At 71.6% G+C, this 57,436-nt stretch carries 50 protein-coding genes, 3 pseudogenes and 1 riboswitch (1 of these 54 cut by a window edge); of the genes and pseudogenes, 38 read left to right on the forward strand and 15 right to left on the reverse strand.

Annotated elements, in window-relative coordinates; translation table 11 throughout:
• From ACFY4A_RS31415 to gcvT, 3 genes and pseudogenes are all read right to left on the reverse strand, one after another.
• Positions 1-167 (reverse strand): annotated as a pseudogene (locus ACFY4A_RS31415) (serine hydroxymethyltransferase); the annotation flags it as partial.
• Between the two features lie 15 nt (positions 168-182).
• Complete coding sequence (gene gcvH, locus ACFY4A_RS31420) at positions 183-560, reverse strand: glycine cleavage system protein GcvH (protein WP_390832713.1); 378 nt, start codon at positions 558-560, stop codon at positions 183-185.
• A gap of 111 nt (positions 561-671) precedes the next feature.
• Positions 672-1,838, reverse strand: a complete 1,167-nt coding sequence (gcvT, locus tag ACFY4A_RS31425; protein WP_390832714.1) for a glycine cleavage system aminomethyltransferase GcvT — start codon at positions 1,836-1,838, stop codon at positions 672-674.
• Positions 1,839-1,995: 157 nt separating this feature from the next.
• A riboswitch (glycine riboswitch) is annotated at positions 1,996-2,092 on the reverse strand.
• Positions 2,093-2,239: 147 nt separating this feature from the next.
• Between gcvT and ACFY4A_RS31430 the strand changes: the two genes are divergently transcribed.
• From ACFY4A_RS31430 to ACFY4A_RS31470, 9 genes are all read left to right on the forward strand, one after another.
• Positions 2,240-2,860 carry an AAA family ATPase gene (locus ACFY4A_RS31430; protein ID WP_390832715.1) on the forward strand — a complete coding sequence of 207 codons (621 nt, stop codon included), beginning with the start codon at positions 2,240-2,242 and terminating at the stop codon, positions 2,858-2,860.
• A gap of 113 nt (positions 2,861-2,973) precedes the next feature.
• Positions 2,974-3,765, forward strand: a complete 792-nt coding sequence (locus ACFY4A_RS31435) for an enhanced serine sensitivity protein SseB (RefSeq protein WP_390832716.1) — start codon at positions 2,974-2,976, stop codon at positions 3,763-3,765.
• Between the two features lie 197 nt (positions 3,766-3,962).
• Complete coding sequence (locus ACFY4A_RS31440) at positions 3,963-4,757, forward strand: enhanced serine sensitivity protein SseB C-terminal domain-containing protein (RefSeq protein ID WP_390832717.1); 795 nt, start codon at positions 3,963-3,965, stop codon at positions 4,755-4,757.
• 317 nt (positions 4,758-5,074) lie between these two features.
• Positions 5,075-6,082: an ABC transporter permease gene (locus ACFY4A_RS31445; RefSeq protein WP_390832718.1), complete on the forward strand. Its 1,008-nt coding sequence runs from the start codon at positions 5,075-5,077 to the stop codon at positions 6,080-6,082.
• Between the two features lie 67 nt (positions 6,083-6,149).
• Complete coding sequence (locus tag ACFY4A_RS31450) at positions 6,150-7,952, forward strand: ABC transporter substrate-binding protein (protein WP_390832719.1); 1,803 nt, start codon at positions 6,150-6,152, stop codon at positions 7,950-7,952.
• 110 nt (positions 7,953-8,062) lie between these two features.
• Positions 8,063-9,061 (forward strand): ABC transporter permease, encoded by a 999-nt coding sequence (locus ACFY4A_RS31455; protein WP_390832720.1) that lies wholly within the window; start codon positions 8,063-8,065, stop codon positions 9,059-9,061.
• A complete protein-coding gene (locus ACFY4A_RS31460; RefSeq protein ID WP_390832721.1) occupies positions 9,058-10,155 on the forward strand; it encodes an ABC transporter ATP-binding protein in 1,098 nt (365 codons plus the stop codon). The genes ACFY4A_RS31455 and ACFY4A_RS31460 overlap by 4 nt, the downstream gene beginning before the upstream one ends.
• Positions 10,156-10,178: 23 nt before the next feature.
• Positions 10,179-11,534, forward strand: coding sequence for an ABC transporter ATP-binding protein (locus tag ACFY4A_RS31465; protein ID WP_390832722.1), 1,356 nt, complete (start codon positions 10,179-10,181; stop codon positions 11,532-11,534).
• A 125-nt stretch (positions 11,535-11,659) separates the two neighbouring features.
• Positions 11,660-12,316, forward strand: a complete 657-nt coding sequence (locus tag ACFY4A_RS31470) for a trimeric intracellular cation channel family protein (RefSeq protein ID WP_390832723.1) — start codon at positions 11,660-11,662, stop codon at positions 12,314-12,316.
• Here ACFY4A_RS31470 and ACFY4A_RS31475 read toward each other — a convergent pair.
• Positions 12,225-13,463 carry an alpha/beta hydrolase gene (locus ACFY4A_RS31475; RefSeq protein WP_390832777.1) on the reverse strand — a complete coding sequence of 413 codons (1,239 nt, stop codon included), beginning with the start codon at positions 13,461-13,463 and terminating at the stop codon, positions 12,225-12,227. The genes ACFY4A_RS31470 and ACFY4A_RS31475 overlap by 92 nt on opposite strands.
• Before the next feature lie 152 nt (positions 13,464-13,615).
• Between ACFY4A_RS31475 and ACFY4A_RS31480 the strand changes: the two are divergent.
• Positions 13,616-14,482 (forward strand): annotated as a pseudogene (locus ACFY4A_RS31480) (thioesterase family protein).
• A 31-nt stretch (positions 14,483-14,513) separates the two neighbouring features.
• Here ACFY4A_RS31480 and ACFY4A_RS31485 read toward each other — a convergent pair.
• Positions 14,514-15,140: a TetR family transcriptional regulator gene (locus ACFY4A_RS31485; RefSeq protein ID WP_390832724.1), complete on the reverse strand. Its 627-nt coding sequence runs from the start codon at positions 15,138-15,140 to the stop codon at positions 14,514-14,516.
• Positions 15,141-15,253: 113 nt separating this feature from the next.
• On the opposite strand from ACFY4A_RS31485, the gene ACFY4A_RS31490 reads away from it, so the two are divergent.
• From ACFY4A_RS31490 to ACFY4A_RS31500, 3 genes are read left to right on the forward strand one after another with little or no spacing between them, the layout of a single operon-like run.
• Entirely contained in the window at positions 15,254-15,418 is a 165-nt protein-coding gene (locus ACFY4A_RS31490) for a hypothetical protein (protein ID WP_390832725.1), read from the forward strand.
• Between the two features lie 50 nt (positions 15,419-15,468).
• Complete coding sequence (locus ACFY4A_RS31495; RefSeq protein WP_390832726.1) at positions 15,469-15,735, forward strand: DUF4190 domain-containing protein; 267 nt, start codon at positions 15,469-15,471, stop codon at positions 15,733-15,735.
• Between the two features lie 59 nt (positions 15,736-15,794).
• Positions 15,795-16,964, forward strand: coding sequence for a cysteine desulfurase family protein (locus ACFY4A_RS31500; protein WP_390832727.1), 1,170 nt, complete (start codon positions 15,795-15,797; stop codon positions 16,962-16,964).
• A gap of 678 nt (positions 16,965-17,642) precedes the next feature.
• On the opposite strand, the gene ACFY4A_RS31505 is transcribed toward ACFY4A_RS31500, so the two are convergent.
• Positions 17,643-18,302, reverse strand: coding sequence for an N-acetylmuramoyl-L-alanine amidase (locus tag ACFY4A_RS31505; RefSeq protein WP_390832728.1), 660 nt, complete (start codon positions 18,300-18,302; stop codon positions 17,643-17,645).
• A 59-nt stretch (positions 18,303-18,361) separates the two neighbouring features.
• On the opposite strand from ACFY4A_RS31505, the gene mnmA reads away from it, so the two are divergent.
• Positions 18,362-19,513: a tRNA 2-thiouridine(34) synthase MnmA gene (gene mnmA, locus ACFY4A_RS31510; RefSeq protein ID WP_390832729.1), complete on the forward strand. Its 1,152-nt coding sequence runs from the start codon at positions 18,362-18,364 to the stop codon at positions 19,511-19,513.
• A 41-nt stretch (positions 19,514-19,554) separates the two neighbouring features.
• On the opposite strand, the gene ACFY4A_RS31515 is transcribed toward mnmA, so the two are convergent.
• The 4 genes and pseudogenes from ACFY4A_RS31515 to ACFY4A_RS31530 all read right to left on the reverse strand — a co-directional run bounded on the left by ACFY4A_RS31515 (position 19,555) and on the right by ACFY4A_RS31530 (position 21,719).
• Positions 19,555-20,088: an SRPBCC family protein gene (locus tag ACFY4A_RS31515; RefSeq protein ID WP_390832730.1), complete on the reverse strand. Its 534-nt coding sequence runs from the start codon at positions 20,086-20,088 to the stop codon at positions 19,555-19,557.
• Positions 20,089-20,175: 87 nt separating this feature from the next.
• Positions 20,176-20,565, reverse strand: a pseudogene (locus ACFY4A_RS31520) (ketopantoate reductase family protein); the annotation flags it as partial.
• 3 nt (positions 20,566-20,568) lie between these two features.
• Complete coding sequence (locus ACFY4A_RS31525; RefSeq protein WP_390832778.1) at positions 20,569-21,348, reverse strand: alpha/beta fold hydrolase; 780 nt, start codon at positions 21,346-21,348, stop codon at positions 20,569-20,571.
• A 47-nt stretch (positions 21,349-21,395) separates the two neighbouring features.
• The gene (locus ACFY4A_RS31530) at positions 21,396-21,719 is read right to left on the reverse strand and encodes a DUF427 domain-containing protein (protein ID WP_390832731.1); all 324 of its coding nucleotides are present in this window, start codon (positions 21,717-21,719) and stop codon (positions 21,396-21,398) included.
• A 74-nt stretch (positions 21,720-21,793) separates the two neighbouring features.
• Between ACFY4A_RS31530 and ACFY4A_RS31535 the strand changes: the two genes are divergently transcribed.
• From ACFY4A_RS31535 to ACFY4A_RS31555, 5 genes are all read left to right on the forward strand, one after another.
• Complete coding sequence (locus ACFY4A_RS31535) at positions 21,794-22,333, forward strand: TIGR00730 family Rossman fold protein (RefSeq protein WP_390832732.1); 540 nt, start codon at positions 21,794-21,796, stop codon at positions 22,331-22,333.
• A gap of 15 nt (positions 22,334-22,348) precedes the next feature.
• Complete coding sequence (locus ACFY4A_RS31540) at positions 22,349-23,047, forward strand: SDR family oxidoreductase (protein ID WP_390832733.1); 699 nt, start codon at positions 22,349-22,351, stop codon at positions 23,045-23,047.
• 79 nt (positions 23,048-23,126) lie between these two features.
• Positions 23,127-24,134, forward strand: a complete 1,008-nt coding sequence (locus ACFY4A_RS31545; RefSeq protein WP_390832734.1) for a methionine synthase — start codon at positions 23,127-23,129, stop codon at positions 24,132-24,134.
• 15 nt (positions 24,135-24,149) lie between these two features.
• Positions 24,150-26,345 carry an NAD-dependent DNA ligase LigA gene (gene ligA / locus ACFY4A_RS31550; protein WP_390832735.1) on the forward strand — a complete coding sequence of 732 codons (2,196 nt, stop codon included), beginning with the start codon at positions 24,150-24,152 and terminating at the stop codon, positions 26,343-26,345.
• Positions 26,346-26,605: 260 nt separating this feature from the next.
• Positions 26,606-28,852: a putative bifunctional diguanylate cyclase/phosphodiesterase gene (locus ACFY4A_RS31555; RefSeq protein ID WP_390832736.1), complete on the forward strand. Its 2,247-nt coding sequence runs from the start codon at positions 26,606-26,608 to the stop codon at positions 28,850-28,852.
• Between the two features lie 48 nt (positions 28,853-28,900).
• Here the strand turns inward: ACFY4A_RS31555 and ACFY4A_RS31560 are convergent, their stop codons facing one another.
• Complete coding sequence (locus ACFY4A_RS31560; protein WP_390832737.1) at positions 28,901-29,488, reverse strand: TetR/AcrR family transcriptional regulator; 588 nt, start codon at positions 29,486-29,488, stop codon at positions 28,901-28,903.
• A gap of 86 nt (positions 29,489-29,574) precedes the next feature.
• Here ACFY4A_RS31560 and ACFY4A_RS31565 point away from each other — a divergent pair, with 86 nt between their 5' ends.
• From ACFY4A_RS31565 to ACFY4A_RS31620, 12 genes are all read left to right on the forward strand, one after another.
• Complete coding sequence (locus ACFY4A_RS31565; RefSeq protein WP_390832738.1) at positions 29,575-29,946, forward strand: DUF4267 domain-containing protein; 372 nt, start codon at positions 29,575-29,577, stop codon at positions 29,944-29,946.
• Positions 29,947-29,972: 26 nt separating this feature from the next.
• Entirely contained in the window at positions 29,973-30,464 is a 492-nt protein-coding gene (locus ACFY4A_RS31570; RefSeq protein ID WP_390832739.1) for a cupin domain-containing protein, read from the forward strand.
• A gap of 105 nt (positions 30,465-30,569) precedes the next feature.
• Entirely contained in the window at positions 30,570-30,866 is a 297-nt protein-coding gene (gene gatC / locus ACFY4A_RS31575; protein ID WP_100572135.1) for an Asp-tRNA(Asn)/Glu-tRNA(Gln) amidotransferase subunit GatC, read from the forward strand.
• 5 nt (positions 30,867-30,871) lie between these two features.
• Positions 30,872-32,374, forward strand: a complete 1,503-nt coding sequence (gene gatA / locus ACFY4A_RS31580; protein WP_390832740.1) for an Asp-tRNA(Asn)/Glu-tRNA(Gln) amidotransferase subunit GatA — start codon at positions 30,872-30,874, stop codon at positions 32,372-32,374.
• A complete protein-coding gene (locus tag ACFY4A_RS31585; RefSeq protein ID WP_390832741.1) occupies positions 32,371-32,613 on the forward strand; it encodes a hypothetical protein in 243 nt (80 codons plus the stop codon). The genes gatA and ACFY4A_RS31585 overlap by 4 nt, the downstream gene beginning before the upstream one ends.
• A gap of 16 nt (positions 32,614-32,629) precedes the next feature.
• Positions 32,630-34,141 carry an Asp-tRNA(Asn)/Glu-tRNA(Gln) amidotransferase subunit GatB gene (gene gatB, locus ACFY4A_RS31590; RefSeq protein ID WP_390832742.1) on the forward strand — a complete coding sequence of 504 codons (1,512 nt, stop codon included), beginning with the start codon at positions 32,630-32,632 and terminating at the stop codon, positions 34,139-34,141.
• Between the two features lie 113 nt (positions 34,142-34,254).
• Positions 34,255-34,674 carry a hypothetical protein gene (locus tag ACFY4A_RS31595; RefSeq protein WP_390832743.1) on the forward strand — a complete coding sequence of 140 codons (420 nt, stop codon included), beginning with the start codon at positions 34,255-34,257 and terminating at the stop codon, positions 34,672-34,674.
• Between the two features lie 211 nt (positions 34,675-34,885).
• Positions 34,886-37,123 (forward strand): MMPL family transporter, encoded by a 2,238-nt coding sequence (locus tag ACFY4A_RS31600; RefSeq protein WP_390832744.1) that lies wholly within the window; start codon positions 34,886-34,888, stop codon positions 37,121-37,123.
• Positions 37,101-37,667, forward strand: a complete 567-nt coding sequence (locus ACFY4A_RS31605; RefSeq protein WP_390832745.1) for a GNAT family N-acetyltransferase — start codon at positions 37,101-37,103, stop codon at positions 37,665-37,667. The genes ACFY4A_RS31600 and ACFY4A_RS31605 overlap by 23 nt, the downstream gene beginning before the upstream one ends.
• A 231-nt stretch (positions 37,668-37,898) precedes the next feature.
• Positions 37,899-38,084 (forward strand): hypothetical protein, encoded by a 186-nt coding sequence (locus ACFY4A_RS31610; RefSeq protein WP_390832746.1) that lies wholly within the window; start codon positions 37,899-37,901, stop codon positions 38,082-38,084.
• Positions 38,085-38,209: 125 nt separating this feature from the next.
• A complete protein-coding gene (locus ACFY4A_RS31615; RefSeq protein ID WP_390832779.1) occupies positions 38,210-41,266 on the forward strand; it encodes an AAA family ATPase in 3,057 nt (1,018 codons plus the stop codon).
• Positions 41,267-41,288: 22 nt separating this feature from the next.
• A complete protein-coding gene (locus ACFY4A_RS31620) occupies positions 41,289-41,480 on the forward strand; it encodes a DUF6191 domain-containing protein (protein ID WP_390832747.1) in 192 nt (63 codons plus the stop codon).
• A 25-nt stretch (positions 41,481-41,505) separates the two neighbouring features.
• On the opposite strand, the gene ACFY4A_RS31625 is transcribed toward ACFY4A_RS31620, so the two are convergent.
• Both ACFY4A_RS31625 and ACFY4A_RS31630 read right to left on the reverse strand, forming a co-directional pair.
• On the reverse strand, positions 41,506-42,666 hold the full coding sequence (locus tag ACFY4A_RS31625) for a PQQ-dependent sugar dehydrogenase (RefSeq protein WP_390832780.1): 1,161 nt from the start codon (positions 42,664-42,666) through the stop codon (positions 41,506-41,508).
• Between the two features lie 138 nt (positions 42,667-42,804).
• Positions 42,805-43,803: an aldo/keto reductase gene (locus ACFY4A_RS31630; protein ID WP_390832748.1), complete on the reverse strand. Its 999-nt coding sequence runs from the start codon at positions 43,801-43,803 to the stop codon at positions 42,805-42,807.
• A 78-nt stretch (positions 43,804-43,881) separates the two neighbouring features.
• Here ACFY4A_RS31630 and ACFY4A_RS31635 point away from each other — a divergent pair, with 78 nt between their 5' ends.
• From ACFY4A_RS31635 to serA, 6 genes are all read left to right on the forward strand, one after another.
• Complete coding sequence (locus ACFY4A_RS31635) at positions 43,882-44,832, forward strand: 2-hydroxyacid dehydrogenase (RefSeq protein ID WP_390832749.1); 951 nt, start codon at positions 43,882-43,884, stop codon at positions 44,830-44,832.
• A gap of 381 nt (positions 44,833-45,213) precedes the next feature.
• Positions 45,214-48,333, forward strand: a complete 3,120-nt coding sequence (locus tag ACFY4A_RS31640) for an EAL domain-containing protein (RefSeq protein ID WP_390832750.1) — start codon at positions 45,214-45,216, stop codon at positions 48,331-48,333.
• 241 nt (positions 48,334-48,574) lie between these two features.
• Positions 48,575-50,422: an acetolactate synthase large subunit gene (locus ACFY4A_RS31645; protein WP_390832751.1), complete on the forward strand. Its 1,848-nt coding sequence runs from the start codon at positions 48,575-48,577 to the stop codon at positions 50,420-50,422.
• A gap of 20 nt (positions 50,423-50,442) precedes the next feature.
• A complete protein-coding gene (ilvN, locus tag ACFY4A_RS31650) occupies positions 50,443-50,967 on the forward strand; it encodes an acetolactate synthase small subunit (protein ID WP_390832752.1) in 525 nt (174 codons plus the stop codon).
• Between the two features lie 118 nt (positions 50,968-51,085).
• Entirely contained in the window at positions 51,086-52,084 is a 999-nt protein-coding gene (gene ilvC / locus ACFY4A_RS31655; RefSeq protein ID WP_390832753.1) for a ketol-acid reductoisomerase, read from the forward strand.
• A 316-nt stretch (positions 52,085-52,400) separates the two neighbouring features.
• On the forward strand, positions 52,401-53,990 hold the full coding sequence (gene serA / locus ACFY4A_RS31660; RefSeq protein ID WP_390832754.1) for a phosphoglycerate dehydrogenase: 1,590 nt from the start codon (positions 52,401-52,403) through the stop codon (positions 53,988-53,990).
• 151 nt (positions 53,991-54,141) lie between these two features.
• On the opposite strand, the gene ACFY4A_RS31665 is transcribed toward serA, so the two are convergent.
• Positions 54,142-55,713, reverse strand: coding sequence for an MFS transporter (locus ACFY4A_RS31665; protein WP_390832755.1), 1,572 nt, complete (start codon positions 55,711-55,713; stop codon positions 54,142-54,144).
• A 96-nt stretch (positions 55,714-55,809) separates the two neighbouring features.
• On the opposite strand from ACFY4A_RS31665, the gene ACFY4A_RS31670 reads away from it, so the two are divergent.
• On the forward strand, positions 55,810-56,406 hold the full coding sequence (locus tag ACFY4A_RS31670) for a TetR/AcrR family transcriptional regulator (RefSeq protein ID WP_390832756.1): 597 nt from the start codon (positions 55,810-55,812) through the stop codon (positions 56,404-56,406).
• Here the strand turns inward: ACFY4A_RS31670 and ACFY4A_RS31675 are convergent.
• Positions 56,403-57,436 carry the 3' portion of a PucR family transcriptional regulator gene (locus ACFY4A_RS31675; protein WP_390832757.1) on the reverse strand. Its footprint extends 394 nt past the window's final position, so the window shows 1,034 of its 1,428 coding nt (coding positions 395-1,428); the start codon falls outside the window, past its right edge; its stop codon occupies positions 56,403-56,405. The genes ACFY4A_RS31670 and ACFY4A_RS31675 overlap by 4 nt on opposite strands.

Raw genomic sequence — 57,436 nt, forward strand, 5'->3', positions numbered from 1 at the left:
GCGTACTTGTTGGTGAGGACCGAGCCCTGCGCCTCCATGACCGCCACCGGGGCGAAGTTCTCGGAGGCGATCATCTCCAGCGTGGACTGCTGGCGGTGCAGCTCGGCGTCGACCGCGGCGGCCACGTCCGGGTCGAGCTCGTGCAGGGATGTGTTGAGAACAGTCATGTGTGTGTCCGATTCTCAGCCGGCGGTCTCGGCGGCGTACTCGTCGGCGGAGAGCAGGTCGGCGGGCTCCTCGGCAAGGCGCACCTTGAACAGCCAGCCGCCCTCGAAGGGCGCGGAGTTCACCAGCGACGGGTCGCTCACCACGTCCTCGTTGACCTCGGTGACCTCGCCGCTCACGGGGGAGTACAGGTCGGACACCGACTTGGTCGACTCCAGCTCACCGCAGGTCTCGCCCGCGGCCACCGTGTCGCCGACCTCCGGGAGCTGGGCGTAGACGACATCGCCGAGCGCGTTGGCCGCGAACTCCGTGATGCCGACCGTCGCCACGCCGTCCTCGACGGGCGACAGCCACTCGTGCTCCTTGCTGTAGCGCAGATGCTGAGGGTTGTTCATGGCCAGAATTCTCCTGTACGCGGGTCAATGGTGATGAATGGGGGACTGCGAAAGGCGTGCGTGACCAGGGGTGACGTGTCTCACGTCGCCTCCGTGCCGGCTAGGGAGGTGTCACTTCTGCCGCTTGTAGAAGGGCAGCGCCACGACCTCGTACGGCTCGTGGTTGCCCCGGATGTCCACTCCCACACCGGGCGTGCCCGGAGCGGCGTGCGCGGCGTCGACGTACGCCATGGCGATCGGCTTGCCCAGGGTGGGGGAGGGGGCCCCGGAGGTGACCTCGCCGATCACCTCGCCGCCCGCGACGACCGCGTACCCGGCGCGCGGGACCCGGCGGCCCTCGGCGACCAGGCCGACGAGCACCCGGGGCGGCTCGGCGGCGGCGCGCTCGGCGGCGGCCAGCAGGGCCTCGCGGCCCACGAAGTCGCCCTCCTTCTCGAACTTGACCACCCGGCCGAGGCCCGCGTCGAACGGGGTCAGCGAGGTCGACAGCTCGTGCCCGTACAGCGGCATGCCCGCCTCCAGGCGCAGCGTGTCCCGGCAGGACAGCCCGCACGGGACCAGCCCGGCGTCCGCGCCGGCCTCGGTCAGCGCCTGCCACAGCTTCTCCGCGTCGCCCGGTGCCACGAACAGCTCGAAGCCGTCCTCGCCGGTGTACCCGGTGCGCGCGATCAGCGCGGGGACGCCCGCGACCGTGCCGGGGAGCCCGGCGTAGTACTTCAGGCCGTCCAGGTCGGCGATGGGGGCACCTCCCTGCACGAGCGAAGCCGAGTGCTTGGGGGAGAGCGACTTCAGGATGCCGGCGGACTCGGGGCCCTGCACGGCGAGCAGCGCGTAGCTGTCCCGGTCGTCGCGCACCTCGGCGTCGAAGCCCGCCGCCCGCTCGGTCAGCGCGTCGAGCACCACCTGGGCGTTGGAGGCGTTGGCGACGACCAGGTACTCGGTCTCGCCCAGCCGGTAGACGATCAGGTCGTCCAGGATGCCGCCGTCGGCCTGGCAGATCATGGTGTAGCGGGCGCGGCCGAGGCCGATGGTGGCGATGTTGCCGACCAGGGCGTGGTTCAGCAGCGCGACGGCCTGCGGGCCGGTGACGGTGATCTCGCCCATGTGGGACAGGTCGAAGAGGCCGGCCTTCGTCCGTACGGCGATGTGCTCGTCGCGCTCGGAGCCGTAACGCAGCGGCATGTCCCAGCCGGCGAAGTCGGTCATCGTCGCGCCGAGCGAGCGGTGCAGCGCGTCGAGCGCGGTGCGGCGGAGTCGGTCGGGTTCGGTACTGCTCATCGGGCGGTCTCCAAGGCATGACGGGCGAGGACTGATCATGTCCTCCCCATCTGTCATCGGAACCTGAGAGGTTCGCCATGACCGCCGTCGGACGGACGGTGCACGGCTTGCACCTTGGGTGGAGCCACTGCGCCAGCGGCCCGCTTTTCAGATGTGCCTCGCCCGCGCGGTAACGGGGCCTGAGAGATTCAAGGGAGGTACTTGCTCCTTCGGCGCCCCAGCGAGACGGCTGGGGACTCTCCCGCGCGGATTCAAACGGCCGATATGCAGTTGCGCGCACATCATTGCACGCCCGGCCCGCTTCGCGGCAGGGCGGCATCTGTGACCGACCTGTGGCAGGACGTGCACGGAAACGCGGGACGCCGCCTATTACCTTCTTTTTACGATCGATGGGAGGAACGATGACGGCGCACAGGACCGCGTTGTACGCCACGGCCCAGGCCCCCGCACCCATGGTCCGCGACCTGCGGGACCGGTCCGGCCTCGGCCCGCGCGTGCTGCGCTTCGGCCCGCGCGACCTGGTCGTGGTCACCGGCCTGCCCGGCAGCGGCAAGTCCACGCTGATGCGGCGCGCGGTGCACGGCGTCCGCATCGACTCCCAGGACACCCGCGACCGCTGGGACGCCCGCCTGGCGGCGTACCTCCCCTACGCCCTGTACCGCCCCTTGGTCCGCCTCGCCCACTTCGCGGGGCTGCGCCGCGCCCTGCGCTCCGGGGCGGCGCTCGTGGTCCACGACTGCGGCACGCAGCCCTGGGTCCGCGCCTGGCTGGCCCGCACCGCCCGCCGCCGCGGCGGCACCCTGCACCTCGTCCTGCTGGACGTCACCCCCGGCACCGCCCTGACCGGCCAGCGTGCACGGGGCCGCGGTGTCTCCCGCTACGCCTTCCGCCGCCACCGCCGCGCCACCGCCGGCCTGCTCCGCGCGGTCGAGCGCGGCACCCTGCCGAACGGCTGCGGCTCGGCGGTCCTGCTGGACCGCGAGGCAGCGACGCGACTGCGACGAATCGAGTTCACCACCTGAGAACCACACGGTGCGCGGTGCGGCGGGTCGTGGTCGTGGGATTTTTCGTGAGCTTCGGGCTGGTACCCGATAGCCTTTCGGCCACAGCAGTGGTTCACAGCAGGCGGTAGCAGATGGACTTCCCGGCGGACTTCTCCGCGGACTTTCCGGCACAGGCGCACTCCCATCCGCACGGCGGATGGCCCGGCAACGAGTTGGAGGAGGTGCTGTCCGCCTCCCTCGGCGTCCCGTCCGCCGGTGGCCGGATCGTCGAGGTGCTCGGCCGCAGCCTCCTCTGGGTGCCCCTGCCCAACGGCGGCGGTCCCCACAGCGGCCCGCTCGACCTGCCCACGCTGGAGATCGACGGTCAGGCGTACGTGCCGGTCTTCAGCTCCGAGGAGCAGCTCCGCCAGGCCGCGGGCCCGCACATGGCGTACACCGTCGCGCCCGCCGTCGAGTTCGCGCGCGGACTGCCCCCGCAGGCCGGCATCGCGCTCAACCCGGACGGCGTGGTCGGTGTCCCGCTGCCACCGGCGGTCGTGGCCGAACTGTGCCGGGCGGGGCGCACCCCACTGGACGGCCCGTCGAGCGGCGGCCGCGTCCGCCTCTTCGAACCGGACTGGCAGGACGACCCGGTGGACTTCCTCGCCGCCGCCGGCGCCGAGTTCGCCGAGACCGGCGTGGTCAGCACCGCCCGCCGCTGCCTGGCCGCCGTCGAGACGGACGACCCGGTCATGTTCGTAGGCGTCGAACTGTCCCAGTGGGAGGGCGACCCGCAGGCCGGCGCCCTGGACGCCCTGGGCCGCGCCCTGGCGAAGACCCCGGCCCGGTGGCCGGTCAACCTGGTCCTCCTGGACGTGGCCCAGGATCCCGTGGCGGACTGGATGAGGGAGAACGTCCGCCCGTTCTACCAGCACGCCCACTGAGTCCGACCCGGGACGCCGGGGAAGCGCACACGATCCGCAGCCGGCGGCGCACGGCGAGTCCCCGGCCGCCGGACGGCGGCTTAAGCTAGGCCTGCCTCACTTTCCCGCCTGCCCGCCGGGCGGACGACGGGAAGGTGACGACAGGACCCGGACCCACGGCTCGGTCGATACGTCGGTTGTATGGAGGGGCGGTACAAGTGAGCGCCAGCGGCACCACGGCCGGGCAGGTCGAGCAGACGCTGCGCCAGGTGACGCCCGGGCGTTACGACGCCTATGAGGCGCTGCTGCGCGCGCTGGCGACCCCGTCCTCCGGCCAGGTCTGGATGCTGCTGTGGCACGGCCAGGCTGGTTCCCCCGACGCCCAGTACGGCCACATGGAGGTCGACGGCCACGGCTACGCGCCCTGCGTGACCTCCGCCCAGGAGCTGTCGGCCAGCGGCTGGAACCGTTCGTACGAGGTCGTGGACGGCCTCGACGTGGCCCGCACCCTCTACCCCGACCACTACGGCCTCTGGCTGAACCCGCACGCCCCGGGCGGCGGCGTCGGTATTCCGTGGCTGGACCTGCGCCGCATCGCCACCGGTCTCGACCGCCAGCCCGCGGGCCCCCTCCGGCTGTCCGAACCCACCGTCGAGGCCTCGCAGTTCTACGCCCTGCTCACCCAGAACGCCCACCGCACCCCGGCCCTGCGCTCGCTGCGCCGCGCCTGGGTGCAGCCGGCGCTCGGAGCGCCGTACCTCGCCATCGGCCTCGACGTGTACGACACCTCGCCGCCGGCCGTCGACTCGGTGCGCGTGATGATGCAGCAGTCCATCGGCGCCGTCCCCGACGGGCTGCCGGTCTCGACGGTCGCGATGTCCGACGAGTACGACCCGGTCGCGATGTGGCTGCGCGCGAACTCCCGCCCGTTCTACGACCGGGAGAGCCAGGCACCCCCCGCGCAGGCCCAGGCGGCCGGCTACGGCTACCCGCCGGTGCGGGGCGGCTACTGACGCGTCCGGTCCGTCCACCGCAGGGCTCCCGCACGGGTGATCCTCTGCGCGCGTAGATGGATGCGGATGGTCCGCTTTTGCCGTGGGCCGCCCCAACTGGTCCCTGTCCGCCCCTCGTTACCCACTGTCCGGATAACGGAACCCCCCAACCCGCATCACGTTTGCGCATCCATTCACCGCCAAGTCTGGCAACGGATCACCATGGCGTTGAAGACTCCCGCACCAAGGGGGCGTTGCCCCTGTGTACGACGGACTGAACAGCCGCCACAGCGGCAAGCGCGGGCCGGCCACCGCCGGTTGAGAGGGGTCCCTGCCAGATGACGGCACCATTGCACGAGCCGACCGCTGAAGCGGCCCCGAGCGCTGCCGACGAGGCGACGGCCGCCAGCGTCGATGCCAAGGCCGTACAGGGGCGTTCCCTGGGCCGGATCGCCTGGGAGCGCCTCAAGCGGGACAAGCTCGCCCTCACGGGCGGCGTGGTCGTGCTCTTCCTCATCCTGGTCGCGCTCCTCGCGCCCGTGATCGCGCACGCGGTCGGTCAGGACCCCGAACTGCACCACGAGGACCTGATCGACCCGCTCTTCGGCACCCCCAAGGGTTCCCTCGGCGGCATCAGCGGCGACCACCTCTTCGGCGTCGAGCCGGTCAGCGGCCGCGACATCTTCGCCCGTATCGTCTACGGCGCCCAGATCTCGCTGCTCGTGGGCTTCCTGTCCGCCGTGGTCGCCGTCATCCTGGGCACCGTCCTCGGCATCCTCGCCGGCTTCTTCGGCGGCTGGGTGGACGCGGCCATCAGCCGGGTCATGGACGGCCTGCTCGCCTTCCCGCAGCTGCTGTTCATCATCGCGCTGGTCTCCGTCATGCCGAGCGAGATGCTCGGCCTGACCGGCACGGGTGTGCGCGTCTTCGTGATGATCCTGGTCATCGGCTTCTTCGGCTGGCCCTACATCGGCCGCGTGGTGCGCGGCCAGACGCTCTCGCTGCGCGAACGCGAGTACGTCGAGGCGGCACGCTCGCTCGGCGCCGGCCGCTTCTACATCCTGTTCAAGGAGCTGCTGCCCAACCTCGTGGCGCCGATCATCGTGTACACGACGATGATGATCCCGACCAACATCCTCACCGAGGCCGCGCTCAGCTTCCTCGGCGTGGGCGTCAAGCCGCCGACCGCATCCTGGGGGCAGATGCTCTCGAACGCCATCGACTACTACGAGGCGGACCCCATGTACATGGTGGTCCCCGGTCTGGCGATCTTCATCACCGTCCTTGCCTTCAACCTCTTCGGCGACGGCGTGCGCGACGCGCTCGACCCCAAGGGCTCTCGCTGAACTGCCCTACCCCCAGCGACCCGTGCACCTACACGGGGTCTCTCATCTATCCGGAGGATCCGAGAACGTGACTACCCAACGCACCTCAGGGCGGCGCAAGCAGACCATGGCCGCTGCGGCCGTGGTCGCGGCGCTGCTGACCACGGCGGCGTGCGGCGGCGGCAACGACGGCAACGGCGGTGGCGGCGGCTCGAAGAGCGGTGCGGCCGGCTTCGACGCAGCCAACAACAAGGTCGCCCAGGCCTCCGAGGCCAAGAAGGGCGGCACCCTGAAGTTCGCCTCCGCCCAGGACGCCGACTCGTGGGACACCACGCGTGGCTACTACGGCATGATGTGGAACTTCGCCCGCTACTACAGCCGCCAGCTGGTCACGAACAAGGCGGAGCCCGGCAAGGCCGGCGCCCAGTCGACCCCGGACCTCGCCACGGACCTCGCCAAGGTCAGCGACGACGGCAAGACCTACACCTACACGCTGCGCGACGACGTGACGTGGGAGGACGGCAAGCCGATCACCTCCAAGGACGTCAAGTACGGCATCGAGCGCGTCTGGGCGCAGGACGTGCTGTCCGGCGGCCCGACCTACCTGAAGGAGGTCCTGGACCCGGAGGGCAAGTACCAGGGCCCCTACAAGGACAAGGACAAGGAACACCTGGGTCTGAAGGCGATCGAGACGCCGGACGACAAGACCATCATCTTCCACCTGCCGAAGGCCAACTCGGACTTCGAGCAGATGCTGTCCCTGGTCTCGGCGTCCCCGGTCCGCCAGGACATGGACACCAAGTCCAAGTACGGTCTGCACCCCTTCTCCTCCGGCCCGTACAAGTTCGCCTCGTACAGCCCCGGTAAGGACCTGAAGCTCGTCCGCAACACCGAGTGGAAGCAGTCCTCGGACCCGATCCGCAAGGCGTACCCGGACGAGATCACCATCAAGTTCTTCTCGAACGCCAACGATATGGACCAGCGCCTGATCGCCGGCGACTACGACCTGGACCTGAACCAGACCGGTATGTCGCCGCAGGGCCGCCAGACCGCCCTGAAGAAGTACAAGGGCAACCTGGACAACCCGGTCTCCGGCTACGTCCGTTACGCGGTCTTCCCGCAGAGCGTGAAGCCGTTCGACAACATCCACTGCCGCAACGCCGTGATCTACGGCGCGGACCACGTGTCGCTCCAGATCGCGCGTGGCGGCCCGATCGCCGGCGGTGACATCGGCACCAACATGCTGCCCCCGTCGGTGCCGGGCGCCGAGGGCCAGAAGTACGACCCGTTCGAGCTGGCCGGCGCCAACAAGAACGGCAACGTCGAGAAGGCCAAGGAAGAGCTGAAGGCCTGCGGCAAGCCGAACGGCTTCAAGACCACCATCGCCGTCCGCAACAACAAGCCGGTCGAGGTGGCCACCGCCGAGTCGCTCCAGGCGTCGCTGAAGAAGATCGGCGTCGACGTCCAGATCGACCAGTACGACGGCTCGCAGACCACCGGCATCATCGGCAGCCCCTCGAACGTGAGGAAGAAGGGCTACGGCATTATCATCATGGGCTGGGGCCCGGACTTCCCGTCCGTCCAGGGCTTCGGTCTGCCGCTGTGGAACAGCAAGTACATCCTGCAGAGCGGTAACAACAACTACGCCCTGATCAAGGACAAGGCGATCGACGGCCTGTTCGAGGACTACGTCAACGAGCTGGACGAGGCCAAGAAGGCCGAGATCGCCACGCAGATCAACCACAAGGTCATGGAGGGCGGCTACTACATGCCCTTCGTCTTCGAGCGGTTCATCAACTGGCGCTCGGACCGGCTGGCGAACGTCTACACGTCGGACGGCTACAGCGGCATGTACGACTTCGTCAACCTCGGTCTGAAGTCCTCGAAGTAAACCCGGCACACCCGCCGAACGGCACGAAAGGCAGGTGAAGGCCGGCGCGGCGGGACCGCGGGCTCCGGAAAACATCCGGGGGTCCGCGGTCCCGCGGCGGGCCGTAAGCTGTGCTCGCTTACCTCATCAGGCGGTTGTTCGCCGCCGCCGTGATGCTGGTGGTCATCATCCTGGTGGTCTTCAGCATCTTCTTCCTCGTCCCCAAGTGGGCGGGTGTCGACATCGCCCTCAGCTTCGTCGGCAAGCAGGCGGACCCCGCCGCTGTCGAGGGTGTGCGGCAGAAGCTGGGTCTGGGCGACCCGGTCTTCGTCCAGGCCTGGGAGTTCTTCAAGGGCATCTTCGTGGGCCGGACCTACGCGGGCGGCGGCGACGTCACCCAGTGCTCCGCGCCGTGCTTCGGGTACTCCTTCCGTACCGAGCAGGCCGTCTGGCCGGTTCTGACCGAGCGTTTCCCGGTGACCCTGGCTCTCGCGCTCGGTGCGGCCGTCCTGTGGCTGATCTTCGGCCTCGCCGCCGGTGTGCTCTCCGCGCTCAAGCGGGGCACCCTGTGGGACCGCGGCGCGATGATCGTCGCGCTGGCGGGCGTCTCCCTCCCCATCTACTTCACCGGTCTGCTCAGCCTCGCGATCTTCTCCTACGGACTTGGCTGGATCAACGGCGAGTTCGTGCCCCTGGAGGACAGCCTGACCGGCTGGCTCGGCGGCATGATCCTGCCCTGGGTCACCCTGGCCTTCCTGTACGCCGCGATGTACGCCCGGATCACCCGCGCCACCATGATGGAGATCCTCGGCGAGGACTACATCCGCACCGCGCGCGCCAAGGGCCTCAAGGAGCAGGTCGTCATCCGCAAGCACGCCATGCGGTCGACGCTGACGCCCCTGCTGACCATGCTCGGCATGGACCTCGGCGCCCTCATGGGCGGGGCGATCCTCACCGAGACCACGTTCAGCCTCCCCGGCCTCGGGCAGAAGGTGCTGGACGCGATCAAGAACCAGGACCTGCCCTTCATCCTGGGCGTCGTCCTGATCACCTCCCTCGCGGTGCTCATCGCCAACCTCGTGGTGGACATCCTGTACGCCGTGATCGACCCCCGAGTGAGGCTCGCATGACCGAACTCAGCAAGAGCGGCGCCGCCGTGGGCGAACCCATCGCCGCCTCGCCCGCTCCGACCTCCTTCCTGGAAGTGCGCGACCTGAAAGTGCACTTCCCGACCGACGACGGCCTGGTGAAGTCCGTCGACGGGCTCAGCTTCAAGCTGGAGAAGGGCAAGACCCTCGGCATCGTGGGCGAGTCGGGCTCCGGCAAGTCGGTGACCTCGCTCGGCATCATGGGCCTGCACACCGCCGGCCAGTACGGCAAGCGCAAGGCGCAGATCTCCGGTGAGATCTGGCTGAACGGCACGGAACTGCTGTCCGCCGATCCCGACCACGTGCGGAAGATGCGCGGCCGTGAGATGGCGATGATCTTCCAGGACCCGCTGTCCGCGCTGCACCCGTACTACACGATCGGCCAGCAGATCGTGGAGGCCTACCGGATCCACCACGACGTCGACAAGAAGACCGCCCGCAAGCGGGCCGTCGACATGCTCGACCGGGTGGGCATCCCGCAGCCGGACAAGCGCGTGGACAGCTACCCGCACGAGTTCTCCGGCGGTATGCGCCAGCGCGCGATGATCGCGATGTCGCTGGTGAACAACCCCGAACTGCTCATCGCGGACGAGCCGACCACCGCCCTGGACGTCACCGTGCAGGCGCAGATCCTCGACCTGATCCGCGACCTGCAGAAGGAGTTCGGCTCCGCGGTCATCATCATCACCCACGACCTGGGCGTCGTCGCCGAACTGGCCGACGACCTCCTGGTGATGTACGGCGGCCGCTGCGTCGAGCGCGGACCGGCCGAGGAGGTGTTCTACGAGCCCCGGCACCCCTACACCTGGGGCCTGCTCGGCTCGATGCCGCGTCTGGACCGCGATCAGCAGGACCGGCTCATCCCGGTCAAGGGGTCCCCGCCCTCGCTGATCAACATCCCGTCCGGCTGCGCGTTCAACCCGCGCTGCCCGTACGCCGACGTCCCGAAGGACAACGTCACCCGCACGGTCCGCCCCGAGCTGACCGAGCTCGGCAGCGGGCACTGGGCCGCCTGCCACATGACGCAGGAGCAGCGGGAGCGGATCTGGACCGAAGAGATTGCGCCGAAGCTGTGAGTGAGAACGCAGAGGACAAGGCAGTGAGCATCCCTGCACAGAGCGACGGCGCCGAGGCCAGGGCCTCCGGTACGGCCACCCTCACCAAGGACACCGCCCCGGGCGAGATCCTGCTGAAGGTGACCGGCCTGCAGAAGCACTTCCCCATCAGGAAGGGCCTGCTCCAGCGCCAGGTCGGAGCGGTGCGCGCGGTCGACGGTCTCGACTTCGAGGTCCGTTCCGGCGAGACCCTCGGTGTCGTGGGCGAGTCCGGCTGCGGCAAGTCGACGATGGGCCGGCTGATCACGCGGCTGCTCGAACCGACCGCGGGCACCATTGAGTTCGAGGGCAAGGACATCACGCACCTCGGGGTGAGCGGCATGCGTCCGCTGCGCCGCGATGTGCAGATGATCTTCCAGGACCCGTACTCGTCGCTGAACCCGCGCCACACCATCGGCACGATCGTCGGCGCTCCCTTCCGGCTCCAGGGCGTCGAGCCCGAGGGCGGGATCAAGAAGGAAGTGCAGCGGCTGCTGTCGGTGGTCGGTCTCAACCCCGAGCACTACAACCGCTATCCGCACGAGTTCTCCGGCGGCCAGCGCCAGCGCATCGGCATCGCCCGGGCGCTCGCGCTCAACCCGAAGCTCGTCGTGGCGGACGAGCCGGTCTCCGCGCTCGACGTGTCGATCCAGGCGCAGGTAGTCAACCTGCTCGACGACCTCCAGCAGGAGCTCGGCCTGACGTACGTGATCATCGCGCACGACCTGTCGGTCGTCCGGCACGTCTCGGACCGGATCGCGGTGATGTACCTCGGCAAGATCGTGGAGCTGGCCGACCGCGAGTCGCTCTACAAGGCGCCGATGCACCCGTACACCAAGGCGCTGATGTCGGCCGTCCCGATCCCGGACCCCCGCCGCAAGAACGCCAAGAGCGAGCGCATCCTGCTCAAGGGCGACGTGCCCTCGCCGATCGCCCCGCCGAGCGGCTGCCGCTTCCACACCCGGTGCTGGAAGGCGACGGAGATCTGCCGTACGACCGAGCCGCCGCTCAAGGAGCTGAGGCCCGGCCAGCGGGTGGCCTGCCACCACCCGGAGAACTTCGAGGACCAGGCCCCCCAGGACACCGTTCTGCTCACGGCCGCCAAGGAGGCCGCGGAACTCGTGGCCGACGAGGTCCTGGCGGAGTCGGCGGCGACGTCGGCGGCGGTGGCCGCGGAGGTCGGCGAGACGTCGAAGCCGTCCGGGTCCTCGGAGTCCTCCGGGTCCTCGGAGTCCTCGGAGTCCTCGGAGTCCTCGGATTCCGCCGGGACCTCCGAGACCTCGGGCGAGGCCTCCGCGCCTGCCGAGTCCTCGGAGCCCGGCTCCGACGGCTCCGGCAGCCAGGAGCCGACCGAGAAGTAGGCAGCGCGGCTCGATGAAGTCGCACGCGTGATCGAGCGGGAGAGTGCGGAGCCGGCGGACCCGGCGGTCGCACTCTCCCGTCCCGTCGTGTTCGGGGGTGAACCGGCCCCGAGTAACAATGTGGCGTGCTTCAGCAACTGTTCAGCCCCTCCGTCCAGCACACGCTCGACGTGGTCGGCATCTTCGTCTTCGCCATCTCCGGCGCGCTGCTGGCCGTCCGCAAGAACTTCGACGTGTTCGGCATCGCCGTCCTGGCCGAGGTCACCGCGCTGGGCGGAGGGCTGTTCCGTGACATCGTCATCGGGGCCGTGCCCCCGGCCGCCTTCACCGACCTCGGGTACTTCCTCACCCCGCTGCTCGCCGCGCTCGTGGTCTTCTTCCTGCACCCGCACATGGAGCGCATCCAGACCGCGGTGTACGTGTTCGACGCGGCAGGCCTCGGCCTGTTCTGCGTGGCCGGCACGACGAAGGCGTACGCCTACGGGCTGAACCTCACCGCGTCGGCGACACTGGGCATGGCCACCGCCGTGGGCGGCGGTGTGCTGCGGGACGTACTCGCCAACGAGGTGCCGTCGCTGCTGCGCTGGGACCGCGACCTGTACGCGGTCCCGGCGATCGTCGGCGCCACCATGGTGGTGCTGTGCATCCACTACGACGCGCTGAATCCGATCACCAGCGGGCTGGCGGTGGTCACCGCCTTCGTCCTGCGGCTGCTCGCGATGCGTTACCACTGGCGAGCTCCGCGGGCCTGGAACCGCCGGTCGACGGTACAGGAGGAGTGAGGGCCGCCGGGACGTGGTGGGACGGCCGCTGTCCCAGCTCCCTCGTCAGCCAGCGGAACGCCGCCGGGATCTGGGGGCGCCACAGCGCCATGCTGTGGCCGCCCGCGCTGCGCGGCAGAAAGACCACGTGCACGGTGGTCGGCGTCTTCGCGATCTGCTCCAGGGCGACGCCCGCCTGGTACCCGTCGCCACTCTGCCCCGAGAGGTAGAGCGCGATGTGCGGCGGGGTGCGGTAGTTCTTCAGCAGGACGTAGGGGTTGTTGGCGCGTCGCAGCCGGAGGTTCTGGCTGGCGAGCGAATTGCGTTCGCCGATCGGGTCGTTGTACCCGGACAGGCTCACCGCGGCCCGGTAGCGGTCGGGGTGGGCGACGGCGAGCTTGGTCGCGCAGTGCGCCCCGGCCGAGTACCCGGCGGTGGCCCAGCCGTCCGGACCGGACTCGGCACGGAAGTTGTCCGTGACCATCTTCGGCACGTCGATGCTCAGCCAGGTGTCCGCGTTCACGGTGCCCGGGATGTTGGCGCAGCCCGTGTCGATCTTGGCGATCAGGTTCGTGCGCGGCGCCACCAGTATGAACGGCGCGACCCGTCCGCTCCGCATCAGCGGCTCCAGTTGCTCGTGCACCTTCAGGGAGCCGAACCAGGCCTTCGCCGAGCCGGGGTAGCCCGACAGCAGCTCGACCACCGGGAACTTCCTGTTCTTGTAGGCGGGCTCGTCGTACTGCGGCGGCAGCCACACGTAGACCTCGGCGTTCACCCCCGAGACCCGGCCCCTGAGCTGGGTGACCCTGACCCCGCCGGCCGCGCGCATCCCGGGCCCGTCGGCCGGGGTGAACTTCTGCGCGACCCTGGGCAGCTCCCGGTAGGCGATGCCTCCGGTGCCGTCGGCGCCCAGGTTGGCGGCCTGCTGCACGTGGTTGCCGGTGCCGAGCAGGTCGGCCCAGTTGTCGTACAGGTTGTTGGCGTTGTTCACCAGCACGAAGACCAGGGTGATGGCCGTGGCCTGGGCGAACATCAGCATCAGCGCCCGGAGGGCGGCGCGCAGCGCCTTGGGGCCCTTCAGCCGCGTCCAGAGGACGAACGGCAGGACCAGCGCGACCACGGCCAGCAGGATGGCGGTGTACAGGAACGGAGTCCCGGTGAGGCTCATGTCCCGATAGAGGGCGAACAGGGCCTCGGGGTTACGGGCAAGTGCGGACACTTACCGAGAAATTGCCTGCATCTCACCCCGCGAGCTGCTCGTCGTACCATCACACTGGGCGAAAGCTACCGCTCAGTAGTGTCCTCTTGTACCGTTCACGCATGTCAGAAGCAGCCATCTCCGCGGCCGCGCGGGCCACGATCGGCGACAGCGACTTCGACCGGGACACCGCGGTCACCCTGAGCGAGCCCGGCGTCTACGGCATCGATCTCTCCGCCGGCTGGACGATCATCAACGCCGTCAACGGCGGCTATCTGCTGGCCGTCCTCGGCCGCGCGCTCGCGGACGCCCTGCCGCACCCGGACCCGTTCACATCTCGGCCCACTACCTGACCGCGTCCCGGCCCGGTCCCGCCGTCGTCCGCACGGACGTGGTCCGCGCCGGCCGCACCCTGTCGACCGGCCAGGCCTCCCTCTTCCAGCGCGACGACGACGGCCGCGAGGTGGAGCGCATCCGCGTCCTGGCCTCCTACGGCGACCTCGGCGCACTGCCCGACGACGTACGCACCTCGGCGAAGCCGCCAGCGCTCCCGCCTCTGGAGCAGTGCTTCGGCGCCCAGGACGCCCCCGATGTTCCAGCGCCCGTACCCGGCAGCTCGGCCATCATCGACCGACTGATGCTCAAGCTGGACCCCGCCACCCTCGGCTGGGCGCTCGGCTTGCCCTCCGGGAAGGGGGAGATGCGGGCCTGGTTCGGCCTCGCCGACGGCCGGGACCACGATCCGCTCTCCCTGCTGCTCGCGGTGGACGCGCTGCCCCCGACCGCGTTCGAGCTGCATCAAGGGGTGGGTGCCGACCGTCGAGCTGACCGTGCACGTCCGCTGCCGCCCGGCGCCGGGCCCGCTGAGGGTGTCCATCACCACCCGCAACCTGGCCGGCGGCTTCCTGGAGGAGGACGCCGAGGTCTGGGACGGCGCCGACCGGCTGGTGGCGCAGTCCCGGCAGCTCGCACGGGTCAGGCTCGACTGAAGAATCGCGGCCCCGGCGCCCGGCCGGACCGTCAGTCCAGCCAGTGCCGGCGGCCGATGCTGATCAGACGCAGCTGCCGGGTCGCGTCCCGGGTGACGCGCTCGCGCTCCTCCTCGGGGGCGTCGAGCGCCTCCAGGAACAGCGAGCCGGTGATCAGCATCTGGTCGACGTACAGATGGGCGAGCATGAGCAGGTCGTCCTCGCTCCACCCCGCGGACTGGGGGTCCTTGGCCAGTTCGTCCCTCACCTCGCGGGCGAACCGGGCCAGTTGACCGCGCACGACCTCCCGCACCTGCTGCACCCCGCCGTGGCGTTCCCGCGCGATGAAACGGACGTGCGCGGGGTACGCCTCGACATGACGAGCGATCAGTTCGACCGCGCGTGCGATGCGTTGTCCGCTGTCGTCCGCCGAGGAAACCGTCGACCGGATCATCGGGTGCAGGCTGCTCAGCGCCTCCTCGACCAGGGCCACGCCGAGATCCGCGGTGGAGTGGAAGTGGCGGTAGAAGGCGGTCGGGGCGACACCGGCGGCGCGCGTGACCTCGCGCAGGCCGAGGCTGCTCAGGCTCTGCTCCTCCAGCAGCCCCAACGCCGCGTCCATCAAGGCCTGTCGGGTCTTCTGCTTCTGGGCCTGCCGGACGCCGGGAGTGTGGCTCATGCCATTCAGTCAACAAGTGTTCTCCGGATTGTCAAAGCCGGCGGCGCGCTAGACTGAGCAGTCAGTGAACAAGTGTACCTACAAGCGTTCACCGACAAGGGGGATCCGATCTCATGCTGTTCCTCGTCGCCGCACTGCTGCTGCTCGGCGCCGTCCTGGGCACGGTGGCCCACGCGCCGCTCGACTTCACGGTCGCCGCCGCCGTGGTGATCGCCGTCTGGCTCGGGGTCTTCGCGCTCCGCGAGCGCCACGGCCGCAGGCGCGGCACATCCCGCTGACGCCTCACCCGTCCGGCCCGTTCCCCTGGACCGTCTGGAGCAGACCCGCCATGCAACTCACCGCACCGGCCACACGCCGCACCGGTACGCACGACGCCGACGGCATGGCCGTCGCGTCCTTCGTCCTCGGCCTCCTCGGCCTGCTCGTCCTCAACCTGTTCCTCGGCCCGGTCGCCATCGTCCTGGCCGGCGTCGCGCTGTGGCGCGGCACCACCCGCCGCGGCCGCGCCTGCCTCGGCCTGACCCTGGGCATCGCCGACCTCGTGGTCCTGCTGGCCTTCGTACAGGCGGACAACACGCTGTCCTGGAGCTTGTGACAACCTGGCCCGTCCTGATCCCCGGGCCGGCCGCGGGCGGCCGTAGAATCGGCCTCACCATGGCTTACCTCGACCACGCCGCGACCACCCCGATGCTCCCGGAGGCGGCAGAGGCGCTGACCGCGGCACTGGGTGTCACCGGCAACGCCTCCTCCCTCCACGCGTCCGGGCGCGCGGCCCGCCGCAGGGTCGAGGAGGCCCGCGAAACCCTCGCCGAGGCCCTCGGCGCCCGTCCCAGCGAGGTCGTCCTGACCTCCGGCGGCACCGAGGCGGACAACCTCGCCGTCAAGGGCCTGTACTGGGCCCGCCGCGACGCCGATCCGGCCCGCACCCGCGTCCTCTCCAGCCCCGTCGAGCACCATGCCGTCCTCGACGCCGTGGACTGGCTCGGCGACCACGAGGGCGCCACCGTCGAGTACCTCCCGGTCGACTCCTACGGCCGCGTCCACCCCGAGGCGCTGCGCGAGGCCATCGCCCGCAACCCCGACGATGTGGCCCTGGCCACCGTCATGTGGGCCAACAACGAGATCGGCACGGTGCTGCCGGTGCGCGAACTGGCCGCCGTGGCAGCCGAGTTCGGTGTCCCGCTGCATGCCGACGCGGTGCAGGCCTTCGGGCAGGTCCCGGTCGACTTCGCCGCCTCCGGACTGGCCGCGATGACGGTCTCCGGCCACAAGATCGGCGGCCCGTACGGCGTCGGCGCGCTGATCCTGGGCCGGGAGTACACCCCGGTGCCCGTCCTGCACGGCGGCGGCCAGGAACGTCACCTCCGCTCCGGCACCCTCGACGTGCCCGCGATCGCCTCCTTCGCCGTGGCCGGCCGGCTCGCCGCCGAGCGGCGCGAGTGGTTCGCCCTCGAGATCGGCGCGCTGCGCGACGAGTTGATCACGGCCGTGCGCTCGGCGGTCCCGGACGCGATCCTCGGCGGCGACCCGGCACCGGAGGGCCGCCTCCCGGCCAACGCCCACTTCACCTTCCCCGGCTGCGAGGGCGACTCCCTGCTGCTCCTGCTGGACGCCCAGGGCATCGAGTGCTCGACCGGCTCCGCCTGCACCGCGGGCGTCGCCCAGCCCAGCCACGTTCTGCTCGCCACCGGCACCGGCCCGGACCTGGCCCGCGGCACCCTCCGCTTCTCCCTGGGCCACACCTCCACAAAGGCCGACATCGACGCAGTCACCAAGGCCATCGGCCCCGCGGTGGAACGGGCCCGCGCGGCGGGACTGACGTAGGCCCCGGGGCGACGCGGGGCGGCCCGGTCCGCGGTTCGGGTCCGCAGGGGCGGGGCAGGCCAGGCCCGAGCGGTTCGCGTCGGTGCGGCGGGTCGGGCCCCGGCGGTTCGGGTTCGTGCGGCGGGTCGGGTCCCAGTGCTTCGGGCGGCGGGCCGGTCCGCGGTTCGGGCTGGTGCGGCGAGGCGAGCCTCAGCGGTTCGGGTCCGCAGGGGCGGGGCAGGCCAGGCCCGAGCGGTTCGCGTCGGTGCGGCGGGTCGGGCCCCGGCGGTTCGGGTTCGTGTGGCAGGTCGGGTCCCAGTGCTTCGGGCGGCGGGCCGGTCCGCGGTTCGGGCTGGTGCGGCGAGGCGAGCCTCAGCGCTTCAGGTCCGCGCGGTGGGTCGGGCCTCAGCGTTTCGGCCTGGTGCGGTGGGTCGGGCCTCAGCCCTTCAGGTCCGTGTGGCGGGCGGTTTGCGGCGGATTCGTGTCGCGGGTCGGGCTTCAGTGTTTCGCCTGGTGCGGTGGGCCGGGCCCGGTGCTTCGGGTTCAGGTGGCGGGCTTTCCCGGCGGTTCGGGTTCGTGTGGCGGGTCGGGTCCCAGCGCTTCGGGTCGGTGCGGCGGGGTGGGCCCCCAGCGGTTCAAGTCGGCGCGGCGGGACGGGCCCCAGTGCTTCAGGTCCGCGCGGCGGGGCGGCCGCGTGCTTCAGGTCCGGGCGGTTCGGGCCGTGCGGACCAGGCGTATGTAGCGGTCCCAGTCCCAGTGGGGGCCCGGGTCCGTGTGGTCGGCGCCCGGGACCTCCACGTGGCCGATGATGTGCTCCCGGTCGACGGATATGCCGTACCGGCCGCAGATCCCGGCCGTCAGCCGCGCCGAGGCGGCGTACATCGCGTCGGTGAACGACGAGGCGTCGTCGACGAAGCCCTCGTGCTCGATGCCGACGCTCCGCTCGTTGTACGCCCGGTTGCCCGCGTGGAAGGCCACGTCCAGCTCGCGGATCATCTGCGTGACATGCCCGTCCGCCCCGACGATGTAGTGCGCGGCGGCCCCGTGCCCCGGGTCCTGGAAGACCTTCACCGCGCTCGCGTAGCTGCCCTGCGTGACGTGGATGACGACCCGGTCGATCCGGTAGTCGTCCGGGCGGTCCGCCGGCCGGTAGTTCGCCGGGGAGGCCGCCACCCACCGCGCGCCCACGAAGTCGACCGCGCCCGCCACCCGCGGCTTCTGCGCGCCGGGCAGCCGCCACCACAGCCGCGACAGCCCGCTGCGCTCCAGCGCGGCCCCGCCCACCACGAGCGCCGCCCCGCCGACCAGCAGGGCCCGCCGCCCCAGCCGCCGCTTCCCATCCGTCTTCTTCGCCCCCACACGATCTTCAACGCATGTCAGGCGGCCCCGGTTCCCGCGCCCCGTACCCTGGAAGGGCTATGACTGACACCCCGCAGCGTGACACCCCGCAGCGCTCCCGCCCCCTCCGCGTCCTCGCCGCCATGTCGGGCGGGGTCGACTCCGCCGTCGCCGCCGCGCGCGCCGCGGAAGCCGGCCACGACGTCACCGGCGTCCACCTCGCGCTCTCCGCGAACCCGCAGTCCTTCCGTACGGGCGCGCGTGGCTGCTGCACCATCGAGGACTCGCGCGACGCCCGCCGCGCCGCGGACGTCATCGGCATCCCGTTCTACGTGTGGGACCTCGCCGAGCGCTTCCGCGAGGACGTCGTGGAGGACTTCGTCGCCGAGTACGAGGCGGGCCGCACCCCGAACCCGTGCCTGCGCTGCAACGAGAAGATCAAGTTCGCCGCGCTGCTGGACAAGGCGCTCGCCCTCGGCTTCGACGCGGTCTGCACCGGCCACTACGCCAAGGTGATCGTGAACGGGGACGGCACACGTGAGCTGCACCGCGCCTCAGACATGGCCAAGGACCAGTCGTACGTCCTCGGCGTCCTGGACGACAAGCAGCTCGCACACGCCCTGTTCCCGCTCGGGGACACGCTCACCACCAAGGACGAGATCCGCGCGGAGGCCGAGCGCCGGGGCCTGGCCGTAGCCAAGAAGCCCGACTCGCACGACATCTGCTTCATCGCCGACGGCGACACGCAGGGCTTCCTGGCCCGCCGCCTGGGCAAGGCCGAGGGCGACATCGTCGACGAGTCGGGAGCGGTCGTCGGCACCCACGAGGGCGCGTACGGCTTCACCATCGGCCAGCGCAAGGGCCTGCGCATCGGCACCCCGGCCCCCGACGGCAAGCCCCGCTACGTCCTGGACATCTCCCCGGTGACCAACACGGTGACGGTCGGCCCGGCCTCCGCCCTGGACGTCACCGCCCTCACCGCGATCAGGCCCCGCTGGTGCGGCACCGCCCCCGCCGGCCCCGGTACCTACACCGCCCAGCTCCGCGCCCACGGCGGCGAGACCGAGGTCACCGCCGAACTCGTCGGCGACGAACTCCGGGTCACCTTCAGTGAGCCGGTCCGCGGCGTGGCCCCCGGCCAGGCGGTCGTGCTGTACGACGGCACGCGCGTGGTGGGCTCGGCGACGATCGCTACGACGATCCGGGCGAAGGAGCCGACCACGGCGGTCTGACACACGGACCGCGGACGGTGCGGACGGCACCGGTCGCCCGGCTAGGACCGGCGTTCCGCCGTCTCCTTGATGCCGGTCAGGGTGGCGTCCATGCCCTGGCCGAGTTGCTCGAGGCGGTAGGCGATGATCGCCTCCTCCTGGTCGGGGTCGCGGTCGATGTACGCGCTCAGGCCGGAGCGGCCGGGGCCGATCGTGACCGACTGACGCAGAACGGTGCCCCTCTCCGGCGCCGGGGTGAGGGCGAAGGACCAGGTGGCCATCCGGTCCCTCACGTTCTCGGCGGCCGTGCCGTAGCGTCCGTCGGGGTCCAGCACGCACCAGGTGAGGGTGCGTTCCGGGACGGCCTCCGTGATGTGGGAGAGGGTCCGCCACTCGCCCACGAACGGATTCTGGTTGTGCCCGAGGTAACGGGCGCCAGGCGCCGGCCGGTCGGCACCGCCCTGCCACTCCACGCGCACCAGCTCGGGACTCCACCCGGCCATGGCCTCGACGTCGGTGACGACTTCCCAGACCCGCGAGGGTTCCGTCGCGATGTGCACCTCGCGGTGGGTGCCGGGCCGGTCGGCGTAACGCATGGCTGCTCCCCGTGCGGGCGCGGTCGTTCGCCGCCCCCGCGCAGGGAGTCTAGGGTCGCCAACTCTTCCTGGAACAGGTTGGCTTGGTCACACGGGTGTCAGTTCGGACACCAGCCGGGCGGCCGTCGGCGCCGGAATGCCGTGCCGCTTGGCGGCGCGCAGCACGGCGCCGCCGATCGCGTCGAGTTCCAGGGCGCGGCCCGCAGCGGCGTCGCGCTGCATCGAGGACTTCATCCCGGCCGGAAGCGCCTCGTACATCGCCAGGGTCCGGTCCGGGTCGAGCGGCGCCCCGGCGGCGCGGCCGACGGCGGTGATCTCGTCGACGAGGGCGAGCAGTTCTTCGCGGTGGCCGGTACGGACCGTGCCGATGGCGACGTCGTAGCGGGTGGTGAGGAGGGCGAAGGGGGCGAGGAAGGCCAGCTTCGCCCAGAGGACGGCGGTCTCGGACTCGGCCACGCGGGTCCGCACCCCGGCGGACTTTCAGGAAGCGAAGAACTCCGCCAGCACCGGCGCCAGCGCCTCCGGCTCCACCGCGTGGGTCTGGCCCTCCAGGGCCCGGTACGTGCCCCGGGGTGCGGCCTCGGCGATCGCCCGGGCCGCCTCGCGCAGCCAGGCCGGGCTCGCGCTGCCCGCCACCGACAGGACCGGCACGGTGACCGACGCCAGCAGGTCGCGGGGGACCAGCCCGTCCCCCATCACCGCGTCGTCGTGGGCGAGCGTGGGCGCGATCGCCTCCATGCCCGCCCACATGGGGGACTGGCGGGCGCTGGCGATCATCTGCGGGGCCAGCCCGGTCAGGAGCAGGAACAGCTCCACCGCGTCCCCGCGCCGGCCCTCGGCGAGGGCCGCGGTCAGCTTGCCGGTGTACTCGGCGCGCTCCCGCTCGCCGCCCTCGTACACGGCGAACGGCGGCTCGTAGACGGCGACCTGACGGACCGGCAGCCCGCTCGCCGCCGCCCGGAGGGCCAGCGCGCCGCCGGAGGAGACGCCGTACAGCGCCGCCTCGCCGCCCACCGCGTCGATCAGCGCGGCCAGGTCCTCGACCTCGCGTTCCACCGCGTAGGGCGCCGTGTCCCCGCTCCCGCCGCGGCCCCGGCGGTCGTAGACGACGACGTCGAAGCGGTCCGACAGCGCCGCCGCCAGCGGCGCCACCGTGGCACCCGTCGACATCGCGCCGCTGACGAGGACAACCACCGGGCCCTGCCCGGTGCGGTGGTAGGCGAGCGGGGTGCCGTCACGCGAGACGGTCTTCTTGTCCATGCCAGTCATGCCAGTGAAGACTGCCACGCCGCAGCGGCCTCATCGGGTCACAACACTTGCACGTCGTAGAAGCACAGATGGTCCTTGATCCCGGCGACGTCCGGCTTCGGGTCGGGGTAGGCCCACACCAGGTCCGCCGCGTCGGGCAGGGACCAGTAGGACGCCGTGCCCTTGAAGGGGCAGTACGTGTGCGTGTCGGACGCCGTCAGGAGGTCGAGGCGTACGTCCTCCGGCGGCAGGTAGTAGCGCGGCGGGCACCCCGTCTCGCGCAGTACCAGGGCGCGGTCGCTCTCCGCGAGGACCTGGCCGCCGCGCACCACACGCACATGCTCGTCGCTCTTGTCGATCGTGATCGTGTGTCCTTGGGTCATACCGGTACAGCATCCGCCGGCCCCCGCTTCTTCCCGCCCGCGGGGCCGGTTGTCCCGCCGCGTACCGTGGGCGCATGAATATCTGCGTCTTCCTCTCCGCCGCCGACCTCGACGACCGCTACACCCGCCCCGCGCGGGACTTCGCCCGGCTGATCGGCAAGGGCGGCCACAGCCTGGTCTGGGGCGGGTCCGACACCGGGCTGATGAAGGTGGTCGCGGACGGTGTGCAGGAGGCGGGCGGCCGGCTCGTCGGTGTGTCGGTCGACTTCCTGTCGGCGAAGGCGCGGCCCGGCGCGGACGAGATGGTGATCGCCCGGGACCTCGCCGAGCGGAAGAAGCTGCTCCTGGAGAAGGCCGAAGCGGTCGTGATCATGGTGGGCGGCACCGGGACGCTCGACGAGGCCACCGAGATCCTGGAGCTGAAGAAGCACGGCCGGACCGACAAGCCGGTGGTGCTGCTGAACACCGACGGCTTCTACGACGGCCTCAAGCAGCAGTTCCGCCGGATGGAGGAGGACCGGTTCCTGCCCAGGCCGCTCGCCGAGCTGGTGTTCTTCGCCGAGGAGCCCACGGGCGCGATGGCGTATCTGGACGGGGCACTCGGCGGCAGCTGAGCAGGTGGTGCGAGCATGGCGGGCATGGCTACTCATGTGATCACCGGGGCCGGCTCCGGCATCGGCGCGGCCGTGGCCCGCCGCCTGTTCGCGCGCGGGGACGAGCTCGTGCTGCACGCGCGCGACGCCGGGCGGGCCAAGGAACTGGCCGCCGCGTTCCCCGGCGCCCGGACGCTCGTCGGCGACCTGGCCGACCCCGACCGGCTGAGCTGGGCGTTCTCGCACCAGACGCTGCCCGACCGCGTGGACTCCCTGCTCCACATCGCGGGCGTGGTCGACCTCGGCCCGGTCGGCGAGCTCACCCCGAAGACCTGGCGCCACCAGCTCGACGTCAATCTGATCGCCCCCGCCGAACTGACCCGCCACTTCCTGCCCCAGTTGCGCGCCTCGCGCGGCCACGTGGTGTTCGTCAACTCGGGCGCGGGCCTGAGCGCCCACGCCGACTGGTCCGCGTACGCCGCCTCCAAGCACGGACTGAAGGCGCTGGCGGACTCGCTGCGCCAGGAGGAGCACGCCAACGGCGTCCGGGTCACCTCCGTCTACCCGGGTCGCACCGCCAGCCGTATGCAGGCCAAGGTCCACCAGCAGGAGGGCAAGGAGTACGACCCCGGGAAGTGGATCGACCCCGACTCCGTCGCCACGACCATCGTCATGGCGCTCGATCTGCCGCGGGACGCTGAGGTCAACGACCTGACGGTCCGCCCGGGCCGGTGACGGAAGGCCGCGGGCGGTTCCCGGCGGCTGCCGCCCCCTGAGGGGGCCCCGCCCCCGCAGGGTTGCGTAGGCTTCCCGGGTGAGCGAGAACAGCCAGTTCAGGTTCGGTGCCGCCACCGGCGTCGGGTCCATGCCCGGTGGGGACGCCCAGGAGGCCGTCAAGACCGTCACCGGCACCTTCGAGGACTTCCCCTTCCTGCCCGAGCTGCCCGCACGCGGGCCCGGCGCCGACATGATCGGGCGTACCACGGGGATGCTCGCCGAGCTGTACGCGCGCGTGGAGCCCAGCGGCTGGCGGCTCGGCGACCGGCCGGGCCGGGACACCAGGCGGGCGCGGTCGTGGCTCGGGGAGGACCTCGACGCCCTGGAGGAGTTCACCCAGGGTTACGAGGGCGCGCTGAAGGTGCAGGCGGTGGGGCCGTGGACGCTGGCCGCCGCCCTGGAGCTCAAGAACGGCGAGGCGGTCCTGTCCGACGCCGGCGCCTGCCGGGACCTGGCCGCCTCGCTCGCCGAGGGGCTGCGGCTCCACCTCGCGGAGGTGTGCCGGCGCGTTCCCGGCGCCCGGCTCGTCCTCCAGCTCGACGAACCGTCCCTGACCGCCGTCCTGCGCGGGCAGGTGCGGACCGCCAGCGGCTACCGGACCCACCGCGCCGTCGACCGGCAGATCGTCGAGGCCACGCTCCGGGACGTCCTCGGGGCGCACGACCAGGGGCCCGTCGTGGTCCACTCGTGCGCGCCCGACGTCCCGCTCGCCCTGCTGCGCCGCGCGGGCGCCGCGGCGGTCTCCCTCGACGTCTCGCTCCTCACTGAGCGTGATGACGAGGCGATCGGAGAAGCGGTCGAGGCGGGCACCCGGCTCTTCGCCGGTGTCGTCCCCGGCACGGACGGCCCGTTGTCAGACCCTGCCGGTAGCGTCATGGGTGTCAGGACGATGTGGCGCAGGCTGGGGCTGCGGCCGGAGCTTCTCGCCGAGGCGGTCACGGTCACCCCGGTGTGCGGACTCGCGGGCGCTTCCCCGGCGTACGCGCGCCAGGCGCTCGCCCACTGCGTCCGGGCGGCGAGATCGCTCGCGGACAACCCAGAGTAACGGGAGGACAACACGGTGGCCGGCGACAAGCAGCAAGCGGAAACAGCGGTGCCCGTCGAGGCACGGCAGAAGCACGCGCGGCTCGCGGAGCAGGTCGAGGAGCACCGCTTCCGGTACTACGTCAAAGACGCTCCCGTCATCAGCGACGCCGAGTTCGACCAGCTCCTGCGCTCCCTGGAGGCGCTGGAGGAGGAGTACCCGGAGCTGCGCACGCCCGACTCGCCGACCCAGAAGGTCGCCGTGGCCTACGAGACGGACCTCGCCGAGGTCGAGCACCGCCAGCGGATGCTCTCCCTCGACAACGTCTTCGACGACGAGGGGCTCGCCGCCTGGGCGGACCGCGTCGCCAAGGACGTCGGCACCACCGGTCACCACTTCCTGTGCGAGCTCAAGGTCGACGGCCTCGCGGTCAACCTGACCTACGAGGACGGCAGGCTCACCCGCGCGGCCACCCGCGGCGACGGCCGCGTCGGCGAGGACATCACGCCCAACGTGATGACGATCGCCGAGATCCCGCACCGGCTGAGCGGCGACCGCGTGCCGAAGCTGGTGGAGATCCGCGGGGAGGTCTACTTCCCCATGGAGGCCTTCCAGGACCTCAACGCCCGCCGGGTCGCGGCCGGCGAGAAGCCGTACGCCAACCCCCGCAACTCCGCCTCCGGTTCGCTGCGCCAGAAGGACCCCAAGGTCACCGCGACGCTGCCGCTGCACATGGTCGTCCACGGCATCGGCGCCCTGGAGGGGTACGACGGCCTCACCCGCCTCTCCGAGGCCTACGAACTGCTGAGGTCCTGGGGCCTGCCCACCTCCCGGCACAACAGCGTCGTCGACGATCTCGACGGCGTCCGCGCGTTCATCGCCCACTACGGCGAGAACCGCCACTCCGTGGAACACGAGATCGACGGCGTCGTCGTCAAGCTCGACGAGATCCCGCTCCAGGGCCGCCTGGGTTCCACCTCCCGCGCGCCGCGCTGGGCGATCGCGTACAAGTACGCGCCGGAGGAGGTCAACACCAAGCTCGTCAACATCCGGGTGGGCGTGGGCCGGACCGGCCGGGTCACGCCGTACGCGCAGGTCGAGCCGGTCACGGTGGCCGGTTCCGAGGTCGAGTTCGCCACCCTGCACAACCAGGACGTCGTCAAGGCCAAGGGCGTGCTCATCGGCGACACGGTCGTGCTGCGCAAGGCCGGTGACGTCATCCCGGAGATCCTCGGGCCGGTCGTCGACCTGCGCGACGGCGGCGAGCGCGAGTTCGTGATGCCCTCCGAGTGCCCCGAGTGCGGTACGCCGCTCAGGCCGATGAAAGAGGGCGACGTCGATCTGCGCTGCCCCAACGCGCGGGCGTGCCCGGCCCAGTTGCGCGAGCGCCTGTTCTACCTCGCGGGCCGCAAGGCGCTGGACGTCGAGCACTTCGGCTATGTCGCCGCGGCCGCCCTCACCAAGCCGCTCGAGCCCGCGGAGCCGCCGCTGAAGGACGAGGGCGACCTGTTCGACCTGACGGTGGAGCAGCTGCTCCCCATCAAGGCCTACGTCCTCGACCAGGACAGCGGACTGCCCAAGCGCGACCCGAAGACCGGCGAGGAGAAGGTCGTCACGGTCTTCGCCAACCAGCAGGGCGAGCCCAAGAAGAACGCGCTCGCGATGCTGGAGAACATCCGGTCCGCCAAGCAGCGCCCGCTCGCCCGTGTGCTCACCGGCCTGTCGATCCGTCACGTCGGACCGGTCGCGGCCCAGGCGCTGGCCCGGGAGTTCCGCTCCATCGACCGCATCGAGCAGGCCGGTGAGGAGGAGTTGGCGAACACGGAGGGCGTCGGCCCGATCATCGCCGCCTCGCTCAAGGAGTGGTTCGCGGAGGAGTGGCACCAGGAGATCCTGCGCAAGTGGCGGGAGGCCGGCGTCCGCATGGAGGAGGAGAGCTCCGGCGAGGGCGAAGGCCCGCGTCCGCTCGAGGGCTTGACGGTCGTGGTGACCGGCACCCTGGAGCAGTTCACCCGCGACGGCGCCAAGGAGGCGCTGCAGAGCCGGGGAGCGAAGGTGACCGGCTCGGTCTCGAAGAAGACCTCCTTCGTGGTCGTGGGCGACAACCCCGGTTCGAAGCACGACAAGGCGATGCAACTCAAGGTGCCCGTGCTGAACGAGGACGGTTTCGGCGTCCTCCTGGAGCGCGGACCGGACGCGGCGGCCGAAGTCGCGCTTCCGGCCGGCGAGTAGGGGGTTGAACTCCGCCCGTTCGGCGCATACCAGATGCATACGGGTGGCCGGGGCGCATTCGGGCAACCGTCGACGACCGCTGCCCGTGGAAGCCTTCCGCGGCCTACTGTTGAGCTGTGCGCCCGCCGTGCCCAACCGCGGCCGGGGCATCCCCGTGCTCGTCAGGAGTACGTGGAAGGTTTTCCAGCGCGGTGCCGTCCAGGGGTAGTGGGGCATCGGGCCGCGTGGCGTGGGCACCGCCGGCTGTGAGAGGGACGGGAATGGAACCGACCGAGAGCGCCGCCCCGCACTCACGGCTGCGCCGGATGGCCGACGCATGGCGGGGGAGACGGGGGCGGACGCCGGAGCGTGCGGGCGCGATGGAGCGCGCCGGACGCGTTGCCGGACAGTACACCGTCGCGCGCGCCCGCGCCTCCGCACACACGGCCGTCGAACGTTTCTCCGGACTGCCCGGCGCCGAACCCGAACGGCACCGGCCCCGCTCCGTGTTGCCCGTGGCGATCGTCGTGGTGGCCGGGTCCGCCCTGTGCGCCGGCGTGTACCAGGCGTTCACCGACCACCACGCGCTCTTCCCGTCCGGCACGGTCGGCTGGTCCCTGGCCCTGCTCACCGGCCTCATCGTAGGTCACCTGGTCATGCTCGGCCGGGCCCGCTGGTGGGGCGGCACCGGCTCCGGCGCCACCCTCACCGTCGCCGTGCTGCTGCTCTACGGCTGGGTGCCCGCAGGCATGGTCAGCCTCACCGTCGTCGTCCTGGTCGGCATAGCCCGGCGCCACCGCTGGCGGCAGGGCGTGCTGCACGGGGCGGTGGACATCCTCGGCATCGGCGCCGGCGCCCTGGTGCTGGGCGCCTTCGGCCGCGTACCCACCGTGGAGAGCCCCTGGGCCCCGGGCGGTTGGACCGCCTCCACCGTGCCTCAGGTGGTGCTGGCGGCCGGCGCCTACCTCCTGGTCACCCGCGCCCTGCTGTGGTACGTGCACAACTCCCGCACCGCCGGAGTGCCCACCGTCCCCCGCACCGCCGTGATCAGACAGGGCCTGGTCGCCGTCGCCCTGCTCGGCATCTCCCCGCTGGTCTGCGTCGTCGCCGTGGCCAAACCCGTCCTGCTGCCGCTGTTCGCCATCCCGCTCGTCGCCCTCGATTCCACCCTGTGGATGGCCCGCGCCCGGGCCGAGGAACAGCTGCGCGACCCGCTGACCGGACTGCCCAACCGGCAGTGGCTGCTGGAGCGCATCTGGACCGCCCTGGACGACGCCGAACGCATCGGCGCCCGGTCCGCGCTGATGCTGATCGACCTGGACCGGTTCCGTTCGGTCAACGACACACTCGGTCATCTCGCCGGGGACCGGCTGCTGTTGCAGATCGCCGACCGGCTGCGGCAGGCGCTGCCGCGCGGGGCTGAGGCGGCGCGGCTCGGCGGCGACGAGTTCGCCGTGCTGCTGCCGGTCGCCGACTCCACGACGTCCGCGACCCGTATCGCGCGCGCACTGGTCACCGTCCTCAGCTCCCCGCTCGACCTTGACGGACTCACCCTGGTCCTGGAGGCCAGCGCGGGAGTCGCCGTCTTCCCCGACCACGCCCTGGACGCCGAAGGGATGCTGCGCCGGGCGGACGTGGCGATGTACCAGGCCAAGCGGGACCGCACGGGTGTGGAGGTCTACGAGTCCAAGCGGGACTCCAACACCCCCGACCGGCTGGGGCTGCTGGGCGACCTGCGCCGTGCCCTCGACGCCCACGAGGTCGAACTGCACTACCAGCCGAAGGTCCGCTTCGACGGACAGGTCGCGGGCCTGGAGGCGCTGGTCCGCTGGGTGCACCCCGAGCGCGGCAGGGTGCCGCCGGACGAGTTCATAGCGATCGCCGAGTCCTCGGGGCTGATGCCCCATCTGACGGAGTACGTCCTGGAGACCGCGCTCGCCCAGGTCGCCCGCTGGCGGGCCCAGGGCCTGTACGTCCCGGTCGCGGTCAACGTCTCCCCGCGCGATGTGCACATCCCCGGCTTCGCCGGTTCCGTGGCCGCCCGGCTGGCCCGGCACGGCGTGCCGGCCGGAGCGCTCCAGCTGGAGATCACCGAGCACGTCCTGCTGGAGGACCCGCAGCGGGCCGCCGACACCCTGCACGCCCTGACCGGGCACGGCGTGAAGATGTCGCTGGACGACTTCGGCACCGGCTACTCCTCGCTGGTGCACCTGCGCCGGCTGCCGGTGAGCGAGCTGAAGATCGACCGCTCGTTCGTGGCCCGGCTGGCGGTCGACACGGAGGACGCCGAGATCGTGCGCTGCACCGTCGACCTCGCGCACTCCCTCGGTCTGCTGGTCGTCGCGGAGGGCGTCGAGGACGACGAGACCTGGGAACGGCTGCGGGACCTCGGCTGCGATGCCGTGCAGGGCTGGCTCGTCGCGGCCGCGATGCCGCCTGAGGAGACGACGGCGTGGCTGCGGGCGCGCGGTTCACGCGGCTGGCAGCGCCCCGCCGCCGCGCTGCCCGCTGCGGCGGCCGACGAGTGACCTTCCCGCCCGTCCGCCGGTGCTGAGAGGGGGCCGGGCCCGCCCTGCTCAGCGGATGCCGTGCGGCACGAAGTGACCGATCAGCAACGCGAGCCGGCGCTCGTGGGCATGCTCCGGCAGCCGGCCGCTGCGCATCAGGGTCACCAGGCCGTGCAGCCCGGCCCAGTACGTCTCCGTCAGCAGGCCCGGGTCCTCGCCCTTCGCCGTGATCGGCTCGACGGCCCGCAGGAGCTCACCGAACGCCTCCTGCAGAGCCGGCGGAGCCTCGGGCGTCGCGAACGGCAGGTCCACCGTGTGCGTGAACATCACGTCGTAGAGCGCGGGCCGCCGCCGGGCGAAGGCGGTGTACGCCTCGCCCACCGCCGCCAGCGCCCCGCGCGTGCCGTCGGCCGCCTCACGGGCCGTGCGCATCTCGGCGGCCAGCTCCGCGCAACCCTGGACGGCGACCGCCGCCATGATCGCGTCCTTGCCCTTGAAGTGGCTGTAGAGGACCGGCTGGCTGTACTCGATCTCAGCGGCCAGCCGGCGGGTGGTCACCGCGTCCCATCCCTCGGCCTCCGCCAGCTCCCGTGCGGCGGTCACGATCAGCCGCTCGCGCTCCGCTCGGTCGCGCTCCCGGCGCGTCTGGATCGACATGACCCCGGATTCTAGCAGTGCTAGAACTTCTGCCGAAGTTCTGCTAGCTTCGATCTCATTCCTAGCGTTGCTAGCAAGGGAGAGGCATGACCGTCACCGCGTACACCCTGGCCGTCCTGCTCGATCTGTTCTGTGTGTTCCTCGGCTACCGCTTCCTGTTCCGGCCCGGCCCCGCGGCGGCCGGCTACGGCGTCCCGGCCGACCCGCGCGGCGACGCCCGCGCCTATCTGTCGATCAAGGGCCTGCGGGACGGCACCTTCGGGCTGTTGGGCCTCGTCCTGCTGGCCTTCGCCGGAGCCCATGCCGCGGCGTGGTCCATGGCCGCCGTGGCGCTCGTGCCGCTCGGCGACACCCTGATAGTGCTGCGCAACGGCGGCACGAAGGCCGTCGCCTTCGGGATCCATTTCGCCACCGCGCTCGTTGTACTGCTCAGCGCCGCACTGCTCTTCGCGCTCTGAGCACATCCGACAGGGGGAGTCGCATCATGTCGCTGTTCGTGCCGAAGTTCGACGAAACCGTGCTGGTCCGTGACGCCGAGGCCGAGGTGCTCGGCGGCGACCCGGTCGCCGTCAAGCTGCTCGCCGACAGCAGCGCCAGTGGCGGCGCGCTGTCCACCTTGCGGGTCACGCTCGCCGAGGGCGCCGACGGCGCCCGCCCGCATGTGCACCGCAACTCGGCCGAGATGTTCTACGTGCTCGACGGTGAGGCCCAGCTGCTGTCCGGCGACGACATCGTCACCGCCCAGCGCGGCGACCTGGTCGTCGTCCCGCCGGGTCGGCCGCATGCCTTCGCCGCCGCCCCCGGTCGCCGGGCCGACCTCCTCATCGTCATCACCCCGGGCGTCGAGCGCTTCGAATACTTCCGCCACCTCCAGCGCGTCCGCCTGGGCGAGGCCACCCCGGAGAGCCTGCTGGAGGTGCAGGACCTGTACGACAATCACTTCTTGAGGAGCGAGGCCTGGGACGGACGCCGCTGAGTGCCGGCCCTGGGGGCGGGGTCCGGCAAACCGTTTCACGGCCACCCCGCCCCGCCCCATAGGATTGGGCCCAAAGCACACACACTCACCCCAGAGGATCGCTGCATGCCTGGCATCACGCGCGAGGAGGTCGCCCACCTCGCCCGGCTGGCGCGTCTGGAGCTGAAGCCCGAGGAACTCGACCACCTCGCGGGACAGCTGGACGACATCATCGGCGCGGTGGCCCGCGTCAGCGAGGTCGCCGACCAAGACGTACCGCCGACCTCCCACCCGCTGCCGCTGACCAACGTCATGCGCGCGGACGAGGTCCGTCCGTCGCTCACCTCCGAGCAGGCGCTGTCCGGCGCCCCGGCCCAGGAGCAGCAGCGTTTCAAGGTGCCGCAGATCCTGGGTGAGGAGTGAGAGCCGTGACGGACCTGAACAGCATCATCAGGCTCACCGCCGCCGAGACCGCCGAGAAGATCGCCTCCGGCGAGCTCACGGCCGTCGAGGTCACCGAGGCCCACCTGGCCCGGATCGAGGCCGTCGACGAGAAGGTGCACGCCTTCCTGCACGTCGACCGCGAGGGCGCGCTCGCCCAGGCCCGCGCCGTCGACGAGAAGCGGGCGCGCGGCGAGAAGCTCGGCCCGCTGGCCGGCGTGCCGCTCGCGCTCAAGGACATCTTCACCACCGAGGGCGTGCCGACCACGGTCGGCTCCAAGATCCTCGAGGGCTGGATCCCGCCGTACGACGCGACGCTCACCAAGCGGCTGAAGGACGCCGACGTGGTGATCCTCGGCAAGACCAACATGGACGAGTTCGCCATGGGGTCCTCCACCGAGAACAGCGCCTACGGGCCCACCGGCAACCCCTGGGACCTCACCAGGATCCCCGGTGGCTCCGGCGGCGGGTCGAGCGCCGCGCTCGCCTCCTACCAGGCTCCGCTCGCCATCGGCACCGACACCGGCGGTTCCATCCGCCAGCCGGCCGCCGTCACCGGCACGGTCGGCGTCAAGCCGACGTACGGCGCGGTCTCCCGCCACGGCATGGTCGCCTTCTCCTCCTCCCTCGACCAGGGCGGCCCCTGCGCCCGTACGGTCCTGGACGCGGCCCTGCTGCACGAGGTGATCGCCGGGCACGACCCGCTCGACTCCACCTCCATCGACGAGCCGGTCCCGCCGGTCGTGGAGGCCGCCCGCAACGGCAGCGTCGCGGGCATGAGCGTCGGCGTCGTCAAGCAGTTCCGCGGCGAGGGCTACCAGGCCGGCGTCATCCAGCGGTTCGACGAGTCCGTCGAGCTGCTCAAGGAGCTGGGCGCCGAGATCGTCGAGCTGGACTGCCCGTCCTTCGACCTGGCCCTGTCGGCGTACTACCTGATCGCGCCGTCCGAGTGCTCGTCCAACCTGGCCCGCTTCGACGGCCTGCGCTACGGCCTGCGCACCGGCGACGACGGCACGCGCTCCGCCGAGGAGGTCACCTCCCTCACCCGCGAGGAGGGCTTCGGCGCCGAGGTCAAGCGCCGGATCATGCTCGGCACGTACGCGCTGAGCTCCGGCTACTACGACGCGTACTACGGCAGCGCCCAGAAGGTCCGCACCCTGATCAAGCGGGACTTCGACAAGGCGTTCGAGCAGGTCGACGTGATCGTCTCCCCGACGACCCCGACCACCGCCTTCGCGATCGGCGAGCGCGCCGACGACCCGATGGCGATGTACCTCGCCGACCTGTGCACCATCCCGACCAACCTGGCGGGCAACGCGGCCATGTCGCTGCCCTGCGGCCTCGCCCCGGAGGACAACCTCCCGGTCGGCCTGCAGATCATCGCCCCGGTGATGAAGGACGACCGGCTGTACAAGGTGGGTGCCGCCGTCGAGGCCGCCTTCGTGGAAAAGTGGGGACACCCGCTGCTCGAGGAGGCTCCGTCGCTGTGAGTAAGGCACTCGCCAAGGCCAAGGGCTTCAAGAAGTCCAAGTCCGGTACGTACCTGTCCATGGCCACCACCGCGTTCGGCGCGGTCGGTGTCGCCAAGCAGATCAAGAAGGCCCGCGCCGAGCACGACACGCTGCGCCTGGTCGACGCCACCGTGTCCGCCGTAGCGATCGTCACCGGCCTCGCCATTCTCTACCGCGAGCTGAAGCGGCTGGGCGACGACGACGTCCTGCTGGGCTGAGAGGGAAGTTTTCACCGTGACCACCACGACCGACCTGGTGTCGTACGAGGACGCGCTGGCGTCGTACGACCCCGTCATGGGCCTCGAGGTCCATGTCGAACTCGGCACCGCCACCAAGATGTTCTGCGGCTGTTCGACCGCGCTCGGCGCCGAGCCGAACACGCAGACCTGCCCGACCTGCCTCGGCCTGCCCGGCGCGCTCCCGGTCGTCAACGCGACCGGCGTGGAGTCCGCCATCAAGATCGGCCTCGCGCTGCACTGCGAGATCGCCGAGTGGTGCCGCTTCGCCCGGAAGAACTACTTCTATCCGGACATGCCGAAGAACTTCCAGACCTCCCAGTACGACGAGCCGATCGCCTTCAACGGCTACCTCGACGTGCAGCTGGAGGACGGCGAGACCTTCCGCGTGGAGATCGAGCGCGCCCACATGGAGGAGGACACCGGCAAGTCGACGCACGTCGGCGGCGCCACCGGCCGCATCCACGGCGCGTCCCACTCGCTGCTGGACTACAACCGCGCCGGCATCCCGCTGATCGAGATCGTCACCAAGCCGATCACCGGCGCCGGCGAGCGTGCCCCGGAGGTGGCCAAGGCCTACGTCCGTGAGCTGCGCGAGCTCATCCGGGCGCTCGGCGTGTCCGAGGCCCGGATGGAGATGGGCCAGATGCGCTGCGACGTCAACCTGTCGTTGATGCCGAAGGGCGCCGACAAGTTCGGCACCCGCTCCGAGACGAAGAACGTCAACTCGCTGCGGTCCGTGGAGCGCGCGGCCCGCTACGAGATCCAGCGCCACGCCGCCGTGCTCTCCGGCGGCGGCACGGTGATCCAGGAGACCCGCCACTTCCACGAGGACACCGGGTCGACGACCTCAGGCCGGACCAAGGAGGAGGCCGAGGACTACCGGTACTTCCCCGAACCGGACCTGGTCCCGGTGGCGCCCTCGCGCGAGTGGGTCGAGGAGATCCGCGCCGGGCTGCCCGAGCTGCCGCTGGTGCGTCGCAACCGGCTCCGCGAGGAGTGGGGCGTCTCGGCCGCCGACATGCAGGCGATCCTCAACGCCGGCGCCCTCGAACCGATCGTCGCCACGATCGACGCCGGCGCGGACGCCGCCTCCGCCCGTAAGTGGTGGATGGGCGAGCTCGCGCGTGCCGCCAACGAGTCTGGCAAGGCGCTGGACGAGCTGTCGATCACGCCGGCGCAGGTCGCCCGGGTCACCGAGCTGGTCGCCAAGGGCGATCTGAACGACAAGCTGGCCCGCCAGGTCATCGAGGGCGTCCTCGCCGGCGAGGGCACCCCGGATGAGGTCGTCGACAAGCGCGGCCTGAAGGTGGTCTCCGACGAGGGCGCGCTGACCGCCGCCGTCGACGAGGCCATCGCCGGGAACCCGGCCATCGCGGACAAGATCCGCGGCGGCAAGGTGGCAGCGGCCGGCGCCCTGGTCGGCGCGGTCATGAAGGCCACCCGCGGCCAGGCCGACGCGGCCCGCGTCAAGGAGCTGATCCTGGAGAAGCTCGGCGTCGAGGGCTGAGCCCGCGAACCATGTCGGGGGGTGCATCGGCCCGATGCACCCCCCGAGTCGTGCCGGCGAGGGGTCCCGCCCCCTGTCGGTGCCGTCGCACGGAGGCGCTACGCTCGCGCGCCATGAGTGGACGCGCCGATTCCGAAACGCACCCCGAGATATCCGGGGCCGACGACGTCGAGGCGGCCGGGACGGAGGACCACGCCGAGGGTGACGTCGACGTGGGCCAGGACGGTGTCGTGGACGGCGGCGCCGAGGGCGAGGACGGCGCCGAGGGCGAGGTGGAGGACCGCGCGGAGGTCGCATGCCGCGCCCGGTGGACGGCGGCCGGAGCCGGGGCCCTGCTGACGCTCACCGGACTCGCCGCCTCGCTGCTGCGGCTGTCCGGCTCGGCCTCCGCGCTCGTCCCGGCCGTCTACGCCGCCGGCGCCGCCGTCTGTGCCGTGGCGGCCCTCGTCGGCGCCCGGGGACGTACCCGGCGCGCACTGTGGCTGCTGATCGCCGGGGTGATGGTGATGGCGCTCGGCGACCAGCTCGACTGACAGTGAGGATGTGCAGCCGGCGGGACGACAGGCCTCATCTGTTTGTCCTGTGAATTGGGTCGCACTGATGTGAATCAGCCCACGAACAGGCTAAACGATCAGATTCGCCTGCAAGAGTGTCCTCAGATTGCTCATGCGTTCTTTGCGGGCTGTTCCGATCATGGACGACTGTTCCCGGTCAAAGATCCACACATCCCCTGGGAGCACGTTCGTGGCAGCCCTAGCGCGCTGGTGTGTCCGGCACCGCCTTGTCGTCGTACTGCTCTGGCTCCTTGCCTTCGGCGGGGTCACCGCGGCCGCCTCGGTCACCGGGTCCGCCTACTCCAACGACTACGAGGTCCCCGGCACCGAGTCGGGACGCGCCACCCAGCTGCTCAAGGAGGGCTTCCCGGGACTCGGCGGCGACAGCGACACCGTCGTCTGGCACACCACGTCCGGCACGGTGCGCGCCCCGGACGTCGAGCAGACGATGACCCGCACCCTGGACAAGATCGCCGCCCTGCCCCAGGTGGCGTCCGTGACCAGCCCCTACAAGGACCCGGAGGCCCAGGGCTCCGAGCAGATCAGCCCCGACGGGCACACCGCGTACGCCACCGTCACCTTCACCCGTCCGTCCCAGGACATCACCAAGCCCCAGGCCGAGGCCGTGGTCGAAGCGGCCAAGGCGGCCGAGACCGGCGGGCTCCAGGTGGAACTCGGCGGCAGCGCGATCAGCCTCACCGCGGCCTCCGGCGACCACACCGCCGAGATCGTCGGCGTGCTCGTCGCCGCCGGGGTGCTGCTCATCGCCTTCGGCTCGCTGGCCGCGGCCGTGCTGCCCATCGCCACCGCGCTGCTGAGCGTGGGCACCGCCCACGCCGCCATCGGACTCCTCGGCCACGCCATGACGGTCGCCGACTTCGCGCCCATGCTGGGCATGCTGGTCGGACTCGGCGTCGGCATCGACTACGCGCTGTTCATCGTCACCCGGCACCGGCGCGGACTGAAACGCGGACTCAGCCCCACCGAGGCGGTCACGAACGCCGTCGCCACCACCGGACGCGCCGTCGTCTTCGCGGGTGCCACGGTTTGCATCGCCCTGCTCGGCATGCTCATCCTGCGGCTGGGCTTCCTCAACGGCGTGGCGGTCGCCGCCTCGCTGACCGTCGTCCTCACCGTCGCCGCCTCGGTGACCCTGCTGCCCGCGCTGCTGTCCTTCATCGGCCCGCGCGCCCTCAGCCGCCGTGAACGGCGCCGCCTGGCCGAACACGGGCCCGAGCCCGAGGTGCCCACCGGGTTCGCCGCCCGCTGGTCGGCGTTCGTCGAACGCCATCCCAAGGCGCTCGGCCTCGTCGCCCTCGCCGTCGTCACCGTGCTGGCCCTGCCCACGCTCTCCCTCCACCTCGGCACCTCCGACCAGGGCAACGACCCGAGGACGGCGACCACTCGGAAGGCGTACGACCTCGTCGCCGAGGGCTTCGGGCCGGGCGTCAACGGGCCGCTCACCCTGGTGACCCGGGTGGAAGGGGCCGAGGGCAGACTCGCCCTGGACAACCTCGACACCACCCTGCGCGCCACCGAGGGCGTCGCCGCGGTGACCCCGGTGACCTACAACTCCGGCGGCACCATGGCCTACCTGAACGTGGTTCCGGACTCCGCGCCGCAGTCCCAGCGCACCAGCGACCTCGTCCACCGGCTGCGCACCGACGTGCTGCCGCGCGCCCAGACCGGCACCACGCTCGACCTGCACGTCGGCGGGGTCACCGCCGGGTACGACGACTTCGCCGGCGTGATCATCGGCAGACTGCCGCTGTTCGTCGGCGTGGTGGTCGGCCTCGGCTGCGTACTGCTGCTGCTCGCCTTCCGGTCCCTCGGCATCCCGCTGAAGGCCGCCGTGATGAACATAGCCGCCGTCGCCGCCGCGTTCGGCGTCGTCGTCACGATCTTCCAATGGGGCTGGGGCAGCGAGTTCCTCGGCCTCGGCCGGGCCGGACCGATCGAGCCCTTCCTGCCCGTGATCATGGTCTCGGTGCTCTTCGGGCTCTCCATGGACTACCAGGTCTTCCTGGTCAGCCGGATGTACGAGGAGTGGCTGGAGACCGGCGACAACCGGCGGGCCGTCCGCGTCGGCCTCGCGGAGACCAGCCGGGTGATCAACTCCGCCGCGGTCATCATGATCTCGGTCTTCCTCGCCTTCGTACTCAGCGGCGACCGTGTGATCGCCATGTTCGGCATCGCGCTCGCCTCCGCCGTCGCCCTCGACGCCTTCGTGCTGCGCACCCTGCTGGTGCCCGCCCTGATGCACCTGCTCGGCCGCGCCAACTGGTGGCTGCCGCGCCGGCTCGACCGCGTGCTGCCCCGGATCAGCATCGAGCCGCCCGAGTGCCGCGTGGCGCATGAGAGGCTCAGGGACGTCGAGGACGAACTGGCGAAGGAGACGCAGCAGGATGTACGCGATACCTCTGGGTGACGAGGGAGCCGAACTGCGGCCGCTGGAGCCATGGCACGCCGAGGAGTTCCTCGCGCACCTGGAGAGGGGACGGGAGTTCATCACGCGGCACATCCCGTTCGGCGCGAACGCCACGGACGTGGACTCCGCGCGGGCCATCCTCCAGTCGTACGCCGACAAGCACGCCGCCGACAGCGGCTTCCTGCACGGGCTGTGGCTGGAGGGCAAGCTGGTCGGCGGGCTGCTGTTCCGCGTCTTCGACGCGGCCACCGGCACCTGTGAGATCGGCTGCTGGCTGGAACCGGCCGGCACCAGGCGGGGACTCGTCACGCGAGGGGCGCGGGTGCTCATCGACTGGGCGTTCGACGAGCGGGGCATGCACCGCGTGGAGTGGCACGCCTCCTCGGCCAACGAGGCGAGCGTCAACGTGGCGCGACGGCTGGGGCTGACCCGCGAGGGCGTCCTGCGCGAGAGCTTCCCCTACCGGGGCGTGCGCCAGGACATGGAGGTGTGGGCGGTGCTCGCCCCCGAGTGGCGTGAGGCACGCGCACGCGACGGTCGTTGAGACGGCCGGGCGCGGTCGCCGCCGACTCCGTGTTCCGCGAGATCCCGGGAGAGCCTGGCTTACCCGTGTCCACCGGTGCCTTACGGCTGCCCCGCGGCCCCGGCACGCGCGCCTAAGGCACCCCGGACGGGGAAGATGCGGAACTCTCCCGATGTGGCCGGGCCCCTGGGAGACGACAGTGGGGGCATCGCGGAAAGCGACGCCGAAACCACCGCTCACCGGGGAGAGACCATGTTCCACTACGAACTGCACCAACTGCGCTCCGCCGAACTCGGCCGCCGCGCCGAGGAGGAGCGCCTGGCCCGCGAGGCTCTGCGCGCCCGCCGTGCCGCCCGCCGCTCGGCCGGCGGACGAACCGCCGAGGCGGAGCCCCATACCCGCGGCCCGCACCGGCACCGGTTCACCCGCGCGGCGTGAACACAGGCCGGCCGGACACCGGCGGTCAGGACGGCCCCGGCTCCACGGGAGTGGGCCGGGGCCTCCCGCATGTGCGTCCGGCTGCCGTGGGGAAAACAGGTGCCGCGCTGTCGGACCCGCGTGCGATGCTCGGGCATGTGGAGACCAGGTCCGTCTGTCCGGTGTTCGTCGGCCGCGCCGACGAGTTGGGCACGCTGCACGACGCGCTCGCCCGCGCGGCCCGGGGAGAGCCGCAGGCCCTGCTGCTCGGCGGTGAGGCGGGCGTCGGCAAGACCCGCCTGGTCGAGGAGTTCGCCGGCGCCGCCATTCACGCCGGCGCCGTCGTGGCGCTCGGCGGCTGCGTGGAGATCGGCGCCGACGGACTACCGTTCGCGCCCTTCTCCGCCGCCCTGCGCGCCCTGCGCCGCGAACTGCCCGGCGAGTTCGCCGCCGCGGCCACCGGACAGGAGGAGGAGCTCGCCCGGCTGCTGCCCGAACTCGGCGAGCCGGCCCCCGCGCGAGGCGGCCGGCACGACGAGGAGGGCATGGCCCGCCTCTTCGAACTCACCGCCCGCCTGCTGGAGCGCGTCGCCGCCGACCACACCGTCGTCGTCGCCCTGGAGGACCTGCACTGGGCCGACGCCTCCACCCGGCACCTGCTCGCCTACCTGCTGCGCACCCTGCGCACCGGCCGTCTCGTCGTCCTGGCCACCTACCGCTCCGACGACATCCACCGCCGCCACCCGCTACGGCCGCTGCTGGCCGAACTCGACCGGCTGCGCACGGTCCGCCGCCTCGAACTCGCCCGCTTCACCCGGCAGGAAGTGGGCCGCCAGATCGCCGGCATCCTCGCCACCGAACCGGACCCGGTCCAGGTCGACGAGATCTTCGAACGCTCCGACGGCAACGCCTTCTTCGTCGAGGAACTCGCCGTCGCGGCCCACGAGGGCTGCCGCACCAGCCTCAGCGACTCCCTGCGCGACCTGCTGCTCGTCCGGGTCGAGACGCTGCCCGAGCCCGCCCAGCGGATCGTCAGGATCGCCGCCGAGGGCGGGTCCACCGTCGAACACCGGCTGCTCGCGGCCGTGGCCCGGCTGAGCGAGGACGACCTCATCGAGGCGCTGCGGGGCGCCGTGAACGCCAACATCCTCATCGCCGCCCACACCGGCGACGGCTACCGCTTCCGGCACTCCCTGGTGCGCGAGGCCGTCAGCGACGACCTGCTGCCCGGCGAGCGCTCCCGCCTCAACCGCCGCTACGCCGAAGCCCTGGAGGCCGACCCGACCCTCGTCCCCGCCGACCAGCGCGTCATGCGGCTGGCCAGCTACTGGTACCACGCCCACGACCCGGCCAAGGCCCTGCCCGCCGTCCTGGACGCCTCCGTCGCGGCCCGCGCCCGACACGCCTACAGCGAGCAACTGCGGCTGCTGGAACGGGCGATGGAGCTGTGGGACGCCGCGCCGGAAGAGGCGCGGGCCCGGCTGCGGCCCGTCGACTACACCGAGATCTACCCTCCCTGCGGCTGCGATCCGGCGACCACCCCGCTGGCCTTCCTCGACCTGATGGCAGAGGCCGCCGTCGCGGGCCGCTTCTGCGGGGAACGGGACCGCGCCTTGAAGATCACCAAGCGGGCGCTGCGCCTCCTGGAGGACGAGAACGACCCCCTCCGGGCCGCCTGGTTCTGGATCCAGCGCTCCAAGCTGGTCCAGGCGAAGGCCCACGGCGACGGCTGGCAGGAACTGGGCACCGCGCAGGAACTGGTGCGCGGGCTGCCGCCGTCCGAGGTGCACGCGGAGGTGCTGGCCAACGTCGCCCAGTGGTCCATGGTGCACGTGCCGGGCCCCGACGCCCTCTCGGCCGCCGAACGGGCCGTGGAGTACGCGCGCATGGTCGGCGCCTGCGAGATCGAGATGACCGCGCGGCTCACCCTGGGTGGCCTCATGGTCCAGGCCGGCGACGTCGAGGCGGGCCTAGCCGAGATGTACGAGGTCAACAGGCGCACGGTCGGCGACGGCATCGCCGCCGTCGCCGGCCGCTCCTACGTCAACCTGCCCTCCGAGCTGGAGTCCGTCGGCCGCTCCCGCGAGGCCGTGCCGCTCATGGAGCAGGGGATCGCCTTCACCCGGCGCTTCGGCCTGCTGGACAGCGAGGCCTGGGTGTGGGGCAACCTCGCCGAGTCGCTGTTCACCCTGGGCCGTTGGGAGGAGGCCGCCGAGGCGGCCTCCCGGTCCCGGCGCGTCGGCCAGAGTGCCAAGCCACGCGGCTTCCACGCCCGCATCCGCGCCGAACTCGCCCTCGTACGAGGCGAACTGGCCGAAGCCTCCGTTCAGCTGGCCGACGCCCTCGAAAACTTCGGCACCCACGACAACGCGCCCCAGCACGCCCTGCCGCTCGCCCGCATCGCGATCGGGGTCGCCGCGGGCGAGGGCCGCCTGCTGGACGCCCGCGCCGAACTCGAACGCGTCCTGGACGACGGCTTCCCACCCGGCACCCAGCGCTACGGCTGGCCGCTGCTGCTCACCGCCGCCACGGTGGAGACCCGCGCGGCAGGGCTGCCCGCCGCCGGCCCGGGGCGCGCCGAGACCTTGCAGCGCATCCGCGGCGCCGCCAAGTCGCTGGCCACCAACGTGCCCGTCTGGCAGGCGTACGAACGCTGGGTGCGCACCGAGCTGCTGCGCGCCGAGGGCCGTAGCTGCCCGGAGTACTGGGCCGAGATCGTCGCCGCCTTCGAGACGCTGGAGCGCCCCTACGACCTCGCCCGCGTCCGCTGCCGCCTCGCCGAGGCCCTGCTCGGCACCGACGAGGACCAGCGGGACCGGGCCACCGAGCTGCTGCGCCTGGCGCACGCCGCCGCCGAGCACCTGCGCGCCCGCCCGCTCGCCGACTCCGTCGCCCTGCTGGCCCGTCGTGCCCGCCTCGCCCTGACCGGCACCCCACTGCAACCCTCCGCTTCCACCGACCCCGTCGCGTCCCTGGGCCTGACGAGCCGGGAACGCGACGTCCTGCGTCTGGTCTCGGCCGGCCGCACCAACCGCCAGATAGCCGAGGAACTCTTCATCTCGCCGAAGACGGCCAGCGTCCATGTCTCGAACATCCTGGCCAAGATGGGTGTTTCGGGTCGCGGAGAGGCGGCGGCACTGGCCCACCGGCTGGGCCTGTTCCCGCCGGAGGCAGAAGACCGGCTGGTCGCGGGGCGGCCGTAAGGCATCGACCGGGAGGGAAGCCGTGTTCAACGTTTTCGAGGAACTGTTCGCGCCCGGCCGCAAGCACACCCGGGACGAGCAGAACCGGCTGGAGCTGACCCGGGAGGACGTCGGGGACAACGATCCCGGACGCGGGCCGATCGATCTCGCCTCCGGGAAGGTCGTCGTGCGGCCCCCCGATCCTCCCCCGGAGGCTGGAACCGGCCGGGAGTGAGGGCCGGGATCCCCCAGGCCGGGGTCTACTTCACCTGCAGTTCCAGGATCCGGTCGTCGCCCTTCTTCGGAGTGCCGCGGCCGTCGGTGTTGCTGGTGATCAGCCAGAGCTTGTCGCCGCCCGCCGAGGCCACCGTACGCAGGCGGCCGTAGGTGCCGGTGAGGAACGCCTCGGGGGCCGCCGAGAGCTTGGTGCCGCTCAAGGGGATGCGCCACAGGCGCTGGCCCCTCAGGCTCGCCATCCAGATGGAGCCCTCGGCGTAGGCGATGCCGCTGGGGGAGGCCACGTCCGTGTGCCACTGGGTTATCGGGTTGTGGAACTTCGGGTCGTCGGACTTGCCCTCCGCGTCCGGCCAGCCGTAGTTGTCGCCCGGCTTGATCGCGTTCAGCTCGTCCCAGGTGTACTGGCCGAACTCGGAGGCGAACAGACGCTGCTTGTCGTCCCAGGCCAGGCCCTGCACGTTGCGGTGGCCGTACGAGTACACGGGGGAGTCGGGGTACGGGTTGCCCGGGGCGGGCCTGCCGTCCGGGGTCAGCCGCAGGATCTTGCCGCCCAGGGATTTCCTGTCCTGTGCCAGGCCCCGGTCGCCGGTCTCGCCCGTGCCCGCGTACAGCATCCTGTCGGGGCCGAAGGCGATCCGGCCGCCGTTGTGGAGGACCCCCTTGGGGATGCCCTTGAAGATCGTGTCGGGTGCGCCCAATTGCATACCGGCCGGCTTCTTGTCGTCGTACAGCATCCGGACGATGCGGTTGTCCGAGGCCGAGGTGAAGTAGGCGTAGATCATGTGGTCGGAGGCGTAGTCCGGGGACAGCGCTATGCCCAGCAGGCCGCCCTCACCCTCCGGGGACACCCCCGACACCCTGCCCAGTTCGGTCTTCTGCCCCGTCTTCTCGTCGACGCGCGTGATCGTCGCCTTGTCACGGGAGGAGACGAGGAGACCACCGGCGGGGAGCGGGGCCAGACCCCACGGGCTGTTCAGGCCCTCCGCGACCGTGCGCAGGACTTTCACCGAGCCCTTGGCCGGCGGCGCGCTCTCCGTGGGTGCCTGCCCGGAGGGCGAGGACGCCGCCGTCGTACGGCCGGGTGCCAGGCCGTCCCCACCGGCCGACGGGCCCCCGGAGGAGCAGCCGGCCGTCAGCAGCACGGCGGCGGCCAGCACGCCCGTCACAGCTCGACGTTGCACGATCTTCGTCCCTTCGACGCGGCGGGTTCTACCTGTCTTACACCGCTCGCGCCTCCCAGGTTCCCGATCAACCGAATCCCACGCTCGCCCCGCCCCGACAGCCAGGTCTCCGGGCCGGACCGGCCGCGGCCACGGCGCGGCTCAGTCCCACGAGCCCTGGGCCGCCGGCAGTCTGCCCAGTTCTGCCAGGTCGTCCGCTGTCAGGCGTAGCTCCGCCGCGGCCGCGTTCTCCGTCACCCAGCGCTCCTGCTTGGTGCCGGGGACCGGGATCACGTGGCGGCCCTGGGCCAGTACCCACGCCAGGGCCACCTGGGCGGGTGTGACGTCCTCGCCGTGCCGGGCGGCCGTCCGCCGCAGCCCGGCCACGATCGGCTGGTTCGCGGCCATCATCTCGGCGGTGAAACGGGGATGCCGGGCCCGCACGTCGTCCGGCTCGAACCCCTGACCGGGGGTGAGGGTGCCGGTCAGGAAGCCGTTGCCCAGCGGCATCGCCGCCAGGAAGCCGACCCCGCGCTCCGCGCACCACGGCAACAACGACTCCAGCGCCTCCGGCGACCACACCGACAGCTCCGCCTGCACCGCGCTGACCGGGAAGACCTGCTGCACCCGCTCCAGCTGGCGGATCGTTCCGTCGTGCAGCCGCGCCCCGGACCGGCGCCGGCCGCGCGCACCCACCGCACACAGGCCGAGCGCCCGTACCTTCCCGGCCCGCACGAGCTCCGCCATCGCCCCCCAGGTCTCCTCGACCGGGACCTCCGGATCGGCGCGGTGCAGCTGGTAGAGGTCGATCACGTCCGTCTGCAGCCGCCTGAGCGAGGCGTCGCACGCCCGCCGCACATAACCGGGACGGCCGTTGGCCACGATGTGCTGCTCGCCCACCAGCAGACCGACCTTCGTCGAGACGAAGGCGTCGGACCGCCGCTCCTTAAGCACCCGCCCCACCAGCAGCTCGTTGGTGAACGGCCCGTACATGTCGGCCGTGTCCAGGAGCGTCGAGCCCAGGTCCAGCGCCCGGTGCACCGCCCCGAGCGACTCCGCCCCCCGCTGCCGCGACGCGCTGTACGCCCAGCTCATCGGCATGCACCCCAGTCCTACGGCCCCCACCGCGAGTGCCGCCGCGCCGATCGTCCTGCGCTCCACTTGGCCGTAACCCTCCCTCTCTCAGGGCCCACCAACCTAACCTCTGGCTCCGAGTGCCCCTGGCATAGCCTCCTGAGCATGACTGCTGACGTATGGCTGCCCATTCCGCCGGACGAGATCGCGGGGCTTCCGCAGGGGCCCTCCTACCGCTTCTGGGACGGCGCCGAGGAGTTCCCCGCGGACCCCGCCGACTGCGCCTTCTACGTCGTGCCCTACATGAAGCCCGGCGGCGTCGGTCTGCGCCCGATGCCCCGCATGAGTTCCGTACGGGTCGTGCAGACGCTGTCCGCCGGCACCGACCACGTGGAGCCGGGCCTGCGGCACCTGCCGCCCGGCGTACGGCTGTGCAACGCGCGCGGGGTGCACGAGGCGAGTACGAGCGAGCTCGCCCTGGCGCTCATCCTGGCCTCGCTGCGCGGCATCCCCGACTTCGTCCGGGCCCAGGACCGGGGCGAGTGGGGCGGAGGTTTCCGTCCTGCCCTCGCCGACAAGAACGTCCTCATCGTCGGCCACGGCTCGATCGGTGCGGCCATCGAGGACCGGCTCGTGCCCTTCGAGGTCGCGCGGGTGGCGCGGGTGGCGCGCTCCGCGCGCACCACGGAGCGCGGTCCGGTGCATCCGCTCACCGATCTGCCCTCCCTGCTCCCGCAGGCCGATGTCGTCGTCCTGACCACGCCCTTGACGGAGGCCACGCGCGGGCTGGTGAACGCGGACTTCCTGGCACGGATGAAGGACGGCGCCCTGCTGGTGAACGTCGCGCGCGGCGCCGTGGTCGACACCAAGGCGCTGCTCGCCGAGCTGGAGAGCGGCCGGCTGACCGCCGCCCTCGACGTCACCGACCCCGAACCGCTGCCCCCGGGGCACCCCCTGTGGCACGCGCCGGGCGTGCTGATCAGCCCCCATGTCGGCGGCCCGACATCAGCCTTCCTGCCGCGCGCCAAGCGGCTTCTGACGGACCAGTTGCGCCGCTTCGTGAACCAGGAGCCGCTCGCCAACGTGGTCCTGACGACGGGCACGGCAAGCGCCTAGTCCGCTTCGGGTACGGTCCGAGACTCTCCGGACGCGGTCCGTACCCGTATCCGCGCTGGTCGTCACGGAGCGTAGAGAAGCTATGTCCCTGAGTGACGAGACTGGTGTATCGTCCCGACAGGGGCTGCGCCGCGCACCGTTCGGCGCCGGGGATGGACATTTCAGACTGCGAGGGGGGCGACGGGCGATGCACGGCCTATGGACGAACGATCCGACGCGGCGGGGCCGCCACCGGCGGCCCTGGCGCACGGCCGCGCGCAGACGCGGCCACCACAGCCACCATGGTCGTCAGCACCACCGCAGGCCCGGCGGCCGCCGGAGGCACGCCCACCCGGCGCACCGGAAGCCGGGGGACCCGGTCGTACGGACCGGGAGGCCCCGGTGAGCCCGCCACCGCCCGCCATGACCGCGTTCGACGGCGCACTGCGGACGCCGCCCGCGCCGGGGAGGCTGCTGCCCCGGCCGCAGGCCGCCGACGGCCGTTCGAGCGACCGTTCGAGACTGGCGCCGCAGCTCCTGCTGGCCCTGGTGTGCGCGGGATACGCCATCGGTGCCGCGTGCGGCTGGGGTTCCAGCGACGTCGCGGTGTTCATGGGCGACTTCGGGCTGAGTGCCGCGGCCGGCACCGCCGCCGTCTCGTGCGCGCTGTACGCCCGCGGCCGCCACGTCCGCTTTCGAACCGCCTGGCTGCTGTTCGCCCTCTCCTCGGCGATGGCGGCCCTGGGCAACTCGGTCTGGGGGTGGTACGAGGTCGTCCTCGGCACGTCCGTGCCCAGTCCGAGCTACGCCGACCTGTTCTTCCTGTGCTTCGCGCCGCCCGCGATCGTCGGCCTGCTCGTACTCGCCAAGCGGCCGGTGAACAGGGCCGGGTGGGTGTGCCTGGCACTGGACTCGTGGCTGATCGGGGGCTCGCTGCTCACGTTGTCCTGGAGCCTCGCACTGGCCCAGGCGGCCAAGTTCGACGGGTCGAGCGTCGCGCACACCGCGCTCTCGCTGGCGTACCCGCTGCTGGACATCGCCCTGGTCTCCATGGTGCTCGCGCTGCACTTCCGGCGTTCCTCGATCAACCGCACCGCCGTGAACACGGCGATCGGCGCGCTCGCCCTGACCGTGCTGTGCGACGCCCTGTTCACCTCGCCGCTGCTGCACAACAGCTACCGCTCGGGGCAACTGCTCGACGCAGGCTGGTTCGCCGGCTCCCTGCTCCTGGCGTACGCGCCCTGGGCGGCGCCCCGCTCCGGACAGCCGGCCGCCGAGCGGCACGACACGGACCCGTACCAGGCGGAGGGGCGCGAGCTGGACGGGCACGACCCGGACCCGCGCTCCGCCGACGGGCACGCGCGCGTGGCCGATGCCTACGGGCACAGCCGTGAAGACCACGGCCGCGCGCTGGACGACCACGTGCCCGGGCAGCAGCCCGCGGGCGCGCGCCCCGCGCACGGCGGGCCGCCCGCACCGGGCGCGGACCACGACCGGTATCCGGCCGGCCGCCCGCTCGCCGGCTCCCTCGCGGCCCTCACTCCGTACCTCGCCGCGGCCGTGTGCACGCTGGGGGTCCTGTACAACGCGCTCAACGGCCACAGCGTCGACCGCGTGGTGCTGATCACCGCCGGCGCAGTCGTGCTGGTGCTCGTCGTGCGCCAGGGCATCGTGCTGCGCGACAACATCGCCCTCACCCAGGAACTGGCCCAGAAGGAGAACCACTTCCGCTCCCTGGTGCAGGGCTCCAGCGACGTCATCATGATCGCCGCGCCCAGCGGCGTCCTGCGGTACGTCTCCCCGGCCGCCGTTGGGGTGTACGGGCGGCCGGCGGAGGAACTGGTCGGCACCGAACTGGCCGGGCTCATCCACCCGGAGGACCTGGGCTCCGTGGTGCACGAGGTGCGCCGCTTCCTGGTCGCCGGCCCGCTCGAGGAGCCCACTACGCGCATCGAGTGCCGCTTCCGGTCCGGCGACGGCGGCTGGCTCAACGTGGAGTCGACCATCAACCGCCACCACGGCGGCCTCATCTTCAACAGCAGGGACGTGACCGAGCGAGTGCGCCTCCAGGCGCAGCTCCAGCACAACGCCGAGCACGACCCGCTCACCGACCTGCCCAACCGGGCGCTGTTCACCAAGCGCGTCCAGCAGGCCCTGTCCGGCCGGCGCTCGACCGATCACGGCACGGCCGTGCTCTTCATCGACCTCGACGGCTTCAAGGCCGTCAACGACACGATCGGGCACCAGGCCGGGGACGAGCTGCTCGTCCAGGCCGCCCGCAGACTCCAGGAGGCGGTACGGCACGGGGACACCGCGTCCCGGCTCGGCGGCGACGAGTTCGCGGCCCTGATCGTCGGGGACGGCACCTGCGACCGTACCGCCCGCGAACGGCACATCCTGGAGCTCGCCGACCGCCTCAGGGTGACGCTGTCGCAGCCGTACCTCATCGACGGCAACGATGTGCGCGTGGCCGCGTCCATCGGCGTGGCGTTCGCCGAACCGGGCCTCGGCGCGGGGGAGTTGCTGCGCAACGCCGACCTCGCCATGTACCGCGCCAAGGCGGCCGGCAAGGGTCGGGTCGAGCTGTACAAGCCGCAGATGCAGCAGGACGTCGTCCACAAGGCGGAGCTGGCCACCCGGCTCAGAAGCGCCCTGCACAAGGGCGAGTTCACCCTGCTGCACCAGCCGGTGGTCCACCTGGAGGACGGCCGGATCACCTCGGTCGCCGCCCAGGCGCGCTGGCGGTCCTCGCAGGGCGTGCTCTTCACGCCCGCCGAGTTCCTGCGGGTCGCCGAGGACAGCGACAGGACGGCCGAACTGGGCCGCTGGATGCTGGAGGAGGCCGTCGCGCAGGCCGCCGACCGCGCCGCGACAGGCCCGACCGTGTCCGTGGTGGTCCGGATGGGCGCCCGCCGTCTGGTGGACCGTTCGCTGCCGCCCGGCTCCGTGGAGGCCCTGCTGACCCGGCACGGGCTGCCGTCGGGCGCCCTGGTGATCGAGCTGTCGGACACCGACCCGCGGGTGCCGCTGGACGAGCTGGAGCGGCGCCTGGCCGCCCTGCGGCGGCTCGGTGTGCGCATCGCGCTGGACGGCTTCGGCAGCGGGCACGGGGCCGTCACGGCCCTCAGAAGGCTCCCCGTCGACGTGCTGAAGCTCGACCGCAGCCTGGTCGAGGGCGTCGTCGAGTCCGCCCGGCTGCACAAGATCACCAGCGGTCTGCTCCGCATCGCCGCCGACCTCGGGCTCCGTTCCGTGGCCGACGGCGTGGACCTGCCGGAGCAGGTCGTGGCCCTGCGCGCGATGGGCTGCACCCATGGGCAGGGCATGGCGTTCTCCGGCCCGCTGGACGAGTACCGGCTGCGCCGGGCGCTCGCCTCCGGCCACTACCCGGTGCCGCACGGTCCGGCCGAACCGGCGTTCGCCGGGGGCAGCACCGGAGCCTACACCGTGGCGGTGCCCGCCGTCTTCGGAGGCGGGACGGCCCTCCGCTCACATAATGAGACTCCCGTCCCACCCACTTGACACCGGGTGCGTGCCGGAGGGAGGGTCATTTCCATGCGCACCCGAATTCTCGTACTTGGACAGCGCGTCGGCTGAGCTGGGACCCACCGGACGATCCGGAACCCCCAGCGACCTCACCGGCGCGCTTCCCCTCGCTTGCCTTGCGGCACGAGGGGTTTTTTGTTGCACGAGCACCTGGCGTGCAGCGCCCGAACTCCGCCCAAACCTCGCAAAAACCCTCAGCATCGAGAAGAGAATGCCGATGACCGAGCAGGCCACCGGGGCCCCTCATCCGCAGCCGCGGCCCCGATCCGGAGGACACCCGTCCGCGCCCGAGCACGTCACGGGTGCGCAGTCCCTCATCCGCTCTCTCGAGGAGGTCGGCGCCGACACCGTATTCGGCATTCCCGGCGGTGCGATCCTTCCCGCCTACGACCCGCTGATGGACTCGGGCAGGGTGCGCCACGTCCTGGTCCGGCACGAGCAGGGAGCCGGTCACGCGGCCACCGGCTACGCGCAGGCGACCGGCAAGGTCGGCGTCTGCATGGCCACCTCGGGACCCGGCGCCACCAACCTGGTCACCCCGATCGCCGACGCCCACATGGACTCCGTCCCGATGGTCGCGATCACCGGCCAGGTGGCGTCGTCCTCGATCGGCACGGACGCCTTCCAGGAGGCGGACATCGTCGGCATCACCATGCCGATCACCAAGCACAACTTCCTGGTCACCAAGGCCGAGGACATCCCCCGGGTGATCGCGGAGGCGTTCCACATCGCCTCCACCGGCCGCCCCGGACCGGTCCTGGTCGACATCGCCAAGGACGCCCTCCAGGCGAGGACCACCTTCTCCTGGCCGCCGGTGATGGACCTGCCGGGCTACCGGCCCGTCACCAAGCCGCACGCCAAGCAGATCCGCGAGGCGGCCAAGCTCATCACCTCCGCGCGGCGGCCCGTGCTCTACGTCGGCGGCGGCGTCATCAAGGCCGGCGCCACGGCCGAGCTGAAGGTCCTCGCGGAACTCACCGGAGCGCCCGTCACCACCACCCTGATGGCGCTCGGCGCATTCCCCGACAGCCACCCGCTGCACGTGGGAATGCCGGGCATGCACGGTGCGGTCACCGCCGTCACCGCGCTGCAGAAGGCCGACCTGATCGTCGCCCTCGGAGCCCGCTTCGACGACCGCGTCACCGGCAAGCTGGACAGCTTCGCCCCGTACGCCAAGATCGTCCACGCCGACATCGACCCGGCCGAGATCGGCAAGAACCGCGCCGCCGACGTGCCGATCGTCGGGGACGCCCGCGAGGTCCTGGCCGACCTGATCCAGGCCGTCCAGAAGGAGCACAGCGAGGGCCACCGCGGCGACTACACCGCATGGTGGAACGACCTCGCCCGCTGGCGCGAGACCTACCCGCTCGGCTACGAGCAGCCCGCGGACGGCTCGCTCTCCCCGCAGCAGGTCATCGAGCGCATCGGGCAGCTCGCCCCCGAGGGCACGGTCTTCGCCGCGGGCGTCGGCCAGCACCAGATGTGGGCCGCGCACTTCATCCAGTACGACAAGCCCGCCACCTGGCTGAACTCCGGCGGCGCCGGGACCATGGGCTACGCCGTCCCGGCCGCGATGGGCGCCAAGGCCGGACAGCCGCAGAAGACCGTCTGGGCGATCGACGGCGACGGCTGCTTCCAGATGACCAACCAGGAACTCACCACCTGCGCGCTGAACAACATCCCGATCAAGGTCGCCGTCATCAACAACGGCGCCCTCGGGATGGTCCGCCAGTGGCAGACCCTGTTCTACAACCAGCGGTACTCCAACACGGTGCTGCACTCCGGCCCGGACGACGTCAACCCGGAGGCCAGGGGCACCCGGGTCCCCGACTTCGTGAAGCTGTCGGAGGCCATGGGCTGCTACGCCATCCGCTGCGAGTCCCCGGAGGACCTCGACAAGGTCATCGAGGAGGCGAACTCCATCAACGACCGCCCGGTCGTCGTCGACTTCATCGTCCACGAGGACGCGATGGTCTGGCCGATGGTCGCGGCCGGCACCTCCAACGACGAGATCATGGCCGCCCGGGACGTCCGCCCCGACTTCGGCGACAACGAAGACGACTGACAGAGAGCTGAGTGAGAACCATGTCCAAGCACACCCTCTCGGTCCTCGTCGAGAACACGCCCGGCATCCTCGCCCGGATCGCCGCCCTGTTCTCCCGCCGCGGCTTCAACATCGACTCCCTCGCCGTCGGCGTCACCGAGCACCCCGACATCTCCCGCATCACCATCGTGGTCAGCGTCGAGGACTTCCCGCTGGAGCAGGTGACCAAGCAGCTCAACAAGCTGGTCAACGTCCTGAAGATCGTCGAGCTGGAGCCGTCGCAGGCCGTGCAGCGCGAACTCGTCCTGGTGAAGGTGCGCGCCGACAACGAGACGCGCTCCCAGATCGTCGAGATCGTCCAGCTGTTCCGCGCCAAGACCGTCGACGTCTCCCCGGAGGCCGTGACCGTCGAGGCCACCGGTTCCAGCGACAAGCTGTCGGCCATGCTCAGGATGCTGGAGCCGTTCGGCATCAAGGAGCTGGTCCAGTCCGGAACGATCGCGATCGGACGCGGCGCCCGTTCGATCACCGACCGGTCACTGCGCGCCCTGGACCGTTCCGCATGATCCGGGTCCGGGCGGTCGGGTGACACCGGCCGCCCGGATACCGAGACTCCCAGACCTCCCGTCCCCCCACCGGCATACGGTGGGAAGCACAATCTGCACACCAAGGAGAGAACCCAAAGTGGCCGAGCTGTTCTACGACGCTGACGCCGACCTGTCCATCATCCAGGGCCGCAAGGTCGCGGTCATCGGCTACGGCAGCCAGGGCCATGCCCACGCCCTGTCGCTGCGCGACTCCGGTGTCGACGTCCGGGTCGGTCTGCACGAGGGCTCCAAGTCCAAGGCCAAGGCCGAGGAGCAGGGCCTGCGCGTGGTCACCCCGGCGGAGGCCGCCGCGGAGGCCGACGTCATCATGATCCTGGTGCCGGACCCGATCCAGGCCCAGGTCTACGAGGAGTCCATCGCCCCGAACCTGAAGGACGGCGACGCGCTGTTCTTCGGCCACGGCCTCAACATCCGCTTCGGCTTCATCAAGCCCCCGGCCGGCGTGGACGTCTGCATGGTCGCCCCGAAGGGCCCGGGCCACCTGGTGCGCCGCCAGTACGAGGAGGGCCGCGGCGTTCCCTGCATCGTCGCCGTCGAGCAGGACGCCTCGGGCAACGCCTTCGCGCTGGCCCTGTCGTACGCCAAGGGCATCGGCGGCACCCGCGCCGGCGTCATCAAGACGACCTTCACCGAGGAGACCGAGACCGACCTGTTCGGTGAGCAGGCCGTCCTGTGCGGTGGCACCGCGGCGCTGGTGAAGGCCGGCTTCGAGACCCTGGTCGAGGCGGGCTACCAGCCGGAGATCGCCTACTTCGAGTGCCTGCACGAGCTGAAGCTGATCGTCGACCTCATGTACGAGGGCGGCCTGGAGAAAATGCGCTGGTCGATCTCCGAGACCGCCGAGTGGGGCGACTACGTCACCGGCCCGCGCATCATCACCGACGCCACCAAGGCCGAGATGAAGAAGGTCCTCGCCGAGATCCAGGACGGCTCCTTCGCGCGCACCTGGATGGACGAGTACCACGGCGGTCTGAAGAAGTACAACGAGTACAAGCAGCAGGACTCCGAGCACCTGCTGGAGACCACCGGCAAGGAACTGCGCAAGCTCATGAGCTGGGTGAACGAGGAGGCGTGAGCCTCGTCCCGAAGGGGCCGGAGCAGTACCGCTCCGGCCCCTTCGGCGAGCCCGGGCGACGCCGCCGGTCCGGGGCGGGTTCGCGGTGTTGTCCCACCCGTCCAGCCACGGACGGGTGATCCTTCCGCAGCGGCGCAATACGACGCACGCGGCGCCATTACACTTCTGAACTACAACGCGTCAGGCCCACAGCGTCGTGCGTCTTCCACGCGGCTAGCCCCTTCCTCCGCCTGCGGCCGTCGGGACACGGCCGTCCGCATGCTCCCCCCTAGCTTTTCAAGGCATGGGAGGTGCCCCCAGATCTGTGAGGACTCACGTGAGCTCGAAACCCGTCGTACTCATTGCTGAAGAGCTGTCGCCCGCGACCGTCGACGCGCTCGGCCCGGACTTCGAGATCCGGCACTGCAACGGCGCCGACCGGGCCGAACTGCTCCCCGCCATCGCCGACGTGGACGCGATCCTGATCCGCTCGGCGACCAAGGTCGACGCCGAGGCCATCGCCGCGGCGAACAGGCTCAAGGTCGTCGCACGAGCCGGCGTCGGCCTGGACAACGTCGACGTCTCCGCCGCCACCAAGGCCGGCGTGATGGTCGTCAACGCCCCGACCTCCAACATCGTGACCGCCGCCGAGCTGGCCTGCGGTCTGCTCCTGGCCACCGCCCGCAACATCCCGCAGGCCAACGCCGCGCTGAAGAACGGCGAGTGGAAGCGCAGCAAGTACACCGGCGTGGAACTCGCCGAGAAGACCCTCGGTGTCGTCGGCCTCGGCCGCATCGGCGCCCTGGTCGCCCAGCGCATGTCGGCCTTCGGTATGAAGGTCGTCGCCTACGACCCCTACGTGCAGCCCGCGCGGGCCGCGCAGATGGGCGTCAAGGTGCTGACGCTGGACGAGCTGCTCGAGGTCTCCGACTTCATCACCGTGCACCTGCCCAAGACGCCCGAGACCCTTGGCTTGATCGGCGCGGAGGCGCTGCACAAGGTCAAGCCGAGCGTACGCATCGTCAACGCCGCGCGCGGCGGGATCGTCGACGAGGAGGCGCTGTACGCGGCCCTCAAGGAAGGCCGCGTGGCGGGCGCCGGTCTGGACGTGTACGCCAAGGAGCCGTGCACGGACTCGCCGCTGTTCGAGTTCGACCAGGTCGTGTGCACCCCGCACCTGGGCGCCTCCACCGACGAGGCCCAGGAGAAGGCCGGCATCGCCGTGGCCAAGTCCGTCCGCCTCGCCCTCGCAGGTGAGCTCGTGCCGGACGCGGTGAACGTCCAGGGCGGCGTCATCGCCCAGGACGTCAAGCCGGGCCTGCCGCTCGCCGAGCGCCTCGGCCGCATCTTCACCGCGCTCGCCGGCGAGGTCGCGGTCCGCCTCGACGTCGAGGTGTACGGCGAGATCACCCAGCACGACGTGAAGGTGCTGGAGCTCTCCGCGCTCAAGGGCGTCTTCGAGGACGTCGTCGACGAGACGGTGTCCTACGTCAACGCGCCGCTGTTCGCCCAGGAGCGGGGTGTGGAGGTGCGCCTGACCACCAGCTCGGAGTCGGCCGACCACCGCAACGTCGTCACCGTGCGCGGCACGCTCGCGGACGGCGAGGAGGTCTCCGTCTCCGGCACGCTGGCCGGCCCCAAGCACCTGCAGAAGATCGTCGCGGTCGGTGAGTACGACGTCGACCTCGCGCTCGCCGACCACATGGTCGTCCTGCGCTACGAGGACCGTCCCGGTGTCGTCGGCACCGTCGGCCGCGTCATCGGTGAGGCCGGTATCAACATCGCCGGTATGCAGGTCGCCCGTGCGGTGGCCGGCGGGGAGGCGCTGGCGGTGCTGACGGTCGACGACACGGTGCCCTCCGGGGTGCTGGCGGAGGTCGCCGAGGAGATCGGGGCCACGTCCGCCCGCTCGGTGAACCTGGTCTGAGGTCGCCGTTCGTTCCAGATGACCGCCGGTTGAGGTCACCGTCCCCGGGGGCGCTGCCCCCGGGCCCCCGTTCGCCCTGAACGGGCTCGTCCTCGAACGCCGGACGGGCTGCTCGAGCCCGTCCGGCGTTTTCCTGTGCTGTGGATGGCTCTCAGGCCGCGGTCTCGGCCACCGCCGCCGCCTCGGTCTCCGCGGCCCGTGCCGTTTCCCTGACATGGATCCGGCGCAGTGTCGTCGCCGCACCCGCCGCCGCGAGGAGGAGTACCACCGCCCCGGTGAGCGCCGCGCCGTGCATTCCGCTGGTGAAGGCCTCCCGGGCGACGGTGGCCAGGACGTCTCCCGTGCGCCCCGGCAGCTGTCCGGCGACGGCCAGCGCGCCACCCAGGGTCTCGTGGGCCGCCGCCGGGGCGGAGGACGGGATCTCGTGGCGGTAGATCGCCGTGCCGATCGAGCCGAGGACCGCCATGCCCAGGGCGCCGCCGAACTCCGCGCCGGTCTCCAGCAGCGAGGAGGCCGCGCCCGCCTTCTCCACCGGGGCCGCGCTCAGCGCCAGGTCGGTCATCTGGGACAGCACCGTCACGATGCCGGAGGCGAGGACGCCGCACGCGGCCAGCACCAGCCAGAGCGAGTCCGTGCCGGCCAGGGCCAGCATGCCGTAGCCCGCCGCGGCGATCGCGAAGCCCGCCGTCACGACGTAGGCCCGGTCGACGCCCTTCTGGACCAGCGCGGCGGCGACCGGCGCGGCCATCCCGATCGGCACGGACGGCAGGAGTGCCCAAAGGGCCGCCTCCATCGCGCTCTTGCCGAGCACCGACTGGAGGAACTGCGTGGTGAAGAACGCCGAGCCCATCATCGCGAAGGACGACACCAGGTTGAGGACCACCGCGGGCGCGAAGCCCCGGCCGCGGAACAGGGCCGGCGAGATCATCGGCGAGGCCGCCGTGCGCTGGCGGCGGACGAAGAGGGCGGCGAAGAGCAGACCCACGGCGACGGAGGCGACGTACGGCGGGTGCGCGCCCTCGGACGGGATCTTCTTCAGACCGTAGATCACGGGGAGAACCGCCGCCATGGACAGCGGCACGCTCAGCAGGTCGAAGCGGCCCGGCTCGGAGCTCTTCGACTCGGGCAGCAGGAACGGGCCGAGCACCAGCAGCAGCACCATGGCGGGCAGGTTGACCAGGAACACCGAGCCCCACCAGAAGAACTGGACCAGCACCCCGCTCAGCACGGATCCCAGCGCGATCCCCGCGGTCATCACGCCCGACCAGACGCCGATGGCCTTCGCGCGCTGGGAGGTGTCGGTGAACATCGTGCGAACCAGCGCCATCGTGGACGGCATCAGGGTCGCCCCGCCGATGCCGAGGACCGCGCGGGCGGCGATCAGGGTCTCGGCGCTGTCCGCGTAGGCCGCCACCAGCGAGGCGGCTCCGAAGGCGGCGGCGCCGATCAGCAGCAGCCTGCGGCGGCCGATGCGGTCGCCGAGCGAGCCCATCGTCATCAGCAGGCCGGCCAGGACGAAGGCGTAGATGTCGAAGATCCACAGCTGCTGGGTGCCGCTCGGCTCCAGGTCCGCGCTGATCGCCGGGATGGCGAAGTACAGGACTGAGACGTCCATCGAGACCAGCAGCAGCGGCAGCATCAGCACGCCGAGAGCGGTCCATTCGCGGCGCCCGGCGCGCAGCGGGTTCGCGGACGGGGTCGGGGTGCTCGTCGAGTTCGTCATGCCAGCAATGTACGAGCGTCTTAAACGCTTGTCTAGAACGAATGTATAAGTCACCTGTCTAGGACGGCTGTATGGATCGCGGGTAGGGTGGCGGGCATGGGACACCGTGAGGACCTGCTCGAGGGCGCCAAGCGCTGCCTGCTGCAGAAGGGGTTCGTGCGCACGACCGCGCGCGACATCGTGAAGGAGTCGGGGACCAACCTCGCCTCGATCGGCTACCACTACGGCTCGAAGGACGCGCTGCTGGTCCAGGCCTACGTCTCGTTGATCGAAGGCGTGGGGGAGGCCCAGGAGGGCCTGGGCTGGGGCGCGGGTGACGCGCGGACGGCACCCCTGGGATCGCTGGAACGCTTCCAGAACCTGTGGGCGGACATCATCCGTTCGCTCCCCGAGTCGCGGGCCGTCTGGCTGCTGAGCTTCGAACTCGTCCTCCAGGGCGACCGGATCCCGGAGGTGCGCCGGCTGCTAGCCGAGGCTCAGCGGGAAGGGCGCTCGGGCCTGGCCTCCCTGTTCACCGGCATCCCGGAGACCGAACTCGACAAGGAGACCGTCGAGACGGAGGGCCGGTTCTACGTGACCCTCCTCAACGGGCTGATGGTGCAGTGGCTCTTCGACCCGGACTCGGCGACCGACGCCGACCAGCTCACCGAGGGCCTGCGCCGGGTGATCGCGGGGACCGCGCGGGACTCCTAGAGCCGTGCCGCCTTCAGCGCCATGTGCAGCAGCAGACGGTCCTCGCCGTTGTCCAGGTCGAGGCCCGTCAGCTGCTCCACCCGGGACAGGCGGTAGTACAGGGTCTGGCGGTGGACGCCCAGCTCGGCGGCGGTACGCCCGGCCTGTCCCGCGCAGTCGAGGTAGACCTCGGCGGTGCGGGCCAGCTCCCGGTGGGCGGGGGAGAGCAGCCCGTGCAGGGCAGGGTCGTGCGCGGCCTGCGACGGCAGCGCGGTGAGCAGCCGGTACGGCCCGATGGCCGCCCACTGCGCGACCGGTCCCAGCCGCGGCTCCGCCAGCGCGGCCCGTGCCGCCGCCGAGGCCTCCGCCCACGCGGTACCCAGCTCGGCGAGCCCGGTCCGCGCCGCGGCGATCCCCGCGGCCACCCCGCCACCACCTCCCGCTCCGCCGCGCGGACTTCCCGCTGCGGTCCGGCCCGGGCCGCCGTCCCGACCGGCCGTCCCGTCCTGGGCGGCGGCTCCTCCGCTCCCGGGGCCGGTGTGGCCCACGCCGCCTTCGGGTCCTGCCGCCTGGCCGGTGGCGCCACCGCGTGCGCTCCCCGTGGCGGGGCGGCCCGCGCCGCCGGACGGCCCCGACGCCGCCGCTCGCTCCAGCAGCCGGGTCGCCGCCGTCACCGCCGGTGTCAGGGTGTCCGTGGAGCGCAGGCTGACCAGCAGGACCAGGCTCTGGCCGGTCTCCCCCGCTGCCTTGAGGGTGTGGGAGGCCCCCCCACCCCAGGGGATCGCGCACAGGGCCCTGGCGCCGGGCAGGGTGCGCACCGAGGGGGTGTCGTCCGGGTCCGCCGACGGCCAGGGGGCCACGCACACCACCGTGTGCGGGCCGTCCGCGCGGACGCCCAGAGCCGTCCGCAGCTCCGCCACCGCCATGTCCCGCGGCCAGCCCGGCTCGGCGGTCAGCACCGCCCGCAGCTCCCGGGTGAGGTCCGCGCCGTGCTGGGCCTCGTCCGCCAGCAGCGCGCCGATCCGGGCGGTCACCAGCATGGCCGCGGCCA

Origin of the sequence: Streptomyces sp. NPDC001292 (assembly GCF_042896465.1) — a bacterium.
Classification (GTDB): domain Bacteria; phylum Actinomycetota; class Actinomycetes; order Streptomycetales; family Streptomycetaceae; genus Streptomyces.

Coding starts and splice junctions, on each gene's coding strand:
- ACFY4A_RS31615 (WP_390832779.1), top strand. CDS start 38,210: ATGCTCGGGCATGTGGAGACCAGGTCCGTCTGTCCGGTGTTCGTCGGC.
- ACFY4A_RS31495 (WP_390832726.1), top strand. CDS start 15,469: ATGCAACTCACCGCACCGGCCACACGCCGCACCGGTACGCACGACGCC.
- ACFY4A_RS31595 (WP_390832743.1), top strand. CDS start 34,255: ATGAGTGGACGCGCCGATTCCGAAACGCACCCCGAGATATCCGGGGCC.
- ACFY4A_RS31490 (WP_390832725.1), top strand. CDS start 15,254: ATGCTGTTCCTCGTCGCCGCACTGCTGCTGCTCGGCGCCGTCCTGGGC.
- gatC (WP_100572135.1), top strand. CDS start 30,570: ATGCCTGGCATCACGCGCGAGGAGGTCGCCCACCTCGCCCGGCTGGCG.
- ACFY4A_RS31560 (WP_390832737.1), bottom strand. CDS start 29,488: ATGTCGATCCAGACGCGCCGGGAGCGCGACCGAGCGGAGCGCGAGCGG.
- ACFY4A_RS31475 (WP_390832777.1), bottom strand. CDS start 13,463: ATGAGCCTCACCGGGACTCCGTTCCTGTACACCGCCATCCTGCTGGCC.
- ACFY4A_RS31485 (WP_390832724.1), bottom strand. CDS start 15,140: ATGAGCCACACTCCCGGCGTCCGGCAGGCCCAGAAGCAGAAGACCCGA.
- ACFY4A_RS31635 (WP_390832749.1), top strand. CDS start 43,882: ATGACTGCTGACGTATGGCTGCCCATTCCGCCGGACGAGATCGCGGGG.
- ACFY4A_RS31555 (WP_390832736.1), top strand. CDS start 26,606: ATGGAACCGACCGAGAGCGCCGCCCCGCACTCACGGCTGCGCCGGATG.
- ACFY4A_RS31610 (WP_390832746.1), top strand. CDS start 37,899: ATGTTCCACTACGAACTGCACCAACTGCGCTCCGCCGAACTCGGCCGC.
- ACFY4A_RS31430 (WP_390832715.1), top strand. CDS start 2,240: ATGACGGCGCACAGGACCGCGTTGTACGCCACGGCCCAGGCCCCCGCA.
- gcvT (WP_390832714.1), bottom strand. CDS start 1,838: ATGAGCAGTACCGAACCCGACCGACTCCGCCGCACCGCGCTCGACGCG.
- ACFY4A_RS31500 (WP_390832727.1), top strand. CDS start 15,795: ATGGCTTACCTCGACCACGCCGCGACCACCCCGATGCTCCCGGAGGCG.
- ACFY4A_RS31665 (WP_390832755.1), bottom strand. CDS start 55,713: ATGACGAACTCGACGAGCACCCCGACCCCGTCCGCGAACCCGCTGCGC.
- ACFY4A_RS31435 (WP_390832716.1), top strand. CDS start 2,974: ATGGACTTCCCGGCGGACTTCTCCGCGGACTTTCCGGCACAGGCGCAC.
- ACFY4A_RS31460 (WP_390832721.1), top strand. CDS start 9,058: ATGACCGAACTCAGCAAGAGCGGCGCCGCCGTGGGCGAACCCATCGCC.
- ACFY4A_RS31565 (WP_390832738.1), top strand. CDS start 29,575: ATGACCGTCACCGCGTACACCCTGGCCGTCCTGCTCGATCTGTTCTGT.
- ilvN (WP_390832752.1), top strand. CDS start 50,443: ATGTCCAAGCACACCCTCTCGGTCCTCGTCGAGAACACGCCCGGCATC.
- gcvH (WP_390832713.1), bottom strand. CDS start 560: ATGAACAACCCTCAGCATCTGCGCTACAGCAAGGAGCACGAGTGGCTG.
- mnmA (WP_390832729.1), top strand. CDS start 18,362: ATGACTGACACCCCGCAGCGTGACACCCCGCAGCGCTCCCGCCCCCTC.
- ACFY4A_RS31605 (WP_390832745.1), top strand. CDS start 37,101: ATGTACGCGATACCTCTGGGTGACGAGGGAGCCGAACTGCGGCCGCTG.
- ACFY4A_RS31570 (WP_390832739.1), top strand. CDS start 29,973: ATGTCGCTGTTCGTGCCGAAGTTCGACGAAACCGTGCTGGTCCGTGAC.
- ACFY4A_RS31515 (WP_390832730.1), bottom strand. CDS start 20,088: ATGCGTTACGCCGACCGGCCCGGCACCCACCGCGAGGTGCACATCGCG.
- ACFY4A_RS31445 (WP_390832718.1), top strand. CDS start 5,075: ATGACGGCACCATTGCACGAGCCGACCGCTGAAGCGGCCCCGAGCGCT.
- ACFY4A_RS31525 (WP_390832778.1), bottom strand. CDS start 21,348: ATGGACAAGAAGACCGTCTCGCGTGACGGCACCCCGCTCGCCTACCAC.
- ACFY4A_RS31535 (WP_390832732.1), top strand. CDS start 21,794: ATGAATATCTGCGTCTTCCTCTCCGCCGCCGACCTCGACGACCGCTAC.
- ACFY4A_RS31670 (WP_390832756.1), top strand. CDS start 55,810: ATGGGACACCGTGAGGACCTGCTCGAGGGCGCCAAGCGCTGCCTGCTG.
- ACFY4A_RS31530 (WP_390832731.1), bottom strand. CDS start 21,719: ATGACCCAAGGACACACGATCACGATCGACAAGAGCGACGAGCATGTG.
- ACFY4A_RS31645 (WP_390832751.1), top strand. CDS start 48,575: ATGACCGAGCAGGCCACCGGGGCCCCTCATCCGCAGCCGCGGCCCCGA.
- ACFY4A_RS31540 (WP_390832733.1), top strand. CDS start 22,349: ATGGCGGGCATGGCTACTCATGTGATCACCGGGGCCGGCTCCGGCATC.